Raw genomic sequence first — 57,252 nt, 5'->3', positions numbered from 1 at the left:
CCCCTAGGAGCCGCAGCTAGATTGGGCAGTTTGACCCCCACTTATCCTCCTTTGATTCCTCTGAGTCTTGAAGTGGGTCTTACTGCGCGTTAGACTGCGATAAATTAATTACCAGCCAATATCACTTAATGGAATGAAAGTCGGGATCATGCTTCCGTCATATTCTTTCGTGATGAAATCAGCTACATCATCTTCCTGGTAAAGTTCTGCAATTCTCTTAAGCGTTTTGTTATCTTTGTCTTCTGTTCGGACAGCAATGATATTTACATACGGAGTAGCGGTTTCGCTTTCAATAAAAACTGAATCCTTAGTTGGGTTAAAGCCTGCATCTACAGCAATTCCGTTATTGATTACAGATGCAGAGACATCTGGAAGGGCACGCGGCGTCTGCGCTGATACCATTTCTACAAATTCAAGGTTCTTCTTGTTTTCAACGATTTTATTTAAGTCCAGATTTCCGTCATAGTCCTCGGATAATTTGATCAGGCCGGCTTCCTCCAGTAAAAGAAGGGCTCTTCCGCCATTAGAAGCATCATTTGGAATGGCGATCTTGCCGCCTTCCGGAATGTCTTCTACAGATTTTACTTTCTCAGAATAAAGACCCATTGGTGCTAAAACAGTTGTCGCAATCGGTGTAAGATCCATATTATGCTCTTTAATAAAAGTGTCGAAATAAGCGACTGTCTGGAATGCATTTACATCAAGATCACCTTCTGCAAGGGCAACGTTTGGCTGTACATAATCAGAGAATGTAACAACCTCAATTTCAATGCCTTCCTTTTCAGCTTTTTCTGCAATAAAGTCCCAGATGCGTGTATCTGATCCGCTGACACCCAATTTAACCTTCTTAGTTTCTTCTCCGCCAGTTGTGCTTGAGCATGCCGCAGTGAACACAGCCAATGCTAAAATAATGAATGATAAAAATAGTTTTTTCATGATGTGTTTCCTCCTAAGTTATCTTCTTCTGATTTTTTTGGATAAAATATTTCCGAATGACTGCAGGCCTTGAACCATGACCACTAAGATTGCAACGGTAATCAGCATGACGGTTGTATCGAATCGCTGATAGCCGTATGTAATGGCAAGGTCACCAAGGCCGCCGCCTCCGACTGCCCCGGCCATGGCTGATGCTCCGACCAGACCAATTGTCGCAATAGTGAAGCCTAATACCAGCGAACTGAGTGCTTCCGGAATCAGGAATTTAAGGATAATCTGTCCCGGTGTCGCTCCCATTGCTTCTGCCGCTTCAATGACTCCCGGATCAACCTCAAGCAATGAATTTTCTATTAATCTCGCAATGTATGGTCCTGCATAAAAGACGAGCGGCACTACGGCTGCAGCAGTTCCAATCGATGTTCCGACAATCATTCTGGTGATTGGGATGATCGCTACCATTAAAATGATGAATGGGACTGATCTGAAAATATTAATAATGCTGTTTATGATGTTAAAAACAACGGTGTTTTCCAGCAGATGCCCTTTCCTTGTCACAACAAGCAAAATCCCAAGCGGCAGTCCGATAAGAGCTGAAAACAGCAATGAGAATGCCACCATTTGGACCGTTTCGATTAAGGCTTCGATGATTTTTTCCTGGTTAACTAGCACGTGATGTCACTTCCTTTATTGAAACTTTTTCCTGGCTGATGTACTGAATAGCACGCCTGATTTCACTGTCCGGACCCTGGAATTCGACAATCAGGTTGCCAAATGGTGTTCCCTGTAATTCAGTAATATTTCCAAACAGGACGTTGAAGTCGATATTAAACTTTTTGGCGACCTGAGAAAGCAGCGGCTGCCCGGCAGAGTTTCCGACAAAGTTGATTCTGAATACCTTTTGAAGCCCCTGCTGTTTTTCAATTACTTGCTTAATGGAGTCAGGTATTTGATCATTCATAACCGTGCTGACAAAGTTTTTCGCTGTTTGTGTTTTTGGTGAAGAAAAGACATTGAAGACGGTTCCTTCTTCAATAATTTTTCCTGCTTCGATGACAGCGACACGGTCACAGATTTCCCTGATTACAGACATTTCATGGGTAATGATCAGAATGGTAATGTTGTATTCTTTATTTATTTTTTTCAGCAGCTGCAGGATCGAGCTGGTAGTCTGCGGATCCAGAGCTGAAGTAGCTTCATCACATAATAGAATGGAAGGCTGGGTTGCCAGCGCCCTGGCGATTCCGATCCGCTGCTTTTGCCCGCCTGACAGCTGATCGGGATAACTGTTCGCCTTGTCGGCAAGCCCCACGAATTCTAATAGTTCATGGACACGCTTTTTGATTTTATCTTTAGGGATCTTAGCCAGTGTGAGCGGCATCGCCACATTGGCAAACACGGTTTTGGAGTTTAAAAGGTTAAAATGCTGAAAAACCATCCCGATGTTTCTTTTCACTTCACGAATTTCTCTTACAGATAAAGCCGTCAGATCATGTCCGCTGACAATGACCTTTCCTGAAGTCGGCTTCTCCAGCCAATTGACACAGCGGATCAAAGAACTCTTTCCCGCACCGCTGAAGCCGATCACCCCGAAAATTTCACCCTTATTAATCTTTAAATCTATTCCATCCAGAGCAGCTACCTGCTGACCTCCGCTTTCATAGACCTTCTTTAAATTCTGAAACTCTATCATGCAGCATCTCTCCTTTGATGGTGTCAGGTACCAATACCACTTAAATGAACTGGTATAGGTGCCTGTCACCTTTTGTTATCTAATTATTCCTATGCGAAAACTAAGAATTATATCCTGAAATTTACCCCTTCCGCCAGAAGAGGTTTTTTGAAATCCTCTCCTTATCTTCCAGGCTATTCGCCTGCTGGATTTGGCACAGTGCAGTCTGCCTGCTGCCGAAGCTTCATTGGGCCAGGTCCCTCTGCTTCTCTCGATAAGAATTATTCATATGTTTATGAATAGAATCTTGATGTAGTATTTTTCCGCATAAAACAAAAACCCTCTTCTAAAGAAAGAAGAGGGCAGCATTTATCAATGGTCCTCTTCTTATCTTTCAAGCAATGCTTGCTGGATTTGGCACGGTACACTTTTGTCCGCTGCCGAGGTGTCATAGGGCCAGTCCCTCAACCTCTCTTGATAAGAAGATTTTTACTATGCGGTTGTTAATATGTTTATTACTTTACCATCTTAAAGAAAAGGATGTCAATCATATTTTTCAAATATTTTCACTTGATTCATTTTCATAAATTTCAGTAACTTCTTTAGAGCTATCTTTTCGGTGAATAATCACCACACCCGCTAGAGCGATCATCCCACCCACAATGGATAACATAGCTGGCACCTCCCCCAGCCAAATCCACGCAATGACAAACGCCATTACTGGAGTCAGATATAGAGAGCTCACCGCTTCAGACGCCCCCCCTATGGATGCAAGAAAAGCCAGGGCAATATATGGAATTACCGTCGGAAAAATCCCCAAATAGAGGACACTTAAAGTGGATTCGGCCGAAGCATGAAAGATCTCATTTCCGAGCCCGGGAAGATAAACCAGCATTAAAGCAGTCCCTGCCCATACCGTATACAATGTAAATGACAAAAATCCGTATTTATTAAAATATTTAGTCTGAAATACGAAATAGATGCTTTCTGAAATGGAAGCAAGGAGGACGAATAAAATACCGGTTTGGATCACAAACCCGCCTCCTGTACCAAGCGATATTAGTGCGGCACCCGCAAAACTGACAGCGGAACCAGTCCACCTTGCTCTTCCAAACCTTTCCCTTAAAAATAAAGCAGCCAAAGCAGCCGAAAAGATTGGAGTCATTGAGACAATCAAGCTTGCCGGTCCGGCGCTTACTGTTTTTTCTCCCATATTCAGTGCTGTATGATAAACCGTAAAACCAAGGAATCCCAGCATAAAAATAGCAGGAAGATCCCTTATATCCGGGAGGCGCACCTTCTTTACCAGTGCGAAGACACCAAGTGCAATAGAGCCAATTAATAGCCTGAAAAGGGCAAGGTGTTCCGGGGAGTACGATTCAAGCCCAGCCCGGATTCCCGGGAATGCGGATGCCCAGAGAATGATAATAGAACTATGCGCCCCGATAATCATAAATTTTTTATTTGCCATCTTCATCCCCCTTATCAGCATTTCCAGCCATTATCAGTGCTGCTTTTCAGGATAATCAATAACTGATACAATGTCCTCAACCAATTAGAAAAGAATTTTGCCAGCCAATTTTCATAAAGGCGGTTATATGGATGGATAAAGCACAATTGCCAAAATATCAGCAAGTTATGGAAACGATTAAAGGAAAGATATCCAAAGGAGAATGGCCAATCGGAAGTAAAATTCCAAGCCAGCGGAAACTGGCTGAAGAGTTTGGAGTAAACCGAAGCACCATTATCACTGCTCTGGAAGAACTTGCAGCAGATGGATTACTAGAGGGGAAAACAGGGGTTGGCACTAAGGTTATTAATAATACATGGACTCTGCTCGCTTCAAGGCAGTCTGCCAGCTGGAGTGAGTATATCGATACAGGGATACACAGAGCCAGCGAAAAAATTGTTCAGGAAATTAATGACTTAGAAAATGACCCCGCTTTTATACAGCTCAGCAAAGGAGAGCTTTCCCCAGAAATTTTCCCTGTACAAACAATGCAGAAAGTTCTAAAGGAAGCTGCTGATGAATTGAGTGAACTCGGTTATGAGGAACCAAAAGGGTTTTTGCCATTAAGACAGGCAGTCAGTGAGTATTTGGCAGCATCCGGAATCTTCACTTCTCCTTCCTCGATACTTATTGTTTCGGGAGGGCTGCAGGCACTGCAGCTTGTTTCACTCGGACTTGTGCAAAGAGGGGCACCCGTATTTCTGGAAAAGCCCTCTTACCTATATTCTTTACAGCTTTTCCGGTCTTCTGGCATGAATTTAAAAGGATTGCCAATGGATAAGGAGGGAATTATCACGAAAAGCATCTCTTTGAAGAAATACGAAAAAGGGAAATCCATTTTATACACGATTCCTTCCTATCATAATCCTACTGGAATTTTAATGACAGAAAAAAGAAGGAGGGAACTGCTTGATGCGTGCAGAATAGAACAGCTGCCAATTGTGGAAGATGATATTTACCGTGAGCTATGGCTTGATGAAAAGCCTCCGCCGCCATTAAAAGCAATGGACAAAAACGGCCAGGTCCTTTATATGGGAAGCTTGTCAAAAACATTGAGCCCCGGACTTCGAATAGGCTGGGTAGCAGCACCTGAACCTGTTATCGACCGGCTTGCCGATCTTAAAATGCAGACTGACTATGGTTCAAGTTCACTTTCACAAAGGGTAGCTGAAAAATGGCTGTCCACCGGCCTCTATCAAAAGCATATGGAAAATGTACGTGAGAAGTTAAGAATTCGTCGTAATACTGCCCTGAATGCATTAGATGCTCACTTGTCCGGGATAGCAGAATGGAATTACCCAGAAGGAGGCTTTTTTATATGGCTGAAAGTACCGTCCAATATTCCAATTCGAAGTCTCTATCGGCAGGCTATTTCAAGAAAGCTGCTGATGAATCCAGGCAGCATATACAGTGACGGACCGAATCATTATATACGGATTTCGTATGCTTATGCCCCGCTGGGGGAACTGGAGGAAGGGATATTCATCCTTGGAGAGGAAATAAAAAAGCTCCTGTGATTATAGTACCTAACGAGGTATCCTTTTCGATTGGCATAGAGTGAAATTTATCCTATATGTCAATCTAAACATGTATTGTATAATGATGGAAAAGTGTCATTTTTCAAAAAAGGAGGGACAAAATGATTAGGACCGAGAATCCGGCAGATTTATTCGCGGACAAAGTCGAAGCGAGGAATATGCAGCTGGCCATTCAGCATTCCAGCGACGTAATTGCAAGAGTGACAAAAGAAGGCATTGCTTTATATGTCTCCCCTTCCTGCCTGCCCACACTGGGGTATTCACCGCAGGATTTTTACCGGAGCAGCCTTTACTCATACTGCCATCCAAATGACCGGGATCTTCTAAGAGATGCACTGGCCGAGCTCGAACAGCTTCCGCATAATCGGGAGACTTTTCGTTTCAGGCATAAGGAAGGACATTATTTGTGGCTGGAAGCCAATTTTTCAGTCATTAATGACGAAAAAGAAATGATTTGCATTATCCGGGATATGACACAGAGAATTATCATGGAAGAGGAAATTCTTGAAACACAGGAGAAGTACCGTTTTCTGGTGGAGTACTCCAAGGATACGATCGGAATGGTGACTCAAAAGGGGATTTGGACCTATATCAACAATGAAGGGAAGAAGCTCTTCGGGTATACGAGCATCAAAGAGATGATCGGCACCTCCCTCCACGACTACACTCCTCCTTCAGATCATTCCACCCTCGATGATTTTCTGCAAACAAAGCTGAGCGTGAATTTTGAGCTTAATCTGATCCGGACTGACGGACAATTAAGAAAAGCCGAAGTCCAGCTGATTCCAACCACTTTCAAGAACAGAAAGGTCTACCAGATCATTATCAAAGATGTAACCGGACAAAAGAAGACTGAAGAAAAGCTGCAGAATGCTGAAAAACTTTCCGTGGTCGGCCAGCTTGCGGCAGGCATTGCCCATGAAATCCGCAACCCGCTTACAGCCATAAAAGGCTTTACACAGTTATTATACGAAGAACATAAGGACAATTTCGCAGAGGTTATTCTAAATGAGCTGGAACGGATTGAAGGGATTGTCAATGACCTGCTCGTTCTTGCCAAACCTCAAATAACCGAAATGGAAGAAACCTGCCTGACAAACGTAGTAAAGAGTGTGATTACTCTTTTAAACAGCCAGGCAGTCATGGAAAATATTCTGATCGAATTAACTCAGTCACCCGGCGAATTCTTTGTGAATTGTGAAAAAGATAAAATTAAACAGGTGCTGATAAACATCATTAAAAACTCAATGGAAGCTATGCCAATGGGCGGCAAAATAAACGTCGATATCCGCCAGGAGGACCATTCTGTCATCATAACTGTCGAGGATGAAGGAATCGGCATACCGGAAGAACGCCTCGACAAACTGGGAGAGCCGTTTTACAGCACAAAAGAAAAAGGGACAGGCCTTGGCATCATGATCTGCAAAAAAATCATTAAAAACCACGGCGGAAACCTATACATCCACAGCAGGGAAAATGAAGGCACAACGGTCCGGATTACACTGCCGCTTGCCTGAATAAAAGAAGCCAGATGACTGAGCTGGCTTCTTATTTTTGAAGGATGAACTCCTGTTCCTGCCTCTCATCCCCAATATGTATCCTTTCCTTGTAAAAAATCTCGTCCTTTGACATCAGCAGCACAGTTGAACTCCTGGTTCCGTAGCCATCGCTTTTGATAAATAATGGAGACAGCATTCGTTCCCATTCAAGTGAAACTCCTGTTTTCGGAAGCAGCTCATCCGGGGCAGAATCTGCATTCCGGAGAAGTGTGAACAGGGTTTCTGTTAAGTTTCCCTCTGCATTATCTATGAGAGCAGATAAGCCCTCCTTCCCTTTTTTTACCTTTGGCCATTCGGTATCGAGCACATGATTGCTGACCCCGTATATCCCCGGCTGAAGTAGCTCTACCCTATCCTCCACGTTTGAATAATAAAAGAGTTCCTCCAAGTTTCCCGTCAGCAGATTGTAGCCGGGATAGCTGCTGCGATGTTCAGATGCTCTGTTCATAAAGTCAGCAGGCGAAGCACTGCCTATCAAAAAGTCCCCCACCAGATCCCCTCTTGACCTCTTGCCTTCTGTCACTTCATTTGGATCACGGTAATTTGTCAGAGCTGCAAATCTGCCATTCTTAGTGACACCCATCCACGTTCCCATCTTCCTCAAATCACGTCCGGCGAGAATGTGGGGATGGTCCTCCCAAAAATGTGCAGGTGCAGTCGGACGCTCGTAAAATTCGTCGCGATTGGCTGCAACAATCAGCTTATATTTCGGATGGGCTTTGTATGCGAAAAGGATTAGACACATGGGGATCACTGCTTTCGTTTTATTTTCATTATAACTTTACATGCAAATACAGCAAAAAGCCCCTTTCTGCAAAGGAGCTTCCCCATCTTCACGTAACCGTCTCCTCGAGCCGGGCTGCTTTCCTCGCCCTTAAAAACCGTATTGTATTTAAAACAATCGTTTTAGTCACAGCATAGGTAGGAATCGCCAGGATCATACCAAGAATTCCGGCAAGGTTGCCTGCAACCAGCAATAGGATAATGATGGTGGCCGGATGTGTGTTTAAGGTTTTGCCGAGAATCAGCGGTGACAGCACGTTCCCTTCAACCTGCTGGGCAATCACGATGACCACGACAACCAGAAGGGCCTTAGTCGGAGAGTCAAAAAGTGCGACGATTACGGCCGGGGCACCGCCAAGAAATGGTCCGACATAAGGAATGATATTCGTGATGGCCACAATCAGCGCCATAACCAGCGCATAAGGCAGATCGATGATTAAATAACCGATAAATGATAGTGTCCCTACAAACAGCGCAACAGTAATCTGCCCCTGAATGTAAGAAGAAAGGGTTTCGCCTGTTTCCTTAAGGGTTTTAACCCCTTCTTCCCTGTAAGCAACAGGAAGAAACTTTGAAACGGCGGCAGGAAACTTATCGCCATCTTTGAACATATAAAACAACAGGAATGGCACCGTTACAATCGTAATCGCAATATTGGTGACCAGGCTGACAATTCCTGCTACCCCCTGCGTCACACGGCTTGGGAGGGTATTGGCATATTCCATAATGCGGGCTTCAATTTCTTCAAGCAATATGTAGTCCTGCGTCAAAAACCATTTAAACTCTTCAGTGTTAGACATTGAAGTGACAAAGTCTCTTGTCGTTTTCGCGTATTCCGGAAGATCATTGAATAATTCAGTAACCTGTCTGCTGATAAGCGGGGCAATGTTACCAATTACCAGCATCACTAAACCGACAACAGCTGCATAAATGGTTAAAATAGCTGCCGTTCTTGGCACCTTATAGCGCTGCAGCAATCTGACCAGCGGATTCAATAGGAAATACAGAAACCCTGATATAATGATTGGGAAAAAGAGAGTAGATACAAAGATACCAACCGGTTCAAACAGAAAAGAAATTTTTGTTGATACATAGATAATGGTTAAGATAATCAGCAATTGCAAAGTCCAGTACTGCAATTTTTTCTTTGCCACAATGTCACCTTTTTCTTTGGATGGATTAACTAAAGGATACCATATTCGCGTGTTTGCTCCTACGAAGATGCTACTTCTTTTACGAATAGGGATGGAAAAGGTTTCGGAAAAGATGAGAAATTTCTTTTGGACTCACAAATTTCCACATCAGGGAATATCACTTACAAAAATAACACTTTTTGGTTTATAACTCACATGAAACAGGGTATAAAGAACTATATAAATTCCAGGAGTGAACAAGACATATGACCACATTAGACATTTTTAAGAAAGAACTCAATCTGCTGACAGTTGAAATGCAGCGCTGTAATAATTCAAGAATAAAAAATCAAATTCTTAGTGATATTCTTCTCATCCAGAGTGCAGTTATAGACATTCTCATAACTGCTGAGCGAGCTATTCATAAAAAAGTTTAACAGAGCCCGAAATTAAAAGAGCCGCTCAGCAGCTCTCTATTCTTTGCCATAAATTAATAAAACTTCTTAACACCAGCAATCCTCACCTTCACACACTACAAAATCATGATACCGGAATAATGTGACCGGATCCGCCTGCTCAAGCCCCGGCACGCCGGGATTATAGATGCTTCCGCCCACAACGGATATTTCGAGAAGACCGCATGCCGGTTTACAATCATGGCCGCATAATAGAAAATCCCCCTTTGCTACAATACGAACCACCGCATTTCCTTCATTGCTTCCCAAGCTGCACACTTCTGGAATATCGCTTTCTATTCTGGTGCATGTATGGGGCTTTAACTCAAATGTCCCCAAATTAAATTCTTTTTCCGGCAGGTTTTTGATTACACAGATTCCATTCTTTTTTAGCGCAGGTGTGTAGGGCTGGACACATACTCCCAGTTTTACAGATGCCTTCAGCTTCCTGCCTGTTGGGTTGCTGATGATTATAATAATCCTCTCATTCTCTCTTCCAACCTGATATTCACAATCGGTTTCCAATGGTACAAGAAACGGGCCCGTTGTTATGACTGCCTTATCCGCTTGCTGGTGCCTTTCTTTGTAATTATTTAACATAATTAAACTCCTTTACTATTTTTTGAGTGGAAAGCGTTATTCTCCTTTTTATTATTAAATTCAATGTGATGGCAAATGGAGTAGGCGAATAGTATAAATTATCAATAAAAAGGCCATTTTTCTTCTAAGGAGGCTGAAGAATGAAGATCGGAATTAATCTGCTCACTCTCACACAAGAGCGTTTTGGAGGTGTAGAACAGTATATAAAAAATTTGATTGCCCATCTTGCTGACAGCGGAGAAAACCTTACCTTATTCCTTTTTCTCAGTAAGAAGATGAAGAACATTTTTCCCCCACATGAAAAAATTCAAATCCGAACGGTAAGAGACCCGGCTCAAATTCATGAATCCATCCGGCAATGCCAGTTGGACCTCTGGTTTTGTCCGGTGCACAAATCGTATATTCCAAATATTCGTGTTCCCTGCATTGTAACGATTCATGATGTTCTTCATACAGCATATCCCGATTTTGTACAGGGAGGACTAGAAGAAAATAACCGGTACTATCATCAATTTGCTCCGTCTTTTAAAAAAGTGATTACAGTCTCGGCCTTTTCCAGGAATGCCATTGCTAATCAGCTCTCTATCCCAAAAGAGAAGATTCATGCCATTCACCCCAGTGCACCAGCTATATTTGATAAAGTTCCTGCAGATGTGATAAGAAAAAAGGTGAAACAAAAATATCAGCTGCCCGAAACATATGCCATCTATCCTTCCAGTTTTAATCCGCACAAAAACCATCAAAATCTCCTTAAAGCCATTCTTATATTAAGGGAAAAATACAAAACTCTATTACCAGTTGTCCTGACTGGTTATGCAGATAAGAAAAGTGGAATTTATCGGTCTGTATTGCTGTTTATAAAAGAACACTCATTAGAAAATCAAATCCGGGTTTTAGGGTATATAAAGCCGGATGAAATGCCTTCTCTTTACTGGAATTCCAGCTTTTTAGTCTTCCCTTCCTTATATGAAGGTTTTGGCATTCCCCTGGTGGAAGCACTTAAGGCCCAAAGGCCGATCGTTTGTTCAAACAGGGGGAGCATACCGGAAATCGCAGGCGATGCAGCTCTTTATTTTAACCCGGAAAGCCCCGAGGAAATGGCGTTGAAAATGAAAGAAATGTTAAATCCCTTAATAAGAGAAAGGCTTAGGGAAGAAGGCCGCCTTCGATCACAGCAATTTTCCTGGAAAAAGACTGCCGAAGAAACGCTGCACGTTTTTCGAAGTGTGATCGAGAAACGTTGAGAGGAGAAGAGAATGAAGAGAAAATTACTTGTCCTTAATATTTTCCCAACGGTTTTTCCGCCTGCAAGTGGAGGCACATTGAGGTATTTTCATATATATCACAAATTAAGCCATTATTATGATATTACTTTATTATCCCAATCGAACAATAATAAAGGCAGCGTTATTGAATACTCCCAAAGTTTTCGGGAGTACTTAGCAGAAAGAGATCCTCTCTATCTGAAAATAAGGCAGGAGCTCCATGTTGCAGCACGTTCCTATGAACTTCCTTTAATTATGTGTTTGGAGCTTGCCAATCATCCCGCTTTGTACAAAAAGTATTTTAAAAAGCTTTATCACTCAAGTGATATCATCATTCATGAATCCCCCTACTTACTGGATTATGATATATATTTTAACCAAGATAATAAGCCAAGAATTTTTAATAGCCATAACCATGAATACGCATTGGCAAAGCAAATCTGGAAGGATGAAAAGGCAAGAGAATACCTTTCCAGGCTTTATGAAGCAGAACAGCGATTAACTTCATATGCTGATTTGATTTTTGCTACCTCCGGGGAGCAGAGAGAGGAATTTATTCATTCTTATGGACTGGATTCTCAAAAAGTAAAGCTTGCTCCTAACGGAATTAATACGGATGAATGGCTCCCACGCAGAAAGAAGGCTGCCGGAAGGCCAAAAGCTTTGTTTATCGGTGCCCATTATCCACCCAATATTCAGGCAGTGAAGTTTATCATTGACCAGCTTGCCGACAAGTGCCCGAATTTGGATTTTATCATTGCAGGAGGATGCTGCAGTCCTTTTCGAAAGCACAGGAAAGGGAATGTGAAATTATTGGGCTCTGTTCGGCACAAACAAAAATTATCATTATTTACTGAAGCAGATATCGCCATTAACCCAGTTATAGCTGGTTCAGGAGTGAATATAAAAACACTTGAATTTCTATCTGCAGGAATTCCCCTATTTTCCACGGTATGTGGTGTACGGGGATTAGAGCTCGTTGATCAAAAACATTATATCCATGCAGAGCATGAAGACTTTGCGGATATATTAAATAAGTTTGCCGGCAGGCACGAACTATTGAACGTGGTGGCGGCAAACGGGCAGAAATCTATCAACAGCCGTTTTTCATGGAAAAGCATAGCGGGGAACATCTACGATGCTATAGAAGAGACACTTTCTACTTAAGAAGAGTCTCTTCTATAGCTCTTTTCATTGAGTTTCCAGCCTTATCCCACGTAAGGTTCAGCATATCCAGCCTCCCTTTATTCCCCTTCTGTTTACATAGAAGCGGGTTCTCATAAGCTAATCTCATCTGTCTTTTTGTATCATCGAAATCAGCTTCAGCCCAAAGCTGGTCACCCTGCCCAAATAAACGGTGATATTGCCTTGATATGGCACTGCCGCTGTACATGCTTTTCCTTGGATCCTCGAGCTTGTAGTCAATTAGGAAGGAATTTTGTTCATTTAAAAAATCCATTTGTCCGCCCCATCCTGTAGCAATGACGGGTATTCCACTTGATAAAGCTTCCATATACGGCAAACCTACCCCTTCCCCTCTTGTGGGAAGAATAAAGGCATTGCCCAGCGTATATAAGCCTTTAAGCTGTTCTTCCGGCAGAATGCCGGTTAATACACACAAAGGGGCTGTTCCGCCAGTAAAGCCAAGCCTCCTTTTATAATTGGAAATAGAGTTTACTATTTTCCTGCGGCTGCTCCCATAGGTTTTAATAATCATTAACACATTGTCCCTCGGAGTGAACTCACTCCAATATGCTTTTAACAAGGTTTCAGGATTCTTCCTATGCTGAAAATCAAAGATTGAAACAAAAACAAATTTATTCTTTGCTTCTTTAAATGTAAACTTTTTATTTTCAGGTTTAAATGTTTGTGTGTCTGCTCCATGTGGAACCAGAAACGCAGGAGTTTTCACACCGCTTTTTTTCAGGCCATCTACATTCTGAGAGCATGGGACGCATATCCCATCACATGCATTTATAACAGGCAGCCAGGAACCTGGAATCCCTGCTGTTTCCCACACTGTATTTAATAGAATCCGCTCATATATTTTTCTATCATTTTCAATATCTTTAATATTCCCAGGCGGACAATGATAGATTAGAATTTTTTGTCTGTTTTCTTTGTATGGGCTGTTTATTAATTGCAATAGTCTCTCTTTCTTGTTTTGATCGTTAAACTCATAGGGAAAATTCCATGTATATGGCTGGACCTTTAGAACAACACCTAGGCGGTCCAAGGCCAGAACATATTCTCTGCTTGCAATTCCGTATCCGCTCGCATCAAGAACCGGGCCTTTCCAAATGACTTGATAATCAGTCACATCTCCCCCTCCCAATCATCGCTGATAATTTGCTGTACCAGGTTAAAGTCGGTCGTTCTGCTGACCGGAACAGACTTTTTTAGAAGCTTGGCGTTATTTGCAGCCCAGGTATGGTGTCCTGGCTGAGAGATCCTTATACATGCATAATTGTTTTTATCACCCGAGTAAATTTTTAAGTTCTGTTTGCTGCAAAGCTTTAAGAAGAAGGTATCTTCCCCCAGATTCCTTTTGGGAAATTGGACGATATTCATAATTTCCTTCCTGAATACCATTGTAGCCCCCTTTATCCCGATTCTGACGTACTGATTTTCCTTTCCCGGCTTATGGATTGCAAGCATCTCCTCTTCTTGAAAGTACATATACACGGTTCTTTTGCCCACAAGATCTGCAGATGATTTTTTCAGAGCAAGGATAGACTGAGTCAGATAATATGGAGCATAAAAATCGTCATCATCAAATTTCGCGATTAAATCATACCGTGATTTCTGAACAGCAAAATTTATGCATTCTCCGAGTGTAATTTCTTCAGGTAATTGAAAAACAGATACATTGGGATACTGTTGAGCCCGCTTTTGCCATGATGATAGATTCATCTCATCATTATTTAATATAATGATTAATTCTTTTTCCTTCCAAACCTGGTTTTCATAGTTTTCAAACACGTTTTCCATATAGTTCTGGCGCATTGTACAGCAAATGATAGAGACCATCTTTCCCGCTCCTTTTTACTATGCTTAACGATATCCTTCCAGGAATCCGCTATGCGGTTAATATCCTCTTCCATCAGCTTTTCACCCCATTGAACTTCTATGATATCAAGGGGGGTAATAGCCTTTACTGCATGCCTTGTTCCAACAGGAATTTGAAGGACCTCCCCAGCTTTTATAAATATAAGCCTGCCGTCCATTATAAATTCCCCTTCTCCTGCTATGACTGTCCAAGTCTCCTGTCTGAACTGATGAGTCTGGTAGCTGATATTTTCGCCGGGATTTATTTTGAGCAGCTTAGTAAGAGATTGCATTCCTTCGTTTGTATTGGTAAACTCCAAAACCTTATAGGTCCCCCATCTTTTTTCTTCACACATAGGCCGGGCAATTCCCGCTAATTGCTTGATAGAGTTGCTCTTTTGCTTATCCGCTACCAAAATTCCATCCGGACTGGCAGCAATGATGCTATTAGAGACAGAAATAGCATGAATCGGAATGGACAGCTCATTGACAATCTGTGTATTTCGGGAATCCTCTGATAGGGAACCTTTTCCCAAAATTGAACTTGCCCACTGGCCGCTTAATGCTTCCCAGCTCCCAAGATCCTTCCATTGTCCGGTGCAGGGTATCACAATGGACCTGCTATTTTTCTCGGCAACCTGATAATCAAAGCTGATTCCAGGCAGATGATCATAACTTTTCAGCAGCCTGCTGTAAGAAGTGGGAAACCCCATATTTTTTAAATAATCAAGCATAAAATTCATGGAAAAACCAAATACACCACAATTCCAGAGAGCATATCTTTCGATTAGCAGCCTCGCTGTGTCAGAATTTGGTTTTTCTATAAATTGATCGATTGTAAGGTAACCCATTTCCTCTTTCTGTGCAGGCTTAGGTACGATATATCCAAACTGCTCTGACGGAAATTGGGGCACAGCACCCATAAGAGCCAGTTCAGCCTGCGATTTCTGGAGAATACCCGGAATAGATTGCAGCTGTTCAAAAAATGGCTGATCCACATAAGAATCCACTGGAAGGACACAAATGGTTTCGTTATCACTGATATGATCATTGGAGTGGAGATAAGCACAAGCCAAAGCGATGGAAGGAAATGTACCTCTTTGCATAGGCTCGCAGATAACGGGGATGTGATTGTCTATTTGGTTATAAATCATATCCACTTGACTCTCACTGGTAATAATATATGCTGATGATAGAAGTCCGGCGTCATCAAGCTGCCGGCAGACCCGTTGAATCATCGATTCATATTCTCCCTGTTCCCTTTGCAAAAGCTTTAAGAATTGTTTTGAACGGACCGAATTGGATAAAGGCCAAAGCCTCTTGCCCATGCCTCCTGATAATAGCAGAATTTTCAGATTATTCACCTCCCTATTTCCAATGCAGATTCTTTATTACTATTGTATGAGATTGAGTGTATTCGGCTATGGTCTTTTAAACTGATGCTTTTGAGGAAAGCAGAAAGAAAGCCGTTTGTCAGGTTTCTCCGGCAGTCAATGAATCTGGCACCTTGGCGCAAAAAGAAAAAGGCTCACCAATCGGTAAGCCTTTTTTTACACCTATACATATGAATGAATTATACCGCTTCACTATCCCACTTCTTCTCATCCTGAACAAACAGCAGCCCCAGTTCATGATGGTCACCTTCATAAAGAGCACGCTGAACGAAACGAACCTGTCCGTTCACATCAAAGACCTCGAGCTTGCAGTGAGCGCCGTTCTTTTGCAGGGCCTCGTAGAAGCCTTTCTCATCATGGATTTTCACGCCATTGACTTTTGTAACAACCTCTCCCACTCCAAGAGACATTTTATCAGCAGGTGAATCGGGAACTACGCCGAGTACCATGATTCCCTGATTGCGCTTGGAAAAGTAAAACGGCGCCTGATCCTCTGCCATTCTCTGGCGGAGCGAGATGAATTCTCGCCCGATGATCGCCAGTGCAGCTGCACCCACAGCAGCAAGCGGATACCAGTAGCCTGCAGCTGAAATCAACAATAAAAGTATGCCAAACACGCTGATTCTTTGTCCAAGCAGGGCTGTTGCCTCTTTAGGAAGCGTACCTTGGATTCTCTGATGAAACCCAATTGAAAACGGGACAAGAATGAGTGAATACGTTTCACCGCCAATCGGTATCATTGGCCACCACTCAAACGGCAGCTGCAGGGCCTGACCCGGTATCAGCAGAAATACAGGAACCATCCAGATTCTTTTGGATTCATGAATGCCGATGGTCTGACCCCGCTTACTCTTTACCAGCCTGGGAGATGTCCCTTTCCGGCCGTTTCTTATAATCAGGAAGCCTTCTGCAATCACCAGAAGAGCAAGGAGAACGGCGATGGATGGGAAGATGGAAGAGTCAACATCTGATGCCGACTGGGCGAATGACGGCAAAGCCCACTGCTGTTCAAAAGCAAACATTGTGGCGAAAAAGGCGAAGCCCAGCGTATAAACTGGCGCCATCCATCTCACTTTTGCCGTTAAGCTCCACAGGAATGTAAGTGCAGCGGTAAACACAATCGTCTCCATTGGCAGGACAAGTCCCGCTCCCACCATCACCACGCTTACGGCAAGACCTGCCAGAATCCCCAGCGGAAGAAGCTGCCTCAGCTCAAAATAAGCATTTTCAGCACGGACCGAAAAGTCCTTTCGCTCTCGCTTTACACGGGAAATACCTAAAAAGGCTGCCACAAAAAACAGGTAATAAAATACCGGATTCAACAGCAGCTTTCCCGTTCCTTTTAAAAACTCAAAAATCCACTCCTCTATCAAAATTGCCACCAGCCTCTATTAATAAATTCTCATGAATTATGTAAACAGCAGAAAACTCTATTACTCTATATTCTACCAAAAGCACCTTGCAAAACCTATTACAATCTCGCTTTAAATAAAAAATAGCAGAAGGAAAATTCCTCCTGCTTCAATCGGCAAAATTCGGGTGGTGCCTGTCACTATTTGGCTATATATCTCAAAGCCATCTGCAGCTGCAAATCGTTCTGCTCTTTTTTCATTTCTTCGATGGCGGCCTGTTCAAGCGATGCAGCGGTTTTCTTGTCTATCCGGCCGGTTGCTTCAAGCTCTTTTTGCTGCTGAAAGACTTTCACTGCTGCTTCAGTGGAATCATTGAAATAGCCATCTGTCCTGCCCGGGGCATATCCGAGTCCGGCCAGAATTTCCTGTGCATTCTTCACCATTTCATTATTCATATCAATCTCCAAAGGCTTCTCCACCTGCAAAGGATGAGTCTGATAGATATCCGGCTGTTTCACCTCAAGAGTAGGCTTGATTCCTTTATTATGAATCCAGTTTCCGTCTGGCGTCAGCCATTTAAATAAAGTGAGCTTGATATTGCTGCCGTCACCCATCGGAACAGGCTGCTGAACAGTCCCTTTTCCAAATGATTTCTCACCGATAATGGCATAACCCTCCGCTTCCTTTAATGCGCCGGCCAGAATCTCTGATGCAGAGGCACTTCCTTTATCCACAAGAACGGCAATCGGATAGCTTTTTGGCTTTTCAAGTGTGGAGAAATACCTCATCTTCTCCCCATTCCGCTTCTCAATCTGCAAATATGGTTTGTCAGCCGTAACCAATTCCTTCAGGATTTCCTGAACAGAGGTCAGGAGACCGCCGGGATTTCCGCGGACATCAATGACAAGCCCTTCGATCCCTTCCTGTTCCATTTCACTCAGCTGCTTCGCAAATTCTTTGGATGTGTCTTCGGAAAAGGAGGTAATCTCCAGATACCCAACCTCTTTTCCTCTTTCCTTCTTGATTTCTGAGTAAACAGTAATTTGAGGAATTTCATCTCTTTTTACTTCCACCTTTAAAGGCTCCTTTAATCCCTGGCGCGCAACTTCAAGCTTTACCTTTGTGCCTTTTTTACCGCGGATCTTCATGGTCGCTTTATATAAATCAAGACCCTTCACACTTTCCCCGTCCACTTTTAAGATTTCATCTTTTGGCTTTAGCCCCGCTTTTTCCGCCGGTGAGTCCTTAAAAGGCGCAACAATGATGATTTTTCCGTCCACCATGCTGACTTCCGCACCGATTCCTTCAAAAGAAGATTCCAATGTATCACTGAATTGTTTTGCCGTTTCTTCATCCATATAAACGGAGTATGGGTCTTCGAGGGTTGCAAGCATGCCCTGGATGGCTCCCTCCACGAGCTGTTTCTCCTCTACTTTTTCCACATAGCTATTCAAAATCAGCTGATAGGCTGTTTCCATCTTTTCAACCTTCTCTTGATCTAACTGTTTTCCGTTTTCCTTGGAATCCAGTAATTGATTTGGGGCTCCTATCTGCGGAGCTTCCTTTGCCAGCCACTGCATGCCTGCATATGTACCGCCAGCCCCTGTCAGCAATGATCCCGTCATCAGCACGGCGATCCATCTTCTGCTCATCGTCATCTCCCTTTCCAGTTTGCTGCGTTCCTGTATATTTTCAGCGTCTGCGTTCTTCCCCGACTTTTAAATAAATAAAAACAACCCGCAAAGGGAGCGGGATGTCTTCGCTTATTTCATCCTATGTTTGGTATGGACGAGTTATGATTTCTTTTGCTTGAGAGTATTTTAAAAACAGACGTCTAATAGGATTAAAGACCCTCTTTTCGGGTAAAAGAAAAGTGGAAGAAGCTATGCTCCTTCCACTTTACGCTATTTTTATAGAGGCACAATGCCTACAGGATTAATCGCATTTGATTTTGCTGCATTCCAAGAACCTCTGTGAAGTTCAAAGTGCAGATGCTGACCGTAAGATTGTCCAGTATTACCCATGATACCGATTTGCTGGCCTTTAGAAACTGTCTGGCCAGAGCCGACAGAACGGCTTCTCATGTGAGCATATACGGTAGTATACGTTTGTCCGCCTACAGAGTGAGCAATGAAAATCGCATTTCCGTAGCTGCTGGAGTAATATGAACGGATGACAACACCATCGGCTGCCGCCACGATCGGAACTGTGCCGCCTGAAGCAATATCTACTCCAAAATGATCGCCTAATGAACGGCTGCCGAAACCGGAAGAAAGTCTTCCTGATGCAGGTCTTGTCCAGGCACCGCTTGCTACAGAAGGTGCAGATACCTGCGGGCTGCTTGAAGATCCGCTGTCAGATGAGGAGCTGCTTCCGGCTGATGAACTGCTTCCAGTTGATGAAGAGCTCTTCTTAGCCGCTTCTGCTGCAGCCTTTTGTCTTGCCAGTTCAGCTTGTTTTGCTGCCTCTGCTTGTCTTGCTGCTTCTGCTTGTCTTTCCTGCTCTAGCTTGATCGCTTTTTGAATCGCTGCTTCCTGAGCTGCAAGAATCTCATTTTCTTCGGATAATTCGAGCTTATGAGCATGCATTTCCTCTTCTTTATGCTTTAGAGATGCAAGTAATTTATCTTTCTCTGCTTTTTGTGCGTTTAAGCTCTTTTTCATGCCTTCAAGCTCTGCACGCATTTTTTCTAAAGAGGCTAGCTCTTCTTTTACCTGATTCTGTTTTTTCTCAAGCTCGTCTTTATCCGCCTGATGCGCTTGTAAAATTTCCTGGTCAGCTTCTACGATTGTTGCAACTGCTCCAACCCGTTCAACAAAATCTCCAAAGCTCTGCGCACCCATTAAAACATCAATATAGCTCACCATTCCGCCAGTTTCCTGGTAGTTGCGTGCACGGTCTTTTAATAGTTCATTACGCTTTTTGATGCGCTCTACTAATACTTTAATTTCTGCTTCAAGTTTCTCAATTTCCTTTTTTGTATCTGCAATTTCTTGATTCTTTTCTTCAATTTTAGCTAAAGCATCACTGATCGCTTTATCCAGACGCTCAATCTCACTTTGTACAGATTGCTGCTCGCTCTGGTTTTCGCTGATCTTTTTATCTGTATCGTTTAACTTAGATTCTACTCCGGAACGTTGCTGGTTAATTTTTTCCTGCTGGCTGTTTAGATCGTTTAGTTTATTTGCTGCAGACGCCTTCTCAATAGGCATCCCAACTGTTATGCTGCCAAAACCCAGAACGGCAGCTAATGATAATGTGATGATGGATTTCTTCAATTTCCGATTTCTCCTTTCAATGAACACCATATGTACAGGTTAATCGTTCTATATTTCATCCAAGTCTGAAACATTTAGCTTTTCTGAATCGTCTAATATAATGAAGCTTGAAGGCGCCTGGACAGGTTCCCCCCACCGCAGGGCCTTCTAAGCTTGTTTATACTTTCAGGAACTTTCTGACTGACATTAAGCTTCCCCATACACCAATGAGGGCACCCATCAGGATAAGAAGCCCGGAAATCTGATAGACAAACGGACTAAACTCCAGCAGCTTGACAAAATGTCCTTCAAGCTTTGGCGCCAAATAATCATAGGCGTAATAGTATGCTGATGAAACAAGCGCAATAGGAATAATGGATCCTAGCAGCCCAAGCCATAAACCTTCAAGGAAGAATGGCCACCTGATGAACGAGTTGGTTGCTCCTACCAATCTCATAATCTCAATTTCTTTTCTTCGTGACATAATCGTAATCTTAATGGTATTGGAAATCAGGAACATGGCAGTGAATAATAAGCCGATAATCAGCACAAGGCCAACGTTTCGTCCGGCATTGATAAAGTTGAATAGTTTTTCAACCTGCCCCTGCCCATATTTTACTTTTGCCGCATATTCCATTTTCTCAATCTGCTTTGCAGCTTTCATTGTGTCTGCCGGGTTTTTCGTCTTTACGATAAATACATCGTTCAGCGGATTATCCTGTTCGAACAGTTTGAAGGCTTCGCCTTCTTCACCAAGGCTGTTTATTAAACTATCAAGCTCTTTTTCCTTAGTTGAGTATTCAACTGTTTTGACTTCGGGTATTCCTTCGATTTTTTGCCGTAAAACTTCCTGATCCTGCTCATTTGCAGCAACATCGATGTGAACGCGGATTTCCACGTCCTCTTCAATGGTTGTAGCCACCTTGTTGAGATTCATCATAATGACGAAAAATACGCCAACTAAAATGAGGGTTACTGTGACCGCACTTGCAGAAGCAAATGTCATCCAGCCGTTTCGCCCGAGACTTTTAAAACTTTCGCGGAAGTGCCGGCCCAATGTTCTAGCTTTCATAGCCGTAATCACCTCTTTGCTCGTCACGCACAATTCTTCCGCCTTCAATGGCAATAACGCGGTGCTTAATCGTGTTAACAATTTCTTTATTATGAGTTGCCATGACCACAGTCGTTCCTCTCGTGTTGATTTCATCGAAGATGTTCATGATTTCCCATGAGGTATCCGGGTCAAGGTTTCCTGTAGGCTCGTCCGCTATCACGACCTTTGGAGAGTTTACGATTGATCTGGCGATGGAAACACGCTGCTGCTCCCCGCCTGACAGTTCGGTCGGAAGCATCCTTGCCTTATGTTTTAAACCTACAAGGTCCAATGTTTCCATAACTTGTTTTTTAATATTCTTCGGATGCTCTTCAATAACCTCAAGAGCAAAAGCGACATTCTCATAAACTGTCAGTGTCGGGAGGAGCTTAAAGTCCTGGAAAACGACACCTATTTTACGGCGCATTAGCGGCACCTTTGCATTCTTCAATGTAGCCAGATTCACTCCGTCAATGGTTATCGTTCCGCTCGAAGGCTTTTCTTCCCGGTACATCATTTTGATAAAAGTGGATTTCCCGGCACCACTCGGCCCTACTACATAAACAAACTCACCTTGCTTAATATGAATATCTATCCCGCTGGCAGCTGTAACGCCATTGGGGTATCTCTTATATACGTCTTTCATTTCGATCATATATATCACCTAGCATCTAGTGTGTATTAAGAATTTAAATAGCAGATGGCTTGTTTCGCTAAAAAACGACATCCTTTCGACATAGAGGATGACAAAATACTTGTAAATACTGCCTAATTAGCCATCTAAAATTCTCACACAACCCATTATAACATCATAAGTTGTCAAAATAACGGAAAAAATTATTACAGTTTCTTTTCAATCCTGATACTATTGTTACTTTTTTCCTTAATTTCTTTAATATCCTAGTGTTTTATTTTCAAAATCGACTGATTTTTCCTTCTTTTTTCATATTGCATTTACTCGATATTTGTCATAAATTCTGTGAAGCTATCCTGGATTTGAGATTGGTTATTGCAGCTTTTGTTCAATACGGGGAGTTTAACTTAGGTTTTGACGCAGCTTGGTGGATAAGCGGTGTCTATATTAAGCCATAAAACGCTTAGCGAAAAAAATAAAAACGCTCTGGTAAACAGAACGTTTTCACTTGAATCCTCTTATTTCTTGCCTGCCAGCCAAGACGCTACAGCAGAAGCTTCTTCTCCCTGAAGCAATCCTTTAGGCATTGCTCCTTTACCGTTAGCTATCGTGTTTTCAATATCTTCCTGTGATAGGTTTGCACCGATTTTATCAAGCGCAGGTCCTACACCGCCTTCAAGATTTGCACCGTGGCAGCTTGAACATTTCTGTTCATAAAGCTTTTGTGCATCGCCAGCGTCAGCCGTATCCGTTGTTGTTTCGCCGCCGCCGTTTGTAGAAGTGTCCTTGTCTTCAGCAGCATCGTCTCCTCCGCCGCAGGCTGCAAGAACTAAAGATGTACCCATTAGTAGTGCTAATAGCTTCTTTTTCACTATAATTCCCCCTCAGGAAAAAATACTAAGTACAGCTATATTATACCAACACTACGCTCGTTTGAAACCCTCGCCCAACACCTCGGAAGCATCCGTAACAATGATAAATGCAGTAGGATCAATGGTTTGAACCAGTTGTTTCAATTTTGTGAACTCTGTCTGATCCACTACACACATCAGGACCGGACGTTCATGGTCGGTATAACCACCGTATGCTGATAGTTTTGTCACACCGCGGTCAATTTTATTCAAAATTCCTTCACGAACTTCACTTTGATTTTCAGTAATGATTAAAGCCATCTTTGTCCGGCTGAAACCAAGCTGGATCAGATCAATTGTTTTACTTGTTACATATAAAGCAATTAAGGCATACAGCCCCTGCTCTATGTCAAAAATAATCGCAGCCGACAATACGATCAATCCATCGATTATCGCAACACAAGTGCCAAGAGACAAACCTGTATACTTGTTAATAATCTGTGCTGCAAGGTCTGTCCCTCCTGTTGATGCTTTACCCCTGAAAACAATTCCTAAACCAAGACCGACGCCAATTCCGCCAAACAGCGATGCGAGCAGCGGATCAGATGTCCATGGCTCATATTCCTTTGTCAGGAACACAACAAACGGCAGGAAAATTGTCCCGGCCAGAGTCTTGGCTCCAAATTGTTTTCCAAGCAGCAGCACACCAGCAATAAAGAGCGGTATATTAAATGCCCACTGTACATAAGCTGGCTCCCAGCCAACAACTGCATCCAGGATTGTACTGATCCCGCTTACCCCGCCTGATGCAATCCGGTTGGGCAGCAAAAACACATTAAACGCGATCGCAACAATGCCCGACCCTATCAAAACGTATAAATACTCCAGCAATCTCTCCGCTTTTGTACTATAAATATATCCTCTTTTATATTTGCCCATTTCTTCTCCCTCCGGTGTCCAGATCTATGCAGAATACGATATTCCATTTTTACCGTCAGTGAGTATAGCATGGAGTTTGAGGCCTGTAAATGCCATTGAACTGCCGTATTAAAGGACTCTGCTCTGCCTTTTCATTATGTTGCGATAAAAGCGTTCAATTTATCATGCAATATTAATGTGTGAAATGTTTATGAACATTGTGGAAGAATACTTCCAGGCCGCCTTCTCATCAGCATGAAATGCAGCGGCATGTGGTATAATGTCGAAAAGGAGGTGAGAAAATTGGAGAAGATTCTTAATGAAATTTTAAGTACATTGAAGGACCATTCAAAGAGGTTTGATTCAATTGATAAGAGGTTTGATTCGATTGACCATGAAATCTCTGATGTTAAAAGCAGACTTGGAAATGTTGAGAACAGGCTTGAGAATGTTGAAAGCAGAATGGAGAATGTTGAGAACAGGCTTGGGAATGTGGAAAGCAGAATGGAGAATGTTGAGAACAGGCTTGGGAATGTGGAAAATAGAATTGAAGTACTTTCTGAACAAATCGAAAATAATGCTACTGAATTCAGAAGCCATTTTAAGCATATTGAAACTAAGCTGGATCATCATGAAGAGACTTTCCATGTAATTTCGGATACATTGATGGGTACAAAAATTGATATAGAACACCTTAGTAAAAAAAGCGGAGTCCATGAAACTGAAATTAACCAGCTCAAAAAGCGTATCCACTCCTAGAGCACTCCCCATTCACCGGCTAGCTCAGTTAAAATCCCATAAAAATAAGCCTATGCCGGTAATAGGCCAGCATAGGCTTTCTTGCATTTAATCCTGAGGCGAACCCAATCTCGATCGTTAAACATACTAATAACCTACTCATCACTTGCTAATTACCCTGCGACCTAAACTTCTAAAGAAATAAATCACTGCCAACCTCAAAAATATAATAAACCCCATATAGTACACTTGCTGCTGAAGAGATCCTTATAAGATTTGAGTGTATTTTCTTTTGAGCTTGAGAAGTGATTAAAAAGGGCAACCCAAGAACAGTAGTAAAGAGAAGCATTCCAATAATTGTTCCTGCTCCAAAAATGAGGATAAAAAGAAAAGCTTGCAGCTCTGTTTGAGCCTGTGCAGTTGTTAATAGAACTAAAGCTGCACTGCCAGCCAGACCATGAATCCCTCCAATGATAAAAGACTTCTTATGATAATGCTTTGTGTTCGGCCTTTGCTGTTTATTGTCCTTAAAGCCAGTAAAGCCAAGATATATAAGCATTATGCCCACTGCCAATTCAAGAGAAAGAGCAAGAGGGCCAGGAATATGCTGATTAAGTGCTATAACCGTTACCCCAAATATCAGGAGCATTAACGTGTGGCCCAGCCCCCAGAAAACACCTGAGAGCGAAGAGCGAACCAAGCGCTTTGTCTGGCTTGCAATTGTTGAAACCGCGATAATGTGATCGGGCTCTGTTGAATGTTTTATTCCTAATGTGAAACCAAGCAATAATATAGAAAGTAATCCGCTCTCAAGCATCTAAATTCCCCCAGAGGCAAAATTCCGTTTTTCCCTCTCCAATACAGTTAAGTTCATTCATTATATAGATGTTCCTTCCAGCAATTTATTCATACTTCCGCTTTTATACCCGGCCAGGTCCATAGCTGTATATTTAAATCCAATCAATTTTAATTGCTCAGAGATTTCTTTATGATACTTTAAGAGTTCATTCATATCTGACGGATCAACTTCGATTCTTGCAATTTCATTGTGAACTCTGACACGGACCTGCTTGATTCCAAATCCCTTAATAAACTGCTCGGCCTCATCAACTTTCCTCAACTTCTCAATTGTGATTTTTTCACCATATGCTATTCTGGAGGATAAACATGCTAGTGAGGGTTTGTCCCATGTATCAAGTCCCAGCTCCTTGGAACGGATCCTGATATCGTCTTTCGTAATATCAGCCTCGGCAAGAGGGCCTCTTACATTTTTTTCAATAGCAGCCTTCACACCAGGCCGATGTTCTCCTAAATCATCTTTAATGAGACCAAAAGTCAAGTTATGATAACCTTTTTCAATCATAATTGGATACAAATTTTCAAACAGTCCCTTTTTACAGTAATAGCATCTGTTTGAATCATTTTCCGAATATCCGGGAATGGAGAGTTCTGACATCTTAATAATTTGATGCGGGGCATCAATGGCATTGGCGATTCGAATAGTTTCTTCCAGCTCGGAAGGAGGAAAAGATTCCGAGTCAGCTGTAATAGCAAGCACATTTTCTTTTCCTAATGTATCTAAAGCCACCTTTAATAAGTAGGTACTATCTACCCCTCCTGAAAATGCAATAATAATCCGTTCCATCTCTGAAAGTATTTCCTTTAGCTTTTGTTCTTTGACTAAACTGTTATGTATATTCATTTGGACACTTCCCCTCCCGTTATTGTTCTCCGATCACAAACCTGACAACATTTGGGTGGGATTTGAAATCCTTTGACCCTGCGCCATATCCTATTTTCTGAACTTTCATGGAAGGCATGTTCCCGAACTCATTAGCCAGGGTACGGACAATGGCAGCACCAGTAGGTGTCGTCAATTCACTTTGAATGTCAGTTTTCCGCAATGGAATATCTTTTAGAATTTCCAATGTTGCCGGGGCTGGCACAGGATAAAGGCCATGAGCAATTTTGATATATCCATTTCCTGCAGCAACCGGAGTACAGACTACCTTTTCAATGTTTAATGTATTGAAAGCAATTGCGGTACCTATAATATCAATCATCGAATCTACACCTCCAACTTCGTGGAAATGCACCTTTTCGAGAGTGCTGTCATGTATTTTTGCCTCTGCTGACCCTATCGTTTCAAACATTTTTAAGGCCGTTTCTTTTTCTGCCTCTTCAAGGTCAGATTCTTCAATTGCTTTTTTTATGTGTGTATAGTGGCGGTGTGAGTGTTTTTCTTCTTCTGTTTGAATGACTAATTCCGTACTGGAGATCCCCTTCTTTACAACCTTTTTTGTCCCTAGCGAAAACTCTTCCTTAATTACAGATTTAAGCTTTCTTTCTACAATTGATAAATCAACGCCCAATTCTGTGAAGGCTGCCAGAGACATATCTCCGGCAATGCCGGAAATACCGCAATCTATAAATAATATGTTCATTACATTTACCCCGCTTTGTTTTTATGTTTAGACTCTTAGCATCAAAGAAGCTGAATAGCCTGCACCAAATCCATTGTCTATATTCACCACCGTTACGCCGGAAGCACATGTGTTAAGCATGCTTAACAAAGATGTAATGCCATTTAAGTGTGCACCATATCCTATGCTGGTCGGAACCGCTATAACAGGAGTGGATACCAATCCCCCGACTACACTGGGAAGTGCACCTTCCATTCCCGCTACAACAATCAACACATCACACTTTTTAATCTCGTCAATTTGCGCAAATAAACGATGAATCCCCGCTACTCCAATATCATAAAAACTTGCGTAATGGTGTCCCATAGCTTCAATCGTCACTTCTGCCTCCCGGGCCACAGGAATGTCAGAAGTCCCTGCACAGATAACCCCAATTTTCTTCTCCGTCTTCAGTTCATAATCCTCAGGCTTATACAAAAGTGTTCTGCCGGATGAATCATATAAAGCTCCATCCACCTGCCTGCATACTTCTTCTGCAGATTTTGGGTCAACCCTTGTAGCTAAAACGGTATTCCCCTTATAAACCAAATGCTTAAATATATGTAAAATTTGTTCTTTGGTTTTACCTGCCCCAAAGATAACCTCAGGAAATCCTTGTCTGAATTCACGCTCATCGTCCACTTTGGCAAATCCGTAATCTGTAAAGCCCTTCAATTGTTCCTCAGCTTCCTCAATTGAAAGATGGCCATTTTTTAATTGTGCTAAAATATGTGTAGTATAAGATTGCATTCATTTCTTCCTTTCTTTTCTTCATCTAAAATTTATACCAGCTTAAGGAGGCTCGTAAAAAATGCAGCATGGCCAAGAGCATACTGATCATGACATGATCAAAATTGAAGTAAATCTGGACGACATTCCTGGAGAATGGCTGGGACATGTTATGGACTTATTGTTTCAATCCGGGGCCAATGATGTCTTTTATATACCGATTTACATGAAGAAAAATCGGCCGGGTACCATGCTCCAGGTTTTGTGTGAAAATAAGAAAAAATCCGAGATGATGAATATCATTTTTAGAGAAACCACCACATTGGGCGTGCGATACTACCCACTTTCTGTAAATCGTCTTGGCCGAAAATTTCGAAAGGTTGAAACACCATGGGGGACCGTCTCTGTTAAAGAGGGGCTGATGCAAGGTGAAATTGTTCAGCAAGCCCCGGAATTCAGTGATTGCAAAGCTATATCTGAGCAATACGGAATACCATTAAAATTGGTTTTTCAAGAGGTTTGGAAGCAGCTGAAATAAATCCAAATCAACTAATCCAACAATCTGGCAAAAGGACCTCCACCTATCCAAATGGCAGGTCCTTTTGACTTGAATTAGCTTCCGAAACTGCCAACGATTCAAGAATTTATTAATTCAGAAAATTCCTTTGCCTTTTCAGTCAGTTTCAAATAATCCTCATCCGAATTTAGATTTTTTGCATTTACTAACGAACTGCCTACTCCTGCGGCAACTGCCCCCGCTTTTAAATATTCCCGGATATTTTTGACATCAATACCCCCGGTTGGCATCAGCGGAATATGCGGAAGCGGCCCCTGCAGGCTTTTGAAATAAGAGACACCCATGACATCGGCTGGGAACACCTTTATCAGATCTCCGCCATTTTCATAGGCTGTCAGGATTTCAGTTGGGGTGAGGGCACCAGGGATACTGAGTACACCGTAACGTTTTGCCAGTTTAATGGTTTCCGCATGAACGATTGGCGAAAAGATAAACTCCGCTCCAGACATAATGACTGCACGCGCTGTTTCAGGATCCAGCACAGTCCCTGCCCCTACGATTGCCTGGTTTCCAAACTCTTCTCTTACTTTTTCTATTAACGAGCAAACCTTTGGTGTTTCAACTGTTATCTCAAATGTGCTGACACCGCCGGCCAGCAGCGCATGAGCAATGGGCAAAATCTGATCCTGGCTTGCACCGCGAATAACAGCAACAATCTTGCTCTTCTTTAACTCTTCTAACTTGCTCACTGATTTTCCTCCTTTTTATCTCGTAACATCTTCCAGATTGCCATTCATAAAGGACACAAGATCAGATCGAGTTGGCAAGCCTTCTGCATCGCCATTCACCATTGTTACCATTGCTCCCATAGCGTTGCCCTGCAGTACTGCTTCTTCAAGCATTTTTCCGTCCAGCAGTCCTGAAAGAACACCTGCAGCAAATGCATCACCCGCTCCAACCGGGTCAATTACCCGCTCAACCATAAAGCCTGGAATTTTCTTCACCAAACCCGTTGAAGATGAAATCAGCGATCCTTCTTTTCCCAATTTCATAATGACTGTTTCAATCCCAAGATCATGAAAGTTCTCCACATATTCCTCAGGTGATAATGCGCCGAACAGAAACTCTGCTTCGGAAATGCCCGGAAGAACTATATCACTTTCAGAAGCATATTTTTTCAAAAATTGACGTGCTTCTGCTTCATCACGCCAAATTTTCAAACGGAGGTTTGGATCAAAAACGATTTTCGTTCCATTTCCTTTTGCTATCCGGATTGCTTTTTCAAGCATTTCCCTGCATGAGGGGCTGAGCCCTGGCGTAATGCCTGTAAGATGAAGGTACTCAGCATCTAAAATGGACTCATCCAAAAGCCAGTCGGCATTCATTCTGCTGGCCGCAGAATCTTTTCTATAATAATAGACACGTGTGTCATTCATGCGCCTGAACTCTTTAAAAAATACGCCTGTCGGCGCATCTTGATCGCGCGTCACATAGGAAACATCCACTCCTTCGCCGCGGATGAATGACAGCATTGCATCACCAAATTCATCCTCCCCAAGACGGCTGATCCATCTCGAACGATGTCCGAGACGGCTCAATCCGATGGCGACATTGGACTCTGCCCCGCCAAATTTCATAGAAAAAGAATGGGCATGGCGAAGCATGCCCTCCTCATTCGGTGTAAAAAGAGCCATCGTTTCCCCGATTGTTACTACATCCATGTCTATCAGCCCTCTTTCTTCTGTGAATCACCTTTTACGGAATTGGATAGTGTTCCAATATTTTCAATGGTAATGCTCATTTTGTCACCGTCTTTCAGCCACACCTTTGGATCCCGGCCCATTCCAACTCCTGGAGGCGTTCCTGTTGCAATTAAGTCACCCGGTCTTAGCGTCATAGACTGCGATAGGAAGGAAATAATCTGCGGTATGGTGAATATCAGGTTGCTTGTATTGGAATCTTGCATAATTTCCCCGTTGAGTTCGAGTGAGATTGATAGACTATGCGGATCCCCTGTTTCATCCTTTGTCACGATCACTGGTCCTGTTGGCGCAAAGGTGTCGGCTGTTTTACCCCGGGACCATTGTCCGTCCTTAAATTGCAAATCGCGTGCGCTAATATCATTCATGATCGTGTAGCCAAAAACATAATCATTTGCCTCTTCTTCCGTTACCCGCTTAGCTTCCTTTCCAATGACAACAGCAAGCTCTGCCTCAAAATCAACTTCACTTGAATTGATAGGAATCTCCACCGCGTCATGATGGCCGACGATGGCATTCGCATATTTTGAAAAGATCACCGGTGAAGCAGGCGGCTCCATTCCGGTTTCTCTGCAATGATCAATATAATTCAAGCCAACACAAATGATTTTTTCCGGAGCCTGCATCGGCGGAAGGATTTTCACATCGGATATTGGAAAAACAGCTCCCTCATTGGTACCCTGGCTAATAAGCTTTTCAGCAAGCGGCAGCAGTTCTTCACTTCTTTCTATAAAGGTTTTCAGGCAGGAAGGAAATTGATTTCCGGCAAGTATTGTTAAGCTGATGGCTTTATCTCCCTGAACAACACCAATATGCTGTTGAGAATTAATCGTGAAAGCAGCAAGTTTCATATTCGGCACTATCCTTTCTTACGTAAGGGCATAAGGTGTTTTTTCACCTTTTAAAACCTGTACGATATTTTTCGCGGCCTTTTGTCTTAGCTCCACCATGGCTTCCTCTGAATACCAGGCGCTGTGCGGAGTAATAATGACATTATCCATATGAAGAAGCGGGCTATCGATGCTAATTGGCTCTTCTTCGGCTACATCGAGAGCGGCACCTGCTATAATGCCATTTTCAAGCGCTTCTATCAGGGCCTTTTCATCAATGATCGGACCTCGTGCAGTGTTAATGATGACAGCATTTTTCTTCATTTGGCTAAATCGGTCTGCATTTAATAAATGGAAGGTATCCTTAATTAACGGAACATGTACCGACAAATAGTCGGCTTCCCTTATGATTTCATCCAGCTCCATTTTCTGCACTCCGGCAGATGCCATATCCTCTGCGGAAACAAAGGGATCATATGCAGCCAATTTAAAACCAAGAGGCTTTACCTTTTCAATAAACCTTCGTGGAATGCGCCCGAATCCAAGAACCCCTACTGTTTGGCTGTTAAAACGGTGAATAGGGACACAGGCTTTGAAATCCCAGTTTCCTTTTTTCACTTCATTATTTAATAGAGTCACTTTACGGGCCCATGATAAAAGAAGAGCCAGTGCATGGTTTGATACCTCTTCCATCCCATAATCAGGGACGTTAGCAACGGTAATGCCCTTTTCATTGGCTGCATCTAAATCAATCGTGTTCACACCAACACCATAGCGGGAAATCACCTTGGCATTCTCAAGGGATTCTATTACACGTCTGGAGATTGGTGCGTATTGATTTAAAATGGCGTCTGCATATTTGGCCTGCTCGGCCACCTCATCTTCCGTTTTGCACTGCGCTTTGACGAATTCAATATCAAGGCCGCTTTCTTTAAATACGTCTTCCTCATATTTGAGATTTTCAAATTCATAGTCTGTTAAAAGTACTTTAAATGCCATTCTTTTCACCCCTGGAATAATAGTAAGAAATCCCTGGAACGGATTGGAACCGTTCAGGGATTGAAAATTATTTAGCTAGCGTTTTTTCAGCCTTCGGAACCCCAAGCCCTTCTGCACCAAGCTTTGAAGTAACAGCTTCCGGATAGTAGCGTTCAATCATTTGGATACCAATAGAAGCACGTCGTACACGCTCTTTGACGAGTGAGATATTCGTGCTTTCCCATTGCTTTCCGGAAGGATACACATCCGGGTGATTGCGAAGGCCAAATTTAATATAAACTGGAGCGAGCACCCGAATGATTTCCGGGATTTCGTAGTAGCGCAGGAAACCGCCGAAATTATCCGGAACCTCCACGTACAAATCAATCGGAATATCAATGGCCTGGCGGATGGCAGCAAGCTTTGCGAGCGGTAAGGCGGAAGGTACATTATACGTATCTGCTCCGATATCCTGCATAAGTTTTACTGAAACAGGGTTTGCCGAGCCCATTTGCACTGATACCTTTACAACGAAGTCTTCCGGGAGCTGGCCCTTTTTCTTCATTTCTTTTGTTAATAGAAGAAGTCCTTCATCAGCTACAAGTGCGCCTCTCAAGCCCAGTTCAGCACCGCGCTTTAAATCCTCCATGGCATAAACAAGCTGATCCGCTCCCTCGTGGCGAAGCGCCTGTGATTTGCCCCCCGATGTAAACGGAGCTGCACTGATATCCCAAGTGCCTCTTGGGCCTACAAATAAGCTTAGCTCCATTCCTCGTTCTGCTGTCAGTTCGCACATTTCTTTGATTTCCTCATCTGTCTGAAGCATAATGCCGCTTCCCTGTGAGACACGGTGAATCGTCAAGCCAAGGCGATCGATTTCTTCAAGCGTGGCTTTTAACGCTTCAGGCCCTTCAACACTTGGAATCTCAACCCGGTATTGTGCACCGTCGGGGAATCTTTTTGACGATGTCGGCAATTCTTGAAAATCGCTGGATGGGTAGCCTAATTGTTCAAGCAATTCGCGGGATTCTTTCATAATTGGACGCCTTCTTTCGTTTCAATAGTTTTTAATAAACTTCGAACATTTTCACGTAAATCGGCAGGGTATACATCAAACGGAACACGATGCCCCGCTGCTGTTTCAAACCAGCGCTGATGAACAGCTTCTTTCATCGTTGTAAAAAAGGTCGGGCAATACGTATAAACATCCATCAGCTTGGAGATCTGCTGGTGGTTAGTCCGGGCTTCGGCTAAATCCCCTCTTTGATAAGATTCATATAAATCCACTGAGACTTCTGGAGCAAATACAGCACTGCCATTGATGCTGCCAGCGGCGCCAATCATCAGGGCCGGGAGCATATGCTCGTCAAAGGCTGAGAAAACAAGGAATTCAGGACGGACCTTTTTCACTTCTGTAATTACCTGCCGGATATGGCCAAAATCACCGACAGTTTCTTTAATGCCAGAAATGTTCGGATAGTCTTTGGCCAATTTGACGATTAGCTCAACCGGCAAATTTTGGCCGGTTAATTGCGGGATATTGTAAATAAACACGGGGAGCTCTGTATGACTGGCAACAGTTGAATAAAAGCGATAAAGCTGATCATCTGAAAGCTTCCAATAGTAAGGGCTGACAACAAGCACACCATCTGCTCCCTGTTCCTCTGCATAAGAAGTCAGTTCAAGGACTTCCTTAAGAGCTGTATGGCCCACACCAACCATAACTTTTACGCGCCCATGGATATGTTTAATCATTTCCCTGACATAAAGCTTCCGCTCTTCGATGGAAAGAGAAGAAAACTCACCTGAGCTGCCCATCAGCAATATCCCATGAATATTCTGAGAAATCAGCTTATCAAGATACCTTCTATTCAGCTCCAAATCCAAATTTCCCGCTTCATCAAATAAAGTGACAACCGGGGGAATAATTCCATGAAAGCTCATTCGATTTCCTCCTCATTTACCATTCAGCAATGCTGCCATCTTCATGGCGCCAAATAGGATTTTTCCAATCATGTCCGGCTTCCGCTGCCTGCTTTACTTTTTCCTCGTTAATCTCTATACCTAGTCCAGGCTGAACCGGAATGTTTACATAGCCATCTTTATAGGCGAATACTTCAGGATTATTAATATAATCGAGAATGTCCATTCCCTGGTTATAGTGAATGCCCAGGCTTTGTTCCTGGATGATGAAATTTGGAGTAGAAGCATCCAGATGAACCGAAGATGCCAGTGTCATTGGTCCAAGAGGACAATGCGGTGCAATCGACACATCATACGCCTCAGCCATTGCGGCAATTTTCTTTCCTTCCAGAATACCGCCTGTGTGCGAAAGGTCAGGCTGGATAATATCTACATATCCGTCCTGCAGAAGCTGCTTGAATCCCCAGCGTGTATACATCCTTTCACCGGTGGCAATTGGACAGGTTGTATGCAGGGCAATCTCACGCAGAGCCTCATTATTTTCCGGAAGCACCGGTTCTTCAATGAACATGGGGCGATATGGCTCCAGCTCTTTCACTAATGTTTTGGCCATGGTTTTATGAACGCGGCCATGAAAATCAACCCCTATGCCGAAGTCCTTGCCGAGTGCCTCACGAATGGAAGCCACACGCTCAATAACCGCTTCCACTTTTGAAAAGCTGTCTATGTAGTTCATTTCTTCAGAGGCATTCATCTTAATCGCTTGAAAGCCCTGTTCCTGCTTTACTTTTGCTTCCGCAGCAACTTCAGCCGGCCGGTCCCCTCCGATCCAGGAATACACTTTAATCTTCTGGCGCGCTTTGCCCCCGAGCATTTCATAGACTGGTATATTGTAATACTTGCCTTTAATATCCCAGAGCGCCTGCTCGATCCCGGAGATCGCACTCATCAAAATTGGGCCGCCACGGTAAAAACCACCACGGTACAATGTTTGCCATATATCTTCAATGTCATTAGGATTGCGGCCAATGATATAATCTGACAGTTCATTGACAGCTGCCTTCACGGTTTCAGCGCGCCCTTCGACAACAGGCTCTCCCCAGCCGGAGATGCCTTCATCTGTTTCAATCTTTAAAAACAGCCAGCGCGGCGGAACTTTATATAATGAAAGTTTCGTAATTTTCATATGGGCACCTCACAACTTTTTTATTAAAAGGAGATTTCTATTTTGGAAATCTCCTTTTTAGGTTTGAATGGTTTTCCTCAATTAGCCGGTTTAAGAGCCCTTTATGAAAACTGTTTTAATGGCTGTATAGAATTCTTTTGCAGCTTCACCTTGTTCACGTGAGCCTGTACTTGAAGCCTTCATTCCGCCAAATGGCGCCTGAAGTTCTACACCGGCGCTTTCCGCATTGATCCGGACGAGACCCGCTTCAATTTCATCGATGAATTCCAGGATCGAGCTGATATCGGAAGTAAAGATCGATGCACTCAATCCATATTTTGTATTGTTTGCCACTTCGATTGCTTCTTCCAGGTCAACGGCTCTAATAAGAGCAATCACTGGCCCGAAAATCTCTTCCTGTGCAATCGTCATGTCTGGTGTCACTTCTTCAAAAATCGCCGGTTTTACGAAGAAGCCTTTATCATATTCTCCGCCTTTCAATACTTCGCCGCCATGAACCAGTCTGGCTCCTTCATTTTTACCGATTTCAACGTACTTATTGAATGTGTTGAATTGGCTTTCGCTTGCACAAGGCCCCATCCAGATGCCTTCTTCAAGGCCGTTTCCGACTGTGATTTTTTCAGAAGCTTCGATAAGCTTTTGCTTGAATTCGTTATAAACATCGGCTTCTACGATAACGCGGCTTGAAGCCGTACATTTTTGTCCAGATGAGCGGAATCCGCCGCTGATGACCGCTTCAACCGCCTGGTCAAGGTTGGCATTTTTCGCAACAATAACAGGGTTCTTTCCGCCCATTTCAAGCTGGAATTTGATTCCGCGCGCAGCAGCTGCTTTCGCTACGCTTTGTCCGACACTTTCTGACCCTGTAAAAGTAATGGCATTCAATTTAGGATGATCGATCAATCCCTGGCCGATTTCAGAGCCTGAACCCGTTACAAAATTTAAGACACCTTCAGGGAAGCCGGCCTCTGCAAAGCACTCTACCACCTTAGCAGCAGTGACAGCCGCTTCGCTCGCAGGCTTGAATACAACTGTATTTCCGTACACAAGTGCAGGCGCGATTTTCCAGATTGGAATCGCAACCGGGAAGTTCCAAGGAGTGATAACCCCTACAACTCCAAGGGGAGCACGCTTTGTGAACATAAGGGCATCTTTATCAGTTGATGGAATCACGTCCCCCTCTTTGCGCATTCCTTCTCCTGCATAATAACGGAGGATGGCGATGCCTCGGGCTGTTTCTCCTTTTGCTTCAGGAAGGGTCTTTCCCATTTCCCTTGTCATGCTCTCCGCAATTTCATCCAGTCTAGACTCAAGGATGTTTGCTGTCTGGAATAATAGCTGTCCTCTTGCTGCCTGGCCAAGCTTGCGCCATACTTTCTTCGCATTGAATGCCGCCTCTACAGACTGGTTCAGCTCTTCTTCAGTCGATTTTTGAACGTAGCCGACTGCTTCCTTTGTAGCAGGGTTAATGCTTTCAATAACATTTCCGGATGCGGATTCTTTCCATTCGTTATTAATGAAGTTGCTGTATGTTTTTGTTTCGATTGTCGTTTTCATGCTATAATCTCTCCTTTTTAATAGGCTTTTTTAGCTCCTATAAACTTGCCTGCTGATATCTGCTTCATGGGCTGTTCCAACTGGTGGCGGTCCGACGTTCGGCGCATTTGGGTCTGCGGGTCTTTGGATGCTGAAATAACCCTGCAAAGATGAACCAAATTTGAGTTTCTGCAGAATACCGTTGGCCGGTAAATCCGGTGGTTTGGCCGGTATTTTTCTAATTTCGGCCGGTAAATGCCCTGGTTTGGCCGGTATTTTTCTAATTTCGGCCGGTAAATGCCCTGGTTTGGCCGGTATTTTTCTAATAATGGCCGGTAAATGTTACCCTGCCCGCTAATTCGAGTTAGAAAATCTTGTAATTTCGTTCATTTAGCCGATTTTTTCTAATTTCAGCCGGTAACTGCAGAACCTCTTATTAAAATGTTGGACCAATACGCCAAATTCCGAAGTCGTGCTGCTTCAATATTTCCGCTTTTGTCAATTTGCCATTTGCGACAGCCTGGATTTCCTTCATGATCCGTCCGCCGACTTCTCCGACTGTTTCTTTGCCGTCAACGATAGTTCCGGCATCAAGATCCATGTTTTCGTTCATGCGTTCGAACATTGGTGTGTTTGTCGAGATTTTAATAACAGGGGCAATCGGCGATCCGGTTGGTGTTCCGCGCCCGCTGGTGAAAAGAACGATTTGTGCTCCGCCTGCAACCATACCCGTTAGCTGTTCAATATCATGGCCCGGGGTATCCATCCAGACCAGCCCTTTTTTGGTTGGACTTTCTGCATAGTCAATCACTTCTTCCAAACGTGTCGTGCCTGACTTTGTTGCAGCTCCAAGCGACTTTTCTTCAAGAGAGCTCAACCCGCCTTCAATGTTGCCCGGGCTTGGATTGCCGGTACGGATATCAACACCCATCTGGATGGAGCGGTTTTCCATCATTTTAATGACGGCATACGCTTTTTTTGCGACCGAATCATTAGCTGCACGGTTGGCCAGCAAATGCTCTGCACCGATTAATTCAGTTGTTTCAGCTAAAATGGCGGTGCCGCCCTGTTCAACCAGCATGTCGCTTGTACGCCCGACAGCCGGGTTTGCCGAAAGGCCGGAGCATGCATCCGAGCCCCCGCATTCTGTACCGACAATCAATTCGCTGAAATCACATAGCTCACGCTGCACCATAGATGCATCCTGAACCATTTTCACCGCAATTTTAGCCACCTCGGCAATGGTTTGAAGTGTGCCGCCATGTTCCTGTATCGATACGGTCTCGACCGGCTTGCCGCATTTGGCAATTTCGTCGCCGATACGGTGTGCCTGATGGGTTTCACAGCCTAAGCCGAGAACAATCACACCGTAAACATTTGGGTTCATTCCCATGCCGGCATATGTTCTGGCCGTCTGGTCATAATCGGTTCCAACCTGTGCACAGCCATGCTGGTGTATGAATGTAACCGTTCCGCTTACAAGCTCCGTCACCCGCTGTGCCGTTTGCGTTGCACAAGTAATCGTAGGCAGGATCAGCACATGGTTTCTTACTCCAACACGGCCATCAGGACGGCGGTAACCCCAAAACTGAAGTTTTTCATTGAACAATCTTGTCACCCCTTCCTCTTTTGCCTTCAAGGTTATGAACATGCACATGTTCTCCGGCATCGATCGGGGCGACTGCCGCCCCGATTACCTCACCATATTTAATAATGTCGTCTCCCTGGGGAATGGCCCGGACTGCAAATTTATGGCCAAAACGGATAGGCTCAAGAATTCTGACTGTTTTTTCGATGCCCTCTGTTTTAACAATCACTTCCGCTCCCGCAGGTATATCGGAAAGAGCTACAGCTACACTATCCTTTTCATTTAAAAAAAGTGTCTTGTACTCACTCATCAGCTCACCCCTTAGCTGCCTGCCCTACTTGCTGGCTTTGGACAACTGGGTTATTCAGGATGCCAATGCCAGGGATTTCAATTTCAATCCGGTCATTTTCCGCTAAAGTAAATTCGTTTGGCGGCACAACGCAGGTTCCTGTAAGAAGGACCGTTCCGTCAAAGATTTGGTTATCCAGCACCAGGTATTGGACCAGCTCATCAAGGGTGCGCTTCAGCTGGCTGACTTGGGCATCTCCATAAAATACAAGCTCTTCATCCCGGTAGATGCGGCAAATAATCTGAAATTCATAAGGATCTGAAACAGTCTCGGCCAATACAATAGCCGGCCCTATGGAGCAGGAATTCTTCCAAACCTTTGCCTGCGGCAGGTACAGCGGATTTTCCCCTTCTATATCCCGGCAGCTCATATCATTTCCAGCCGTATAACCAAGCACCTCGCCATCTTTATCAATGACAAGCCCCAGCTCAGGCTCCGGGATTTGCCAGTTGGAATCGGATCGAAGATATACAGGATCATTAGGACCTACCGTTCTTGCAGATGTTGACTTGAAAAAGATTTCGGGACGCACCGCATCATAGACTTTGTCATAGAACGTTTCTCTGTCAAGCTTTCCTTGTGTTGCTTCATAATTTCGCGCTTCCCTGCTTTTTTTATAGGTTACGCCTGAAGCCCAAACTTCCGGAGCATCAATTGGAGTGGTTAACTGAAGATTTTCAAGCGGCAGTTTTTCTGATTTATCGGCAATTTGTTTTACAATATCAAACGCTGTTTTGTTATCTTCGCGTGCTTTAGCAATCAGTGACATAAAATCGCTGAATGGAAGGTCGGCTGCTTCATTCTCATTCGTTACAGCTGCCAGTTGTTTTTCATTTCCTTTTAGATAGCGGATAATTCTCATGTTAACTCCTCCTGAATGACTATTTTCCATTTTTTAAATTTTTAATTAATTTTGCATACATTAGAGCTTTGCCTTCAGCATTAAGCCAACCATTGGGAACCCTTCTCAACAGGCTCCCGGCCGGCAAGGAATGTAAACTTTACTCACCTAAATTTTTTGGTACTCATATCCGAGGTCCTGCGATATGCTCGTACTGCACTCTTTCAGGAGTCCCACGTGGTGTTCACGGACTTCATCCGTTACTTTAGCAGCAGGCATGGACATGCTTATTCCTGCTATTACCTCACCGGAATAGTCTTTGATCGGAACAGCGTAACAGACAATGCCCGGTTCGTTTTCTTCATTATCCACTGAATAGCCAGCCGTGCGGACATGAGCAATCTCCGAGAGCAGTTCTTCTTTCGATGAGATTGATTTTGGTGTTTGTTTTGTGTACTGATAGTTTTCAAGAAACTGATCCAGTTCGGCATCTGTTTTCGTTGAAATGAGCGATTTGCCTACCGCGCTTGTATGAACGGGAACCCGGCGTCCGATGCGGGAGTAAAGAACCGTAACTCCGCTTCCTTCAACCTTATCGATATAAACACCTTCCTGTCCATCGAGAATGACCAGGTGGACCGTTAAGTTCGTCATGGCGGATAGCTTTTCAAGATGCTTTCTGGCAACTTTCCGCAAATCAAGATTACTCAGGACCATATTGCCCCGTTCGAAAAGCTTAAGCCCCAGACGATATTTTCCATTTTCCTCATTTTGGGAGATGTATCTCTGTTCCTGCAAAGTCTTCAGCAGAGAATGAACCGTGCTTTTATGCAGATTCATTCTTTTGCTGATTTCTGTAATGGATAATTCCCTTTCCCGCTCGTCAAATAAATCCATAATTTTTAATGCACGTTCCACTGATTGGATAATAGGCATTTCCGCTCACTCTCCTAGTTCTATTTAGCCTAATTTTACAGGAATTTTGACGAGCTTGCCTCTTTAATTTGTAACAGTGCCTGCTTCTTGAAGCAAAACATCTGTCTCATAATCCAGAACTGCATCCTCGGCTACAGCCAGCGGAACCACTCCGTTTGCAGCATCCGTATGGCCATACATGCGATTGCTTGCTGCAACCAGCTTCTGGCGTGCCTTCATTCTCTGCTTTCTCTCCTCCACAAGAGATTGGCGATCTGCTTTTAAGCTGTCAGTAAAGGCATGGACAACCTTCCCTGCGAAAAGCTGGGTTTTGTCTACAAAATCAATGCGCCGTCCCCGAAGCTGAAGATGTACAACATCACCTGTCTGAAGGAAGCCAATGCCGCCGCCCTCATATCCTTCCGGTGTCATATGTCCAATTGCAGCACCGTATGTAACGCCGGAATAGCGCCCGTCACTGATAATGGTTGCGACCTTTTTCATGACCCGGTTGGCATTAATATGCTGCATAGGTGTAAACATTTCCGGCATTCCAAAGGCTACCGGACCCTGACCGGCTATGACAACTGAAATTTTCAATATGCCTTTTTCAGCCATCTCGTCAAATAGCTTTTCATATGATTCTTCTTTTAAAAGTTCCCATTCCGCTCTGTTGTTATATTTCAGTGTTTCAAGCAGCAGGTTATGGTCAAAAAGCTTATCCTTTTTAATATCGTTAAGCAGATTCGAGTCAAGCAGGCTTCTGTTTGCATCATCTTCATTCTCAAAATAAAGAACAAATGCTAGCTTATCATCGAATTGATCAAGCTGCGGTGTCGGCATTCCGCTGATTTTTACCACTGCGCTTTCAAAGAAGTTACCCTGCAGAACATCCACTCCGCTAAATGCCCTTCGCGGTGCTTCAGCAGATAAAATAACAGGATTTTCTTTTACATTTAATGCCTGGAGGCTTCTTGTGATGGCGAGACGCTCTCTCCAGGTTCGGGCTGCAACTGTTGGCGCATCCTGATCCATCGGTACACCATGTTCAAGCAATTCGTAAAACAGCGTTTCCATTCCCCTGCTCGTTCCGCTGCAGCACTGCATGGCGAGCGAGTAAATATCACGGCCTTCTGTCAGACTGTAGTCAAATAAGTCCGGAATCGGATGCTCATGATGTATCCGGTCCAAATCCCATAGACTAAAATTGTATCCGCCATAGAGCATGCCCGCCACAATATGCATCATCAGGTTAGTAGAACCGCCGGATGCACTATGAATGCGGATCGCATTCTTGATATTGGCAGCCACAATATTGGAAACGCCATACCTTTCTTCATTAATCATAGTGGCAAAGCTGTCAAGAACCGAATTGATCTGCCTTTGTGTCGGCGGATCTGTCAGCAGCTCCACCGCTGGATGAACAAGGCCCAGTCCAGCTACAAGATGTCTGGAACTATTGCCGGTTCCATTAAAGGCACAAACCCCTCCCTGTCCGTCACATGTCGCAACTGCCAGCCTCATTTCAAAATACTTATGCTGTTCCTTTGTTAAGATGCCCCTCTCATATGCACGCTCGAACACACCCTGGAAGGCTGTATTTGATGAACATTGCAGGATATATGCCATTGTGTCACGTAAATCAGCCGCCACATCAGCCGCACCAGTCAATTCAGCTTTTTTCGCCAGCTCTTCAAGCTCTGCGATTACATCGTCCGGAATTGATCCGCCTTCGAGAACATGTGCAGGGGCAAATGTTGCAAAAAATGGAGCTTCGCCGCGGCTGCGTCTTACCCGATCAACATGTGCAAGCGCACTGACAACGCCCAGCGGCTGCTTATCACATCCTTGAATGACGAATGCACCATGATAACTATGTGCTTCCAGCTGATTGACAACCATTTGGGCAACAGCGTTCCTGCTTTGAAGTGAATAGCTCATCCCCTGATTGCTTTGGGCAGTGCCATCACACATAACCGGGGTGGAAAAGTAAAAGGGAACCCCGCCATTCTGCCAGATGCGGATGGCTGCACGTGCAGAGGTCTGATAGTCCATGATGTGAGCAGGATGATCAGATGAACCTCCGATAATGGCAATTCGCGGAGCATTTACTTCAAGGCGGTTGTAAATTTCCTCGAGTGTCCAATCCGGCTTTCCTCCTTCATAAGAAGAACCAAGTGTCTGTTTTGCCCGGTCCAGCAGTCCAGCTACCGTAATCGGTTCATTTGCTTTTCCCTGCACATTGTCACGGTATGGATTTACAGGATTATCTATAAGCGGGTATAAATGTGTCATATGTACACTCCTTATCTATCAATCTGCAAGAATAGTTTTTTGCAGATAATCTTCGGATATTAATCGAGCACCAATTCCTGGAGATCGGAAATAATTTCTAAATTGCTGTTTTGTTTGGCTTCCTCAATCAAACTCTCTGAGATCCAGATTTCACCGATGTCTAATGTATTCTTGATTCGAACAGCTTTTACCTTGTTTAAGTCAAAGGCATTGCAGGTTTTAATTGCAGCCTTGACAGCAAGCTCTTTTGTTTCGAGCACCATTGGAAGCTTAATGACTTCGATCACGGTGCTGGTCAGAGCATTTGCATAGCCTTTTTCCCATATAATTTCATCCACTGCCGCTTTGGTTGTCATATCTGCCATACCAATGCCATTTGCGTTTCCATGCGTTTTTTCGGTCAGACCCAGGACAACTGTTCTTTTTATATCCGGTCCGCCTGCTGCATATGGGGTAGCGAAATTCCCTGTAATATTGGGATCCATCCCATCCCCTGAAATATCCTTTCCAAGCTCATCGACAATAAGCACATCAAACTCATCAAAATGGATTTTGGGCATAAGGGACTTTGCTTCCATTAACAGCTCCGGCTCGGCTGTTTCCAGGTCTTCCGCCGGTACAGCAATAACTTTTGCAATCTTGTCATAAGCATTCTCAAGTGATGCCAGGCCGAAAATGATTGGCGCCTTTGACAAAGAAATTTTCGCCATTTCCGGCACATGCTCTGCCATATATTTAAAACTGAAGGCATGAGCGGCTTCCGCTCCTTTTTGTTTTCCAAGCCCGATGGTAATCATTTTCATAAGGCCGCTTTCAACCGGTCCGCGGAATGCTGTATGCGGCTTAACCCGGTTAATGACAACAATTTTGTCAGCTTCATAGGCATTTCGGTCAATGTAGACCGGAAGCCCATTTGGCAGTTCGCCAATTTTGACAACTTCCATAGAAGATTTAATTGGTGCCTCTACAGCCCCCTCCGTAACGCCCAATTGGTGAAGCACATCGGTCTGTCCTTCAGCTGTAGCACCTCCATGGCTCCCCATTGCCGGTACAATAAACGGGTGTCCTCCTGCGCGTTTAATTTCCCTGACGGTTTCACGCACAAGAACAGGCAGATCAGCCAGACCTCTGCTTCCGACTGCAACAGCAACGGAATCGCCTTCATTTATTTTCGCCATCACATTGGTTTCATTCAGGGTTTTCCGTACCGCAGCCGCCACATCTTCCAGCTGGGGTGCGTGGAAATTCTGTCTTACTTTTACCATTCTGGGAATAGGAATATCCTTTAAGATTTCTTTAATAATGTCCATTACCTTTTCTCCTTCATTAATTCAGCCATGCAAGCGGCACTGTAATAATTTCTGGGAACAGGATCAATAGTAGAAGCACAATCACATGAACAACCAGGAATGGCCAAATTCCTTTCGTCAACTCAACCAGGCTGATTTTGCTGATTCCGCAGCCAACATATAAAACAGTGCCCACCGGAGGTGTAATCAATCCGATACATAGATTGATAACCATGACAATTCCGAAGTAGACTGGATCAATTCCGGCCATCTTAACAAGCGGCAGCAGCACTGGTGTGAAAATAAGAATAGCCGGTGTCAGATCCATCACAAGGCCAATCAGCAGCAGGAAAATCATTATGACCATCATTAAGATCAGAGGACTTTCAACTAATGATCCCATGTAGCCTGCAATCTCTGCAGGAACATTTGCGACCGTAATAAGCCAGGCTGAGACCATGGCAGCAGCGGCCACAAACATCACAACACTCGTTGTTTTTGCTGAAGCAATTAAAACCTGATACAGCTCTTCCAGCTTCAGCTCACGGTAAATGAATAAGCCAACAAACAAGGCATAAAATGCAGCTACAACGGCAGCTTCAGTTGGGGTAAAAACGCCGCCCCGCAGACCGCCAATAATAATAACCGGAAGCATTAGCGCAAAACTGGCATCCTGTATCGCCTTCCAGATTTCTTTTGCTGATTTTCTTGGCGGAAGTTCACTTGTATCCTTCCTTGACATGAAGAACCAGCCAATCATGAGCCCTACTCCCATCATTATTCCGGGAATGATGCCGCCCATGAATAAATCTGTAATGGATACACCCGCGGTTACCCCAAATAAAATCATGGGAATGCTTGGCGGTATAACAGGAGCTATAATACCTGATGCACAAATGATGCCTGTTGAGGTGTTTACGTTATAACCTTTGGCAATCATCATGGGAATTAAAATTGCCCCAAGTGCTGCTGTATCTGCAACAGCGGAACCCGATAATCCTGCAAAAAGAATACTGGCAATAATGGCTACAAAACCAAGGCCGCCACGAATGTGCCCTACCAGCGCCATGGAAAAGTCTACGATGCGCTTGGAGATTCCTCCTGCATTCATCAGTTCTCCAGCTAAAACAAAAAACGGGATAGCCATTAATGAGAAGTTGTTAGCTCCATTGATCAGGTTCTGGGCAACGATCTGGCTATCAAACGTCCCCATGGCAAACATCAGCATAACCGCGCTGGCAAGCAGGGCAAATGCAATTGGCACCCCTAATGTCAGTGACCCAAACAGCGACCCTAAAAATACTCCAATCATGGCGAATATTCCCCTCCTTTCCCTACGCTGTTATTTTGCAATGATTTTCTCTTCCTGGTCAGTGTTAACTTCTGCTAAGACATCGTCAGAGGATTGAACGATCGTCAGGTTATCAGATTTTCCCCGGATAGCCTTAAAGAGGCTTGCTATTATGATAATCATCATCCAAATGCTGGACAGAACACCTATCCCATATAAAAAGGAAAGGGGCATGCCTGTGGCCGGACCGGTACTGTTCATATTGAGAAGAGTCATTTTCCAGCTTCCCTCCAAGATCAGCCATAGCAGGTAAAGGACTATTGCATTACTGATCAGAAAGGCAACTTTTTGAAGTCCCTTTGGCAAGGCATTGACAACGATGTCCACGCCAAGGTGCATTTTATCCTTCAATGCAGCAATGGCCCCCAGGAAGACCATCCAGACAAAAAAGTAGCGGGACATTTCTTCAGACCAGGTAAGACCTGAATTGAATACATATCTCAAAACAACATTTCCAAAGACGGAGAGGGACATGGCTGCCAGTGAAAAGGCAATCGCAATGTTTAATAGTTTTGTAGAAAAAGAGTTAATTTTGCTAAACACAGCTTTCTCCTCCCTGCAATTTAAGCTCGGAGGAATAACAGGGTTATATCCCCCAGGCTTCTTTTTCCTTCTACTCTGCTTCCGCACGGATGCGATCAGCTAAATCCTTCGCCCAATCAAATTCACTGTAAATGTCTTCATACAAAGGCTGTGCTGCTTCTTCCATCTCAGCTGAAAACTCTTCTGAAGGAGCTGTAAACTTTAAGCCATTGTCTTCGAGGAATTTCTTATCTTCTTCATAGCTCTTCTCAAGGAGGTCAAATTCATAATCTGCAGCTTCTTTTGAAGCCTTTTCGATAATTTTCTGCTGCTCTTCCGTCAAACCGTTCCAAAAATTACTGTTGATAATATATAAGTTAGGGCTGAACATATGCTTTGATTCCAAAATATCGCTTTGCACCTCATACCAGCCTGATGCCCTAACTGTAGCAATTGGGTTGTCCTGGCCATCAACTACTTTTTGCTCCATCGCTGTGAATACTTCAGAGATTGGAAGAGGAGTCACATTAGCGCCAAGTAATTTTCCCAGCTCAATATAGTTTGGTATATTCGGCATTCTCAGGCGGAGTCCATCAAGATCTTCTAAGCTATCAATCGTTTTGTTTGAGGAAATCATCCTAAATCCATTTGCACTCCAGGCAAGGGGCTTTACACCATGTTCAGATTCAAGGTCTTCTGTCAATTCATCGCCAATCGGCCCATTCAATACCTTTTTTGCATGGTCAAAATCTTTAAATAAGAATGGCCATTCCGGGGCGGCCATTTTCGGAATGTCAGCCTGCATGATCAAACCGGGAATTCCCATTTCGATTGTCCCGTTGCGGACACCATCATAGAATTCTTTCTCGGCACCCAATGTACTGTTCGGGTAAAGCTGAACTTCCAGCTCGCCGTTAGTTTCTTCTTCTACTATTGTTTTAAACTTTTCTTTCAATGCCACGTTTTGGGGATGGTCCTCAGCAAAGTAATGGGCTACCTTGATTACCTTTTTCTTTCCCCCTCCATCTCCGCCTCCTGCTTCCTCCCCGCCGCAGCCGGTGAGGATTAGGAAGCTTGCAAGTGCGGTGGCTGCCAATCCAAATAACTTCTTGTTTTTCATCTTTATCTCCCCTTCGTTTTTTTGCTGCAAATATCTAAAGCTGTTCATTGTTCTATAATATAAAACCAGGTTTTGTAATATACACAAAAAGGAAACAGCGATTCTCTTTATAAAAATTGCTGTTTAATATCCGCAGAGCACTGATTTTTCCGTTTATAAGAACAGAAGTGAAATCTGCGGAATGACAATAATGATCAGCAGTGTGAATACCATCGCAAAGAAAAATGGCACAATTGCCTTAGATAACTGTTCCAGTGACAGCCCTGAAATCCCTGCACCTACAAACAAGTTTACGCCTAGCGGCGGTGTTATGAACCCAATTGCCAGGTTTACGATCATAATAATCCCGAAATGAATCGGATCGTACCCAATTTGCAGGGCAACCGGCAGGAGGATTGGCGTTAAAATGATAATTGCTGCAATCGTGTCCATAAAACACCCTACAATTAAGAGTAATAAGGTAATGAGCATCATGATAATAAGCGGCTCGCTCGAAATGGAAATCATGGCTTCAGCAATTTGATTTGGTATTTGTTCAAGAGTCAATAACCTGCCAAATGCCGTAGCGGCTCCGACAATAACCAATACTGATGCAGTCGTTAAGGCAGAATCAACAAATATCTGCGGCAAATCTTTTAGCTTCAATTCTTTATATACGAACACACTGACGATTAAGCCGAAAACAACAGCAACAACCGCTGCTTCTGTTGGTGTGAAGATACCGCCATATATGCCCCCTAAAATAACAACCGGAATCATAAGAGCCCATTTAGCTTGCCAAAGAGCTGTTAGGATGCCTTTTAAGGTTGTATCTTGATTTGATCCCGTATAGCCCATTTTTTTAGAATGGATATAAGAATAAACCATTAACCCAATTCCCACTAATATCCCAGGAATGATTCCGGCAATAAACATATCTCCTATTGAAACACTGCCGGAAACACCGTAAATAACCATTGGAATACTCGGAGGAATAATGACGCCAATTGACCCCGCTGCTGCTACAACTGCAGTCGCAAAACGTTTATCATACCCTTTCTGAACCATGGCCGGTATCATAATTCCGCCGATCGCTGCAACGGTTGCCGGACCGGAACCGGATATAGCTGCAAAAAACATGCAAGTGATGATAGTTGCCATTGCAATCCCGCCCGTTTTATTGCCGACCATTGAATCAGCTACATTGAACAGGCGCTTGGATATTCCGCCCTTCCCCATGATTTCGCCGGCGATAATAAAGTATGGAACAGCCAGCAGCGGGAAAGAGTCAACTGAGTTGGTTAATTCTTTCATCAGGAATTCAACTGGCATACTGCCGGTATATAAAATGGTGAATAATACGGCTAACCCGATTGCGATTCCTATTGGAACAGTTAAAAATAGAAATGCGGCAAATGAACCAAATAATACCCCTGCCATTCAGAACCTACCCCCTTAAAGTCTAGATCACATTTATATTTTGTTCAGCATCTTTAGGCAGTTCATGAGTTTTATCAAAGTTTTTAATCGATATAATATTGCCTATGATATTTTGAATCAATCGGATGCCCGCAAGTCCCATGCCAACCGGTGGAGCCAGATATACAACGCCTGTCGGAATTTGAAGTGCAGGTGTTGTCTGGCCAAACATCAAGAGCTGGGATGCAATACCGTAGCCATAGAACACTACATATACGCAGAATACTAAAAAGAGGATATTAGAGATGAGTGAAAAATAAATTTTCGTTTTATCTTTAAAAAGAATGAGTGCGGCATCCACTTTGATATGGCGATGATGCTTGACAGCGTAGCTGATCCCGATATAGATAAGCCAGATGAAGCAGTACCGCGCAAGCTCTTCAGACCATGACAGGGAATTTGACATCACATAGCGCATAAACACCTGTACAAAAATAACGGAAACCATGATCGACGATAAAACGAATAGTATGTATTTTTCAAAGTTTTCGTCCAGCCATCTTAGTACTTTTAGCAAACTGATCGCCTCTCTTCTTCAAAAAGCGGCCGGCCATCGGGCGACAACCGGCTGCTCGTTTCAAATTTATTTTGCCTTATCAACCTCAGCAAGGAACTCATCTACAATTTCGGCGCCGATTTTATCTTTGTATTTGTCAATAACCGGCTTCACAGCTTCCTGGAACTTTTCAAATTCTCCCTCTTCGATTTCTGTAAAAGTCATTTCTTTCTTTAACGTTTCGAGTGATTCGTCCGCTACTTCACGTGTACGCTCACGGTTAAACTTACCTGCTTCTACTGCTGCCTTCGAGATGATATCCTGTTGTTCTGCAGAAAGCTCTTCCCAAATCTTTTTGCTGAATAAGAAAATAAAAGGTGTGTACACATGATTTGTATTCGAGATATGCTTCTGAACTTCAGGATACTTACTTAACAATATTGTTGGATATGGGTTTTCCTGTCCATCGATCGTACCCTGCTGCATAGCTGTGAATAATTCAGTGAATGCCATTGGAGTTGGGTTAGCACCAAGGGCTTTCCAGGCATCTAAGTGGATTTCATTTTCCATGGTACGGATTTTCAATCCTTTAACATCTTCCATACCTGCAACTGGTTTTACATCGTTTGTTAAGTTACGGAAACCATTTTCCCACCAGGCCAAACCAACTAATCCCTGCTGGTCAACCATTTCAAGCATCTTATCTCCAAAAGGGCCATCCAATACCTTATCTGCCACTTCTTCATTTGGAACCGTGAACGGAAGATCGAAAACTCCATACGCCGGTATAAAGTTTACAAGCGGTGAAGTAGATGGAATGGTCACATCTAGCGTACCGAACTGAAGCATTTCAATTGCTGAACGGTCATCGGCAATCTGGCCGGAATGATAGACTTCCACTGTTAAGTCATCGGACTCTGCTTCAACAAGCTCTTTAAATTTCAAGGATGCTTCATATTCAGGATGCTTGTCATTGACCCCAATACTAACTTTGATTGTCCGCTTGCCCCCTTCTCCGCTGGCACCATCGGACCCTTTTTCAGAAGCGCCGGTCGAGTTTGAATTTCCTCCGCATGCTGCCAATACCATCGTACTGAACATTAAAATACTCAAAAATAATATAGACAACTTCTTCATCAATCTTCCCCCTCAATATTTTTAAAAATGATAGTGACTCTATGTATGCGCTATCATTGGAAGCTCACAAAACTTTTTTAATTTATAAAAACGCTTTCAAAAAACCATTAAATATTTTTAAGTTTATCACTCCTTCAATTCATTTTGTTTTACATTATAAAACTCAGTTCTGTATTCGTGAACATATTTGTATTTTAACGTCAGCTTATTTTATTTGTCAAACTATTTTTTATATTCTAAAATGGATGAGAAATTAAAACTATTTCAAAAAAATGATTGGAGTATATGTTGCTACGAAGTATTAAAGGGGAAAAGGATTTAATGATATGCTGACAAAACATTTTCAGTAAAAATTTTTCTGCATTTTTTATCTGGATGGAGATCGGGGAGGCAGAATGTAGAGTCTGCACAAAAAAGCCAATACCGGTCTCTCTGCCGGCATTGGCTTCTTATCTCCAAATATTAATCCTGAGGCAAAATCAATTTTGACCGCAAGTATGCGTTAATAAACATATCCAAATCTCCGTCCATAACTCCCTGGACGTTACCAACTTCCGTGTTGGTGCGGTGGTCTTTCACCATGGAATATGGGTGGAAAACATAGGAACGTATTTGGCTTCCCCAGCCGATGTCTTTTTGCTCACCGCGGATTTCAGCCAATTCTGCTTCCTGCTCCTCGATTTTCTTTTGATAAAGCTTTGCTTGGAGCATCTTCATGGCACGTTCACGGTTTTTGATCTGGGAACGCTCAGTCTGGCAGGTTACCACGACATTTGTCGGCAAGTGGGTGATACGGACAGCAGAATCAGTTGTGTTGATATGCTGTCCGCCGGCGCCGCTTGCACGGTATGTGTCAATTTTGAGGTCTTCGGTACGAATATCGATTTCAATTTCATCATTGAATTCCGGCATCACTTCACAGGAAACGAATGAAGTATGGCGGCGGCCTGATGAATCAAATGGAGAAATCCTGACAAGGCGGTGCACCCCTTTTTCCGCCTTCAAGTAGCCATAAGCATTATGTCCCTTGATGCTAAGCGTAACACTCTTGATCCCCGCTTCATCTCCCGGCAGGTAATCCAGGGTTTCCACCTTGAAGCCTTTCTTCTCAGCCCAGCGTGTGTACATGCGAAGCAGCATGCTGCCCCAGTCCTGTGACTCGGTTCCGCCTGCACCTGGATGCAGTTCAAGAATAGCATTGTTTTTATCATATTCTTCGCTTAAAAGAAGCTGAAGCTCAAAATCGTTCAGGCGCTTTACCAAATCCTTAAGCTCTTCCTCAAGATCGGCTTGCAATTCTGCGTCGCTCTCTTCTTTTACGAGCTCATAAGTTAATTCCAGATTCTCAAACACTTCGTATAAATCGTGGAATTCAACTACCTGGTCTTTCAGTGAGTTTGATTCGCTGATCACAACCTGTGCCGCCTGCTGGTCATCCCAGAATCCAGGCTGCAGCATGACATCGTCTAGCTCAGCGATACGTGCCTCTTTGTTTTCTAAGTCAAAGAGACCCCCTAAAGTCCGCTAAAATCTTAGCTGTTTTTTCAAGTTCATTTCGAATATCTGCTAATTCCATTTTGGTCACCTCGAAAATTATTTTTACCTATATGTTGCCCGTTGATTTCCGCTGCGAGCACTTGCTTTCCGCGGGGAGGAACGGGAGCCTCCTCGGCTTCGCCTGTGGGGTCTCCCGCTCCCTCTCCTCCCGCAGGAGTCAAGTGCCCTCCGCTCCAATCAACTCAGTATATTAAATCTAGTTTCCTGCTTAAAAAGAATAGCTCTACAGAAACAGCTTTGTCAAAAAGGAGAAGCCGGCAAAGCTGTTGCCGGCTCGGATGTTTAATTCAAATGAGAAATAAATTTTTAACGTCGATAACTGTCTAGCTCCAGCGCCTACCCCCTCGAGGTCACAAGCCAATCCTCCCAAAAAGGCAAAGAACGCCTTTCCGGGAGGCTCGTCTTGTGCTTGTCGGGGGTGGGCAAGGCGCTTCCGCTTTTCTATTCTGCACCACAGCAGTTTTTATATTTCTTGCCGCTGCCGCAGATGCATTGGTCGTTGCGTCCAACGTCCATCTGCTTGACGACAGGTTTTTTCTTAACCTTTTCACCGTCTTCTTTCGGGTTGACGGCCTGGCCTTTGGCCACTTCCTGGCGCTCGAGGTTGTTGCGGATTTCAGCTTTCATGATGTACTTGGCTACATCCTCTTCAATGGATGCAATCATGTTTTCAAACATGGCAAAGCCTTCTCCCTGGTACTCACGGAGCGGATCTGTCTGGCCATACGCACGCAGATGGATTCCCTGGCGAAGCTGATCCATTGCGTCGATGTGATCCATCCACTTGGAGTCAACGGCACGAAGCACGATAACTTTTTCAAATTCACGCATTTGTTCAGGACTAAGCATTTCTTCTTTTTCATTATAGCGTTCTTTAACCTTGGCAAAGATGGTTTCGGCAATTTCCTCCGTATCCTTGCCGCGGATGTCATTTACAGTAAGGTCACCTTCATTAAGAAGGTTGCCATTTACATAGTCAATGATACCCTGCAGGTTCCAGTTTTCTTCATCTTCATGTCCAGGTGCATATCCTTCTACATTGCGCTGAATGCTGGTCATGATCATCTTTTCAACAATCTCTCTCAAGTTCTCAGACTCAAGAACTTCGTTTCGCTGACCATAAAGAATCTCACGCTGCTGACGAAGAACATCATCGTAAGAAAGAAGCTGCTTACGTGCATCGAAGTTGTTGCCCTCAACGCGTTTTTGCGCAGATTCAACAGCTCTTGAAACCATTTTACTCTGGATTGGCTGAGTGTCATCCATTCCAAGGCGTTCCATCATCGATTTCATATTGTCAGAACCGAAACGGCGCATCAATTCATCTTCCATGGAAAGGTAGAATTGCGTGACACCCGGGTCTCCCTGACGTCCGGAACGTCCGCGGAGCTGGTTATCGATACGTCTGCTTTCATGTCGCTCTGTACCAATAACGCAAAGACCGCCAAGTTCCTTTACACCTTCGCCGAGCTTGATATCCGTACCGCGTCCTGCCATGTTTGTGGCAATTGTTACAGCACCCTGCTTACCGGCATCCAGGATGATTTCCGCTTCACGGCCATGGTTCTTCGCATTTAGGACGTTATGCGGAACACCTTTTTTGCTCAGGTATTTAGAGATGATTTCAGATGTTTCGATCGCCACTGTACCGACGAGCACAGGCTGTCCTTTTTTATGACGCTCGGCAATATCTTCTACGACAGCACGGAATTTGCCATCCATTGTAGCATAAATCAAATCTGCTCTGTCATCACGGGCGATCGGACGGTTTGTCGGAATCACCACAACGTTCATATTGTAGATATTTCGGAATTCCTCTTCTTCCGTTTTCGCCGTACCAGTCATACCGGCAAGCTTTTCGTACATACGGAAATAGTTCTGGAATGTAATAGTTGCAAGGGTCATGCTTTCGTTCTGGATTTCCAGGCCTTCCTTCGCTTCGATCGCCTGGTGAAGCCCATCGCTGTATCGGCGGCCCTTCATCAGACGGCCGGTAAATTGGTCAACGATGACAATTTCATCATCCTGAACGACATAATCGACATCCAGGTGCATGCTGGAATGTGCCTTTAGTGCCTGTGTAATATGGTGGTTAAGTGCAACATGCGAAATGTCGAAAAGGTTATCGATTCCAAAAGCCTTCTCTGCTTTTGTCATCCCTTCTTCAGTCAGCTGCACGCCTTTTGTTTTTTCATCATAGGTGTAATCTTCGTCTTTTTTCAGGCGGCTGACAAACGCATTGGCCTGAATATAAAGCTGTGTAGACTTTTGGGCTGAGCCGGATATGATCAGTGGTGTACGCGCTTCGTCAATAAGAATGGAGTCAACCTCATCGATTACAGCATAGTGAAGAGGACGCTGGACCTTCTGCTCTTTGTAAAGAACCATGTTATCGCGAAGGTAATCAAACCCAAGCTCATTGTTAGTGCTGTATGTGATGTCAGCCGCATAGGCAGCCTGTTTTTCTTCTTTGGAAAGTCCGTTTAAATTAAGACCAACAGTCAGGCCAAGGAATTCGTAGAGCTGACCCATTTCAGTGGCGTCACGGCTTGCGAGGTATTCGTTGACCGTTACTACGTGCACGCCTTTTCCTGTTAAGGCATTAAGGTAAACCGGCATAGTTGCAGTCAGAGTTTTACCTTCACCCGTTTTCATCTCGGAAATGTTTCCGTCATGAAGGGAAATCCCCCCCATTAACTGAACCGGATATGGATATAAGCCAAGAACGCGCTTCGCTGCTTCACGGACAACCGCAAATGCTTCAGTCAGCAGATCATCAACTTTTTCGCCCTTTTGATAGCGGGCTTTGAATTCTTCCGTTTTCTCGCGCAGCTGCTCGTCCGATAATTTTTCCATATCAGATGCAAGGGCATCGATTTCTTCTGCCATTTTGGTGAGGCGTTTTATTTCGCGTTTATTTTGATCAAACACTTTATTTAAAATCCCAAGCATTAAAAACGCTCCTTTATGTTGGATATGACAGCTCTTTATCCAGGGCTGGACATATCTGATTTCATAGTTAATATCATTGCACAGGTAGTAATAGATTCGCTATTTCCCGGCAGAATCCTCCCATGAAAATTCACATTATTTCTTATTAATATTACCACTTTGAGAGGGGGGTGACAACTTATGCCGCATGCGGGGTTATTCCAGATCTTTAATTTGCTGATATTCTGGTTTCGGTAAATATACTCTTCCTTTTTTTGAACCGGAACATGGCAGTTTACTGGATGAGAGAAGTTTTTTTGCTATATCTCCTGAAGAAATGTGAAGAAAACTGCAGATTTGTCTATTTTTCAATGGAGAATCATTGTTTAGGAGGAATAAGTCCTTAATAGCTAAAACGTGAGCATTCATGTCTTTGGATTGGCATTTGGTGCAAAACCATGTTCCATAATGGCGTTTCATTGGATATGAAGAGCAAACCCTGCAGATAACTCCTGTTTGTATATCAGATCTTGAGATTTCATAATGCTTTAGGATATCAAAATTTTTTGGGGTGTGTTCTTTTAGAAGAGAGCGGGAGATTTTCTTTATATCTTTTGGAGTTAAGACTTCCTTTTTATAGGCAGCCTTTATTTTTTCAATAGTTTTCAGAAGGAATTGAACATGAAGAACTCTTTGGAGCATTTCCGCGTGGCCTGGAGCGGTTTTAAGAATGGTAGAGGGTTTGCTGATGATGATGAAAAACTCAATCGGGATATTGATATTGCGTTTTAATAGCCATTTTTTCATTTCAGAGCATTGTACTCTGGCTTGCTCTACCGGATTTGGATAGCCTTTGACTTCACCTTTGCTATTTGTTTGGATTAACTGGTTGAAATCAGGATCAAAATATAAAGTTCCGCCGTAGTTTTTCACTTCTAAAATTAAAGCAAATGAATGGCTTAAGATTAGCGTGTCAATCTGAAAGAAATGTTTCCCGTTTGAGAGGCGCAGATCATGGAGGATTACATACTCTTTTTCCGGCAGTTTGCTTAAGTGAAAGTCAACGGCTTGCTCACCTTTATAACCTGCTAATCTCTTCGTTTGATCTGATTCGATCATTAACCTCTTTGGGTGATTTTTTGAAATTCTTTTCAGCAATGCGTGATTTTTTTGGATACGGACAGGGATAAATCGGTCTTTTTCAATCAAAAGCAGCACTCCTTTTTGGTTATGACAATACAATTCGTGTAAGGCATCAGATTTCCCTGCTGTTTGGCCTCATTTTTGCATCATTTTCGATGTCTAAATGGGATATCGGTCTGTTGGCCAGGTATATCGGTCAGATTTAATATTTATCGGCTTCTTTCTAGATTTATCGGTCAGATTTCCCAGTTATCGGTCAGCTTTTCAATATATCGGTCAGTTCGCGAAACATCAGCATTCCCGTAAAAATAAAAACAGAGAGCAGCGATGCTCTCCATTTTATGAATTCGACGATTCAATCAGTTCAACAATAGTTTTCTCGACTGCGTCGTAAATCTCGCCATAATAAGTGGAAACCCGGTTGGCATTGATGCCGTATAACTCTCCGAATTCTTTCTGAGTGAGATTTTCCTTTACAGGAGCTATTGTGCTTACAAGGTATCGGAGGCCGGCAACATAGTTATCAGGCTTTTTAACCTGTTTGCCGGTTTTCCCGAGGTACTCCATCCAAAGTGAAATTCCCATGCCGATCAGCCATGGCTCTTCATCGGCTTTTATCATATCGTCCCGGAACATGTCGGCAACCTGCTCTGCACCCTTGGTAGGCCAGTCGAAATTGTCCATATTTGGTCCCGCTAATGATTTTGGCGTGTCATTCATAAGGTCAATGAGGAATTCAGCCATGTATTCTTGAGGATTCTCATATTCAGATTCTTCGAAGGAGTATTGGATGTAATCTGCAAACTGCGCAGCATTATCTCCCGGCAGGTCAAATATAGCAGGAAATGCCACATACTCTTCTCCATAAGGAAGCAGCATGGCAAAGGCAAAGTTCCCTTCACTGACTTCCATATCACCAAATAGGGAGACATTGTAAACCTTTCCGGTCAGACAATCCTCGATAACTGCTCTGTCTTCAGTCACTTCAATTAATTTTCCAGCTGCAGCTTTGCTGTTCTCCCAAGACTTCAAAATGTTTTTTAAGCGGGGGCGCGTGACGGCTGGCAGCTTAGAATGGATGAACTCATCCATTACGGACTCCACATCGTCCAGCGTGCCAAAAAGAACATACCAGAAAGAGTGCACAAATTCATAGAACTCTTTTTCCTGCGGTTCAATGTCTTCAAGTATTTCCAAAAGATCTTTGAAATCCTCTTTCATGTCTTCCGCAAAGTGAGTAAGTGCAAAGACCCTTGCTTCCTTTTGAAGCTCAATAACTTCGTGATTCAATACATCCTTTATCGAAACAGCATCCCTGCTGCCGCAGCATTTTTTATATTTTTTTCCGCTCCCGCATGGGCACGGTTCGTTTCTGCTTACTTTTACTGTTGACATCTTCTAAATCTCTCCTACCAAATTCGTTTAACTATACTATCCTAACATTTATCAGCCGTTTAGGCATTAATCAAGAGGATTTTAACATATGGCAGGTTAAGGAAGCTTATTATGTGCACTTTATTAGTTGGAATTAGCTGATTTCGGTCACTTCATCAGTCTAATCGGTCAGTTTTTTATTTTATCGGTCACTTTCCAGAAATATCGGTCA

52 protein-coding genes and 2 riboswitches are annotated in these 57,252 nt (G+C 43.5%); of the genes, 7 read left to right on the top strand and 45 right to left on the bottom strand.

Features of this window, described 5'->3' with window-relative positions; translation table 11 throughout:
- Positions 1-108: 108 nt before the first annotated feature.
- From AC3WTL_RS14585 to AC3WTL_RS14570, 4 genes are all read right to left on the bottom strand, one after another.
- Positions 109-936 carry a MetQ/NlpA family ABC transporter substrate-binding protein gene (locus AC3WTL_RS14585; RefSeq protein WP_222498957.1) on the bottom strand — a complete coding sequence of 276 codons (828 nt, stop codon included), beginning with the start codon at positions 934-936 and terminating at the stop codon, positions 109-111.
- Between the two features lie 18 nt (positions 937-954).
- Positions 955-1,605 carry a methionine ABC transporter permease gene (locus tag AC3WTL_RS14580; RefSeq protein WP_035329251.1) on the bottom strand — a complete coding sequence of 217 codons (651 nt, stop codon included), beginning with the start codon at positions 1,603-1,605 and terminating at the stop codon, positions 955-957.
- The gene (locus tag AC3WTL_RS14575; protein ID WP_252219837.1) at positions 1,595-2,626 is read right to left on the bottom strand and encodes a methionine ABC transporter ATP-binding protein; all 1,032 of its coding nucleotides are present in this window, start codon (positions 2,624-2,626) and stop codon (positions 1,595-1,597) included. Before AC3WTL_RS14575 ends, AC3WTL_RS14580 begins: the two co-directional genes overlap by 11 nt.
- 158 nt (positions 2,627-2,784) lie before the next feature.
- A riboswitch (SAM riboswitch) is annotated at positions 2,785-2,886 on the bottom strand.
- A 103-nt stretch (positions 2,887-2,989) separates the two neighbouring features.
- Positions 2,990-3,089, bottom strand: a riboswitch (SAM riboswitch).
- Positions 3,090-3,161: 72 nt separating this feature from the next.
- Positions 3,162-4,076, bottom strand: a complete 915-nt coding sequence (locus AC3WTL_RS14570; RefSeq protein WP_492369649.1) for a DMT family transporter — start codon at positions 4,074-4,076, stop codon at positions 3,162-3,164.
- Between the two features lie 131 nt (positions 4,077-4,207).
- Between AC3WTL_RS14570 and pdxR the strand changes: the two genes are divergently transcribed.
- Complete coding sequence (gene pdxR, locus AC3WTL_RS14565; protein ID WP_492369648.1) at positions 4,208-5,632, top strand: MocR-like pyridoxine biosynthesis transcription factor PdxR; 1,425 nt, start codon at positions 4,208-4,210, stop codon at positions 5,630-5,632.
- A gap of 122 nt (positions 5,633-5,754) precedes the next feature.
- Positions 5,755-7,170, top strand: coding sequence for a PAS domain S-box protein (locus tag AC3WTL_RS14560; RefSeq protein ID WP_492369647.1), 1,416 nt, complete (start codon positions 5,755-5,757; stop codon positions 7,168-7,170).
- 31 nt (positions 7,171-7,201) lie between these two features.
- Here AC3WTL_RS14560 and AC3WTL_RS14555 read toward each other — a convergent pair whose 3' ends face one another.
- Entirely contained in the window at positions 7,202-7,957 is a 756-nt protein-coding gene (locus AC3WTL_RS14555) for an NRDE family protein (protein ID WP_492369646.1), read from the bottom strand.
- An 88-nt stretch (positions 7,958-8,045) separates the two neighbouring features.
- Complete coding sequence (locus AC3WTL_RS14550; protein WP_492369645.1) at positions 8,046-9,149, bottom strand: AI-2E family transporter; 1,104 nt, start codon at positions 9,147-9,149, stop codon at positions 8,046-8,048.
- A 245-nt stretch (positions 9,150-9,394) separates the two neighbouring features.
- On the opposite strand from AC3WTL_RS14550, the gene AC3WTL_RS14545 reads away from it, so the two are divergent.
- Positions 9,395-9,565, top strand: a complete 171-nt coding sequence (locus AC3WTL_RS14545; RefSeq protein WP_492369644.1) for a hypothetical protein — start codon at positions 9,395-9,397, stop codon at positions 9,563-9,565.
- Between the two features lie 66 nt (positions 9,566-9,631).
- Here AC3WTL_RS14545 and AC3WTL_RS14540 read toward each other — a convergent pair whose 3' ends face one another.
- Positions 9,632-10,183: a hypothetical protein gene (locus AC3WTL_RS14540; RefSeq protein WP_248349571.1), complete on the bottom strand. Its 552-nt coding sequence runs from the start codon at positions 10,181-10,183 to the stop codon at positions 9,632-9,634.
- 140 nt (positions 10,184-10,323) lie between these two features.
- Between AC3WTL_RS14540 and AC3WTL_RS14535 the strand changes: the two genes are divergently transcribed.
- Both AC3WTL_RS14535 and AC3WTL_RS14530 read left to right on the top strand, forming a co-directional pair.
- Positions 10,324-11,427, top strand: coding sequence for a glycosyltransferase family 4 protein (locus tag AC3WTL_RS14535; RefSeq protein ID WP_492369643.1), 1,104 nt, complete (start codon positions 10,324-10,326; stop codon positions 11,425-11,427).
- A gap of 12 nt (positions 11,428-11,439) precedes the next feature.
- Positions 11,440-12,615, top strand: coding sequence for a glycosyltransferase family 4 protein (locus AC3WTL_RS14530; protein ID WP_492369642.1), 1,176 nt, complete (start codon positions 11,440-11,442; stop codon positions 12,613-12,615).
- Here the strand turns inward: AC3WTL_RS14530 and AC3WTL_RS14525 are convergent.
- The 10 genes from AC3WTL_RS14525 to AC3WTL_RS14480 all read right to left on the bottom strand — a co-directional run bounded on the left by AC3WTL_RS14525 (position 12,608) and on the right by AC3WTL_RS14480 (position 24,016).
- A complete protein-coding gene (locus AC3WTL_RS14525) occupies positions 12,608-13,768 on the bottom strand; it encodes a glycosyltransferase (protein WP_252219852.1) in 1,161 nt (386 codons plus the stop codon). The two genes, AC3WTL_RS14530 and AC3WTL_RS14525, sit on opposite strands and share 8 nt — an antisense overlap.
- Positions 13,765-14,478: a glycosyltransferase family 2 protein gene (locus tag AC3WTL_RS14520; RefSeq protein WP_222498936.1), complete on the bottom strand. Its 714-nt coding sequence runs from the start codon at positions 14,476-14,478 to the stop codon at positions 13,765-13,767. The genes AC3WTL_RS14525 and AC3WTL_RS14520 overlap by 4 nt, the downstream gene beginning before the upstream one ends.
- On the bottom strand, positions 14,385-15,860 hold the full coding sequence (locus AC3WTL_RS14515) for a sugar phosphate nucleotidyltransferase (protein WP_492369641.1): 1,476 nt from the start codon (positions 15,858-15,860) through the stop codon (positions 14,385-14,387). Before AC3WTL_RS14515 ends, AC3WTL_RS14520 begins: the two co-directional genes overlap by 94 nt.
- 209 nt (positions 15,861-16,069) lie before the next feature.
- Positions 16,070-17,263, bottom strand: coding sequence for a PDZ domain-containing protein (locus AC3WTL_RS14510; RefSeq protein ID WP_492369640.1), 1,194 nt, complete (start codon positions 17,261-17,263; stop codon positions 16,070-16,072).
- A 179-nt stretch (positions 17,264-17,442) separates the two neighbouring features.
- Entirely contained in the window at positions 17,443-18,894 is a 1,452-nt protein-coding gene (locus AC3WTL_RS14505) for a S41 family peptidase (protein WP_492369639.1), read from the bottom strand.
- A 258-nt stretch (positions 18,895-19,152) separates the two neighbouring features.
- Positions 19,153-20,520 carry a murein hydrolase activator EnvC family protein gene (locus AC3WTL_RS14500; RefSeq protein WP_163142179.1) on the bottom strand — a complete coding sequence of 456 codons (1,368 nt, stop codon included), beginning with the start codon at positions 20,518-20,520 and terminating at the stop codon, positions 19,153-19,155.
- Positions 20,521-20,677: 157 nt separating this feature from the next.
- Complete coding sequence (gene ftsX / locus AC3WTL_RS14495) at positions 20,678-21,571, bottom strand: permease-like cell division protein FtsX (protein WP_048009812.1); 894 nt, start codon at positions 21,569-21,571, stop codon at positions 20,678-20,680.
- Positions 21,561-22,247, bottom strand: a complete 687-nt coding sequence (gene ftsE / locus AC3WTL_RS14490) for a cell division ATP-binding protein FtsE (RefSeq protein ID WP_048009813.1) — start codon at positions 22,245-22,247, stop codon at positions 21,561-21,563. The genes ftsX and ftsE overlap by 11 nt, the downstream gene beginning before the upstream one ends.
- A gap of 497 nt (positions 22,248-22,744) precedes the next feature.
- Entirely contained in the window at positions 22,745-23,098 is a 354-nt protein-coding gene (gene cccB / locus AC3WTL_RS14485) for a cytochrome c551 (protein ID WP_048009814.1), read from the bottom strand.
- A 51-nt stretch (positions 23,099-23,149) separates the two neighbouring features.
- Positions 23,150-24,016, bottom strand: a complete 867-nt coding sequence (locus AC3WTL_RS14480; RefSeq protein WP_163142173.1) for a YitT family protein — start codon at positions 24,014-24,016, stop codon at positions 23,150-23,152.
- Between the two features lie 282 nt (positions 24,017-24,298).
- On the opposite strand from AC3WTL_RS14480, the gene AC3WTL_RS14475 reads away from it, so the two are divergent.
- Positions 24,299-24,754 carry a hypothetical protein gene (locus tag AC3WTL_RS14475; RefSeq protein WP_222498930.1) on the top strand — a complete coding sequence of 152 codons (456 nt, stop codon included), beginning with the start codon at positions 24,299-24,301 and terminating at the stop codon, positions 24,752-24,754.
- A gap of 172 nt (positions 24,755-24,926) precedes the next feature.
- Here AC3WTL_RS14475 and AC3WTL_RS14470 read toward each other — a convergent pair whose 3' ends face one another.
- From AC3WTL_RS14470 to larB, 4 genes are read right to left on the bottom strand one after another with little or no spacing between them, the layout of a single operon-like run.
- Positions 24,927-25,550 (bottom strand): urease accessory protein UreH, encoded by a 624-nt coding sequence (locus AC3WTL_RS14470; protein WP_492369638.1) that lies wholly within the window; start codon positions 25,548-25,550, stop codon positions 24,927-24,929.
- A gap of 60 nt (positions 25,551-25,610) precedes the next feature.
- Entirely contained in the window at positions 25,611-26,435 is an 825-nt protein-coding gene (larE, locus tag AC3WTL_RS14465; RefSeq protein ID WP_163142164.1) for an ATP-dependent sacrificial sulfur transferase LarE, read from the bottom strand.
- A gap of 19 nt (positions 26,436-26,454) precedes the next feature.
- A complete protein-coding gene (gene larC, locus AC3WTL_RS14460) occupies positions 26,455-27,177 on the bottom strand; it encodes a nickel pincer cofactor biosynthesis protein LarC (protein ID WP_222498928.1) in 723 nt (240 codons plus the stop codon).
- Between the two features lie 27 nt (positions 27,178-27,204).
- Complete coding sequence (gene larB / locus AC3WTL_RS14455; RefSeq protein ID WP_492369637.1) at positions 27,205-27,945, bottom strand: nickel pincer cofactor biosynthesis protein LarB; 741 nt, start codon at positions 27,943-27,945, stop codon at positions 27,205-27,207.
- A 61-nt stretch (positions 27,946-28,006) separates the two neighbouring features.
- On the opposite strand from larB, the gene larC2 reads away from it, so the two are divergent.
- Positions 28,007-28,462, top strand: a complete 456-nt coding sequence (gene larC2, locus AC3WTL_RS14450) for a nickel pincer cofactor biosynthesis protein LarC2 (protein ID WP_048009821.1) — start codon at positions 28,007-28,009, stop codon at positions 28,460-28,462.
- A gap of 98 nt (positions 28,463-28,560) precedes the next feature.
- Here the strand turns inward: larC2 and AC3WTL_RS14445 are convergent, their stop codons facing one another.
- The 24 genes from AC3WTL_RS14445 to AC3WTL_RS14330 form a co-directional block, all read right to left on the bottom strand.
- Positions 28,561-29,190 (bottom strand): bifunctional 4-hydroxy-2-oxoglutarate aldolase/2-dehydro-3-deoxy-phosphogluconate aldolase, encoded by a 630-nt coding sequence (locus tag AC3WTL_RS14445; RefSeq protein ID WP_163142156.1) that lies wholly within the window; start codon positions 29,188-29,190, stop codon positions 28,561-28,563.
- Between the two features lie 15 nt (positions 29,191-29,205).
- Positions 29,206-30,162, bottom strand: a complete 957-nt coding sequence (locus AC3WTL_RS14440; protein WP_163142153.1) for a sugar kinase — start codon at positions 30,160-30,162, stop codon at positions 29,206-29,208.
- Positions 30,163-30,167: 5 nt separating this feature from the next.
- Positions 30,168-31,052 carry a fumarylacetoacetate hydrolase family protein gene (locus AC3WTL_RS14435; protein WP_492369636.1) on the bottom strand — a complete coding sequence of 295 codons (885 nt, stop codon included), beginning with the start codon at positions 31,050-31,052 and terminating at the stop codon, positions 30,168-30,170.
- An 18-nt stretch (positions 31,053-31,070) separates the two neighbouring features.
- Positions 31,071-32,030, bottom strand: a complete 960-nt coding sequence (locus AC3WTL_RS14430) for a C-terminal binding protein (protein WP_250801153.1) — start codon at positions 32,028-32,030, stop codon at positions 31,071-31,073.
- A gap of 67 nt (positions 32,031-32,097) precedes the next feature.
- Positions 32,098-33,045, bottom strand: coding sequence for a U32 family peptidase (locus tag AC3WTL_RS14425; RefSeq protein WP_163142144.1), 948 nt, complete (start codon positions 33,043-33,045; stop codon positions 32,098-32,100).
- A complete protein-coding gene (locus AC3WTL_RS14420) occupies positions 33,042-33,953 on the bottom strand; it encodes a dihydrodipicolinate synthase family protein (RefSeq protein WP_252219873.1) in 912 nt (303 codons plus the stop codon). Before AC3WTL_RS14420 ends, AC3WTL_RS14425 begins: the two co-directional genes overlap by 4 nt.
- Before the next feature lie 16 nt (positions 33,954-33,969).
- A complete protein-coding gene (gene dgoD, locus AC3WTL_RS14415; protein WP_492369635.1) occupies positions 33,970-35,118 on the bottom strand; it encodes a galactonate dehydratase in 1,149 nt (382 codons plus the stop codon).
- Between the two features lie 90 nt (positions 35,119-35,208).
- Complete coding sequence (gene gucD / locus AC3WTL_RS14410; RefSeq protein WP_492369634.1) at positions 35,209-36,675, bottom strand: alpha-ketoglutaric semialdehyde dehydrogenase GucD; 1,467 nt, start codon at positions 36,673-36,675, stop codon at positions 35,209-35,211.
- 415 nt (positions 36,676-37,090) lie between these two features.
- The gene (locus tag AC3WTL_RS14405; protein WP_492369633.1) at positions 37,091-38,305 is read right to left on the bottom strand and encodes a UxaA family hydrolase; all 1,215 of its coding nucleotides are present in this window, start codon (positions 38,303-38,305) and stop codon (positions 37,091-37,093) included.
- Entirely contained in the window at positions 38,253-38,552 is a 300-nt protein-coding gene (locus AC3WTL_RS14400; RefSeq protein ID WP_048009831.1) for a UxaA family hydrolase, read from the bottom strand. Before AC3WTL_RS14400 ends, AC3WTL_RS14405 begins: the two co-directional genes overlap by 53 nt.
- A 4-nt stretch (positions 38,553-38,556) precedes the next feature.
- A complete protein-coding gene (locus AC3WTL_RS14395; RefSeq protein ID WP_492369632.1) occupies positions 38,557-39,453 on the bottom strand; it encodes a fumarylacetoacetate hydrolase family protein in 897 nt (298 codons plus the stop codon).
- Positions 39,454-39,600: 147 nt separating this feature from the next.
- Positions 39,601-40,368, bottom strand: coding sequence for an IclR family transcriptional regulator (locus AC3WTL_RS14390; protein WP_492369631.1), 768 nt, complete (start codon positions 40,366-40,368; stop codon positions 39,601-39,603).
- 63 nt (positions 40,369-40,431) lie between these two features.
- On the bottom strand, positions 40,432-42,642 hold the full coding sequence (locus AC3WTL_RS14385; RefSeq protein WP_492369630.1) for a dihydroxy-acid dehydratase domain-containing protein: 2,211 nt from the start codon (positions 42,640-42,642) through the stop codon (positions 40,432-40,434).
- 59 nt (positions 42,643-42,701) lie between these two features.
- Complete coding sequence (locus tag AC3WTL_RS14380; protein WP_492369629.1) at positions 42,702-43,952, bottom strand: nickel pincer cofactor-dependent isomerase, group 22; 1,251 nt, start codon at positions 43,950-43,952, stop codon at positions 42,702-42,704.
- Between the two features lie 16 nt (positions 43,953-43,968).
- Complete coding sequence (locus AC3WTL_RS14375) at positions 43,969-45,243, bottom strand: TRAP transporter large permease (protein WP_048009836.1); 1,275 nt, start codon at positions 45,241-45,243, stop codon at positions 43,969-43,971.
- Positions 45,244-45,273: 30 nt separating this feature from the next.
- Entirely contained in the window at positions 45,274-45,825 is a 552-nt protein-coding gene (locus tag AC3WTL_RS14370) for a TRAP transporter small permease (protein ID WP_048009837.1), read from the bottom strand.
- Positions 45,826-45,895: 70 nt separating this feature from the next.
- Positions 45,896-46,924, bottom strand: a complete 1,029-nt coding sequence (locus AC3WTL_RS14365) for a TRAP transporter substrate-binding protein (protein WP_248349626.1) — start codon at positions 46,922-46,924, stop codon at positions 45,896-45,898.
- A gap of 153 nt (positions 46,925-47,077) precedes the next feature.
- Positions 47,078-48,343: a TRAP transporter large permease gene (locus tag AC3WTL_RS14360; RefSeq protein WP_492369628.1), complete on the bottom strand. Its 1,266-nt coding sequence runs from the start codon at positions 48,341-48,343 to the stop codon at positions 47,078-47,080.
- Positions 48,344-48,365: 22 nt separating this feature from the next.
- Complete coding sequence (locus tag AC3WTL_RS14355; protein WP_222498908.1) at positions 48,366-48,899, bottom strand: TRAP transporter small permease; 534 nt, start codon at positions 48,897-48,899, stop codon at positions 48,366-48,368.
- A gap of 66 nt (positions 48,900-48,965) precedes the next feature.
- On the bottom strand, positions 48,966-50,015 hold the full coding sequence (locus tag AC3WTL_RS14350; protein ID WP_163142107.1) for a TRAP transporter substrate-binding protein: 1,050 nt from the start codon (positions 50,013-50,015) through the stop codon (positions 48,966-48,968).
- 462 nt (positions 50,016-50,477) lie between these two features.
- A protein-coding gene (prfB, locus tag AC3WTL_RS14345) for a peptide chain release factor 2 (RefSeq protein ID WP_156185161.1) occupies positions 50,478-51,591 on the bottom strand; the annotation gives its coding sequence in 2 pieces (ribosomal slippage) (positions 50,478-51,518 and positions 51,520-51,591; 1,113 coding nt in all).
- Between the two features lie 422 nt (positions 51,592-52,013).
- On the bottom strand, positions 52,014-54,524 hold the full coding sequence (gene secA / locus AC3WTL_RS14340) for a preprotein translocase subunit SecA (RefSeq protein WP_222498904.1): 2,511 nt from the start codon (positions 54,522-54,524) through the stop codon (positions 52,014-52,016).
- Positions 54,525-54,719: 195 nt separating this feature from the next.
- Positions 54,720-55,712 (bottom strand): nuclease-related domain-containing protein, encoded by a 993-nt coding sequence (locus AC3WTL_RS14335; protein ID WP_222498902.1) that lies wholly within the window; start codon positions 55,710-55,712, stop codon positions 54,720-54,722.
- A 273-nt stretch (positions 55,713-55,985) separates the two neighbouring features.
- Entirely contained in the window at positions 55,986-57,041 is a 1,056-nt protein-coding gene (locus tag AC3WTL_RS14330; RefSeq protein WP_222498900.1) for a YecA family protein, read from the bottom strand.
- Positions 57,042-57,252 lie beyond the last annotated feature (211 nt).

The sequence above is a fragment of the Cytobacillus sp. EB106-05-05-XG126 genome (assembly GCF_058791715.1).
The sequence above is the reverse complement of the archived record's forward strand: the minus strand, read 5'-3'. Positions and strand labels throughout refer to the sequence as shown.

Bases quoted from the DNA above. Each gene is read 5' to 3' on its own strand.
- AC3WTL_RS14560 (WP_492369647.1), top strand. From the start codon at position 5,755: ATGATTAGGACCGAGAATCCGGCAGATTTATTCGCGGACAAAGTCGAA.
- AC3WTL_RS14395 (WP_492369632.1), bottom strand. From the start codon at position 39,453: ATGAGAATTATCCGCTATCTAAAAGGAAATGAAAAACAACTGGCAGCT.
- AC3WTL_RS14470 (WP_492369638.1), bottom strand. From the start codon at position 25,550: ATGCTTGAGAGCGGATTACTTTCTATATTATTGCTTGGTTTCACATTA.
- AC3WTL_RS14570 (WP_492369649.1), bottom strand. From the start codon at position 4,076: ATGGCAAATAAAAAATTTATGATTATCGGGGCGCATAGTTCTATTATC.
- larE (WP_163142164.1), bottom strand. From the start codon at position 26,435: ATGAATATACATAACAGTTTAGTCAAAGAACAAAAGCTAAAGGAAATA.
- AC3WTL_RS14480 (WP_163142173.1), bottom strand. From the start codon at position 24,016: ATGGGCAAATATAAAAGAGGATATATTTATAGTACAAAAGCGGAGAGA.
- AC3WTL_RS14400 (WP_048009831.1), bottom strand. From the start codon at position 38,552: ATGAGTGAGTACAAGACACTTTTTTTAAATGAAAAGGATAGTGTAGCT.
- larB (WP_492369637.1), bottom strand. From the start codon at position 27,945: ATGCAATCTTATACTACACATATTTTAGCACAATTAAAAAATGGCCAT.
- AC3WTL_RS14330 (WP_222498900.1), bottom strand. From the start codon at position 57,041: ATGTCAACAGTAAAAGTAAGCAGAAACGAACCGTGCCCATGCGGGAGC.
- AC3WTL_RS14420 (WP_252219873.1), bottom strand. From the start codon at position 33,953: ATGAGCTTTCATGGAATTATTCCCCCGGTTGTCACTTTATTTGATGAA.
- AC3WTL_RS14545 (WP_492369644.1), top strand. From the start codon at position 9,395: ATGACCACATTAGACATTTTTAAGAAAGAACTCAATCTGCTGACAGTT.
- pdxR (WP_492369648.1), top strand. From the start codon at position 4,208: ATGGATAAAGCACAATTGCCAAAATATCAGCAAGTTATGGAAACGATT.
- AC3WTL_RS14365 (WP_248349626.1), bottom strand. From the start codon at position 46,924: ATGAAAAACAAGAAGTTATTTGGATTGGCAGCCACCGCACTTGCAAGC.
- dgoD (WP_492369635.1), bottom strand. From the start codon at position 35,118: ATGAAAATTACGAAACTTTCATTATATAAAGTTCCGCCGCGCTGGCTG.
- ftsX (WP_048009812.1), bottom strand. From the start codon at position 21,571: ATGAAAGCTAGAACATTGGGCCGGCACTTCCGCGAAAGTTTTAAAAGT.
- AC3WTL_RS14360 (WP_492369628.1), bottom strand. From the start codon at position 48,343: ATGGCAGGGGTATTATTTGGTTCATTTGCCGCATTTCTATTTTTAACT.
- AC3WTL_RS14555 (WP_492369646.1), bottom strand. From the start codon at position 7,957: ATGTGTCTAATCCTTTTCGCATACAAAGCCCATCCGAAATATAAGCTG.
- AC3WTL_RS14375 (WP_048009836.1), bottom strand. From the start codon at position 45,243: ATGATTGGAGTATTTTTAGGGTCGCTGTTTGGGTCACTGACATTAGGG.
- secA (WP_222498904.1), bottom strand. From the start codon at position 54,524: ATGCTTGGGATTTTAAATAAAGTGTTTGATCAAAATAAACGCGAAATA.
- AC3WTL_RS14505 (WP_492369639.1), bottom strand. From the start codon at position 18,894: ATGAGCAGAAGATGGATCGCCGTGCTGATGACGGGATCATTGCTGACA.
- AC3WTL_RS14380 (WP_492369629.1), bottom strand. From the start codon at position 43,952: ATGGACATTATTAAAGAAATCTTAAAGGATATTCCTATTCCCAGAATG.
- AC3WTL_RS14390 (WP_492369631.1), bottom strand. From the start codon at position 40,368: ATGCCTATTATCCAATCAGTGGAACGTGCATTAAAAATTATGGATTTA.
- AC3WTL_RS14385 (WP_492369630.1), bottom strand. From the start codon at position 42,642: ATGACACATTTATACCCGCTTATAGATAATCCTGTAAATCCATACCGT.
- AC3WTL_RS14405 (WP_492369633.1), bottom strand. From the start codon at position 38,305: ATGTTCATAACCTTGAAGGCAAAAGAGGAAGGGGTGACAAGATTGTTC.
- AC3WTL_RS14350 (WP_163142107.1), bottom strand. From the start codon at position 50,015: ATGAAGAAGTTGTCTATATTATTTTTGAGTATTTTAATGTTCAGTACG.
- larC (WP_222498928.1), bottom strand. From the start codon at position 27,177: ATGAACATATTATTTATAGATTGCGGTATTTCCGGCATTGCCGGAGAT.
- larC2 (WP_048009821.1), top strand. From the start codon at position 28,007: ATGCAGCATGGCCAAGAGCATACTGATCATGACATGATCAAAATTGAA.
- AC3WTL_RS14535 (WP_492369643.1), top strand. From the start codon at position 10,324: ATGAAGATCGGAATTAATCTGCTCACTCTCACACAAGAGCGTTTTGGA.
- AC3WTL_RS14520 (WP_222498936.1), bottom strand. From the start codon at position 14,478: ATGGTCTCTATCATTTGCTGTACAATGCGCCAGAACTATATGGAAAAC.
- AC3WTL_RS14575 (WP_252219837.1), bottom strand. From the start codon at position 2,626: ATGATAGAGTTTCAGAATTTAAAGAAGGTCTATGAAAGCGGAGGTCAG.
- AC3WTL_RS14435 (WP_492369636.1), bottom strand. From the start codon at position 31,052: ATGAAACTTGCTGCTTTCACGATTAATTCTCAACAGCATATTGGTGTT.
- ftsE (WP_048009813.1), bottom strand. From the start codon at position 22,247: ATGATCGAAATGAAAGACGTATATAAGAGATACCCCAATGGCGTTACA.
- AC3WTL_RS14430 (WP_250801153.1), bottom strand. From the start codon at position 32,030: ATGGCATTTAAAGTACTTTTAACAGACTATGAATTTGAAAATCTCAAA.
- AC3WTL_RS14530 (WP_492369642.1), top strand. From the start codon at position 11,440: ATGAAGAGAAAATTACTTGTCCTTAATATTTTCCCAACGGTTTTTCCG.
- AC3WTL_RS14540 (WP_248349571.1), bottom strand. From the start codon at position 10,183: ATGTTAAATAATTACAAAGAAAGGCACCAGCAAGCGGATAAGGCAGTC.
- AC3WTL_RS14440 (WP_163142153.1), bottom strand. From the start codon at position 30,162: ATGGATGTAGTAACAATCGGGGAAACGATGGCTCTTTTTACACCGAAT.
- gucD (WP_492369634.1), bottom strand. From the start codon at position 36,675: ATGAAAACGACAATCGAAACAAAAACATACAGCAACTTCATTAATAAC.
- AC3WTL_RS14425 (WP_163142144.1), bottom strand. From the start codon at position 33,045: ATGAAAGAATCCCGCGAATTGCTTGAACAATTAGGCTACCCATCCAGC.
- AC3WTL_RS14585 (WP_222498957.1), bottom strand. From the start codon at position 936: ATGAAAAAACTATTTTTATCATTCATTATTTTAGCATTGGCTGTGTTC.